Here is a 55,741-nt window from a genome sequence, read left to right on the forward strand (position 1 = left end):
ATCGAAGCCAAGCCCGACAAGCCGTTTCACGCTGTCAGCCGAAGCCCCAACACGAGGCTCAAGCCCTCCTGCCTCGCACGGTATGAATACGATCTGTCCCACCGCAGAATCCTTTCGGTTGGATAACTGTCTTGTCTGCATCGGTGGCGACCCTCTTGGTGCCGCCCCGAGGGTCAAAGGGAGAATGCGGTCAGCGCAGGATTACGGCGCCGACGACGAAGGCAAGCAGGAAGACGATGAAGCCGGAGACCGCTCCGCCGACAAAGAAGCCGAAAGCCATGCCGATCAGGATGGCCGCGCAAGCCAGGGTGGAATATTTCGCCAGCCCGGTGAACAGCTTGTAGGTTTTCTCGTGCTCGGCATAGTCCATCTCGGCACCGAGCTCGACAGGACCCGCGGGCGAATGATCGGCCATAGGAAGTACCCCTCCGAAATTGTCTAAGGGGCACATAGCGAAAACAGCGCCGGAGGGCAATGGCGCTATTATGTTACCTGTTGCCGCAACAGCTTCTCGCAAGTTCCGTGTAATGACGAACTGCACAGGCAATTCACAAGCTGCTACTTCCATGCCACAAGGAAGGGATTGCGCCCATCGATCCCACGGACAGTTCCATGACGCTCGCCGGCTTCCTGGCCTATAGTGCTGCACTCGGCATCGCTGCCGCCATTCCAGGCCCCGGCGTCACGGCGCTGGTCGCCCGGGCGCTCGGTTCCGGTTTCCGCGCTTCCTTTGCCATGTTCCTCGGCCTTCTGCTCGGCGACCTGTTCTATCTGACCGCGACCGTGCTGGGGCTGGCCTTCGTCGCCCAGCAGTTCGGCTTGGTGTTCCTGGCCGTCAAATGGTTCGGCGTGCTCTATCTCGCCTGGCTCGGCTGGCGGTTCTGGCGCGAGGGCATCACGCCGGAGAACGTGCAGGCCGGCAAGGCGCGCGGCGGGCTGCTGTCGAGCTTCGTCGGCGGGCTGACGCTGACGCTCGGCAATCCGAAGACGATGATCTTCTACCTCGCCATCACGCCCACCATCCTCGACCTCAACAGCATCACGGCGGCCGACTATACGATCCTCGTGGCGGTCACGGCCGTTGTCCTGACCATCGTGCTGCTGCCCTATCTCGTGCTTGCCGCGCGCGCCCGCTGGTTCCTGTCGTCGCCGCGCGCGCTCACCCTGCTCAACCGCACCGCAGGGACCTTCATGATGGGCGCTGCCGCCGCGATTGCCGCGCGTCACTGACGTTGGAGACGGCGCTAAGGATTATCATGCTATTTTGAGGCCTGTAACCGGAACAGATTTTCACGGATTCCGTTGGTTGAGCAATAAAACCGCTCGGATATTGATGTCGCGCACACTATCTCTTGCGGTGACACCTTCAGCGCTCAATCCGTTTCGAAAGCGAGTTCCATGACCAAGGCAGAAACCTTCGCGAAAGTTCCCGGGCGCGGCCGCGTCTACGATTCCATCACCCAGACCATCGGCGACACGCCGCTGGTGCGGCTCGATCGCTTCGCCGCGGAAAAGGGCATCGTCGCGCGCCTGGTCGCCAAGCTCGAGTTCTTCAATCCCATCGCTTCGGTCAAGGACCGGATCGGCGTCGCCATGATCGAGGCGCTGGAGGCGGAGGGCAGGATCGCGCCGGGCAGGACCACGCTGATCGAGCCGACCTCCGGCAATACCGGCATCGCGCTGGCCTTCACCGCCGCGGCCAAGGGCTACCGGCTGATCCTGACCATGCCGGAAACCATGTCGATCGAGCGCCGCAAGATGCTGAGCCTGCTCGGCGCCGAACTGGTGCTGACCGAGGGCGCCAAGGGCATGAAGGGCGCCATCGCCAAGGCCGATGAACTGGCGGCGTCCATCCCCGACGCCATTATCCCCCAGCAATTCGAGAACCCGGCCAACCCGGAAATCCATCGCAACACCACGGCCGAGGAAATCTGGAACGACACCCATGGCGACGTCGACATCTTCGTTGCCGGCATCGGCACCGGCGGCACCATCACCGGCGTCGGCCAGGTGCTCAAGAGCCGCAAGCCTTCGGTGCAGGTGGTGGCGGTCGAGCCCGAGGCCTCGCCCGTGCTTTCGGGCGGTGCGCCCGGGCCCCACAAGATCCAGGGCATCGGCGCCGGCTTCGCGCCCAAGGTGCTCGACACTTCGGTCTATGACGAGGTGGTGACGGTTTCCAACGAGGACGCCATCGCCAATGCCCGTCTGGTGGCGCGGCTGGAGGGCGTGCCGGTCGGCATTTCCTCCGGCGCCGCCTTGCAGGCGGCCGTGGTGGTCGGCTCGCGCCCGGAGAACGCCGGCAAGACGCTGGTGGTGGTGATCCCGTCCTTCGCCGAGCGCTATCTGTCGACCGTGCTGTTCGAGGGCCTCGGCGGCTGACGCCAGCAGGTTCCGGAGATACGAAAAAGGGCGGCAAACCGGAAGGTCTGCCGCCCTTTTTGTCGAAAGCGGAAAGATCAGCGTCGGCGCAGGTCCGCCGGGCGCGGGGCGTGATAGGTGGTGGCGCGGGCCGCGCGGCCGGCCATGTCGACGCCCTTGCGGACGGCGCTGCACGAACATGTGCCCTGGTGCACGATGACGCCCGTCACAGCCGGGTGCCGCCGCGGCGCGAGGTGGCCGGGCCGGGGCCGCGCATATAGTGGCGCTCCGGCCTGTAGCTGGGGGCGATGAGTTCGCGCAGGGTCGTGGCAAGGCGGCGCAGAAGGTTCAAGATCGTCATGTCGCTTCGTCCCGTTTCGGAGTCCCTTCCGAAGTGCGGACACCATAGCAGCCGAGGCATGAATAGTCGGTGAACGCTATGTTAACGTTTCCCGGAAAACGCGCCGCTTCATGGCCGGATTGCGGCTGATTCGCGGCCTTTCCGCGCCATTTGGCGGAAGCTTTACGAGTGTGTTTTTTGCGCCACATCGGACCCGGCGGGAACGATCCTCCCTGTGTCCCGTTATCGAAGCTTGAACTCGCGAATTCCGGGGACTTGCCATGGCGCCGCGCCCAGCCTGGAAAGGCTATCTCAAGCTTTCGCTCGTCACTTGCGCAGTGGAACTGACCAACGTCGTCACCCACTCCGAGCGCATTTCCTTCCGCGTGCTGAACCGCAAGACCGGCAACACGGTCAAACGCGTCTATGTCGATGCCGAAACCGGCAAGCCGGTAGGCGACAGCGACGAGATCAAGGGCTATGAGGTCGACGAGGGCGCCTTCGTCCATATCGAGGAGGACGAGATCGAGGCGGTGCGCGTCGAATCCTCCAACATGATGAGCCTCGACGGCTTCGTCGACAAATCCTCCATCCAGCAGATCTATCTCGACACGCCCTATTACCTGTCGCCGGCCGACAAGGTTTCGCAGGATGCTTTCGCCGTCATCCGCGACGCCATGGCCGCGCGCAAGAAGGCCGGCCTTGCCCGCATCGTGCTCTACCGGCGCGAGCGGCCGGTGCTGATCGAGCCGCTGGGCAAGGGCATGGTGCTGACCACCTTGCGCTACGACAGCACGGTGCGCCAGCCCGACATGGTGTTCGAGGACATCAAGGCGGTGAAGACCGACAAGGAGATGATCGAGCTGGCCGAGCACATCATCGACAAGAAGGCCGCGCGCTTCGATCCGTCGAAATTCGACGACAAGTATGAGGAGGCGCTGCTTGAGCTGATCCGTGCCAAGAAGGCGGGCCGCAAGGCGCCCAAGGCCAAGGCGGCGGCCAGGCCTTCCAATGTGGTCAACCTGTTCGAGGCGTTGAAGCAGAGCCTTGCCGCCGACAATGACGGCGGCGCGAAGACGGGCAAGGCCGGCAAGACCACAAAAGGCAAGGCCACAAAAGGCAGGGCAGCGACGGAAAAGGCTTCCGCCCGCACCTCGTCCTCGCGCAAGACGGCATAGCCCGATGCATCCGACATGGCCGACCTGAAGGAATATCAAGCCAAGCGCGATTTCACCAGGACGGCCGAGCCGGCCGGCAAGGTGGCGCGGAGCAAAAAGGCTGCTGCTGCTGCCGGGGGCGGCCTCTTCGTCATCCACAAGCATGCCGCCCGCCGCCTCCACTACGATCTGCGGCTGGAGCATGGCGGCGTGCTGTGGAGCTGGGCGGTGACGCGCGGTCCGAGCCTCGATCCGCACGAGAAGCGGCTGGCCGTCCATGTCGAGGACCATCCGCTCGACTACGCGCCGTTCGAGGGCACCATCCCCAAGGGCGAATATGGCGGCGGCTCGGTCATCGTTTGGGACGAGGGGCGGTGGCTGCCGGAGCACGATCCCGAAAAGGGGATGAAGAAGGGGCACCTGGATTTCGAGCTCGACGGTCACAAACTCAAGGGCAAATGGCATCTGGTGCGGTTGCGCCCGCGGCCAGGCGAGAAGCGCAACAACTGGCTGCTGATCAAGTCCGACGATGCCTATGCGCGCCCGGATGAGGATATTCTGGAAGAGGAGCCGCGCTCGGTGAAATCCGGCCTCACGGTGGAGGAGGTCGGCGCTGGCAAGACGGTGAAGGGCAAGAAGCCACGCGTCTGGCATTCCAACAGGCCGGATTCGGGCAAGGACGGTACGACAAAACCGGCGGCGCCGGGCTTCATCGAGCCGCAGCTTGCCACGCTGCAACGCGAGGCGCCGGGCGGCGCCGACTGGCTGCACGAGGTGAAGTTCGACGGCTATCGCATGCAGGCGGTGATCGCCGGCACCGATGTGCGCCTGCTGACCCGCAGCGGCCTCGACTGGACGGAGAGGTTCGGTCCAGCCATCGTCGCCGCGCTGGCCGGGTTGAAGTGCAAGGACGCCGTCATCGACGGGGAGATCGTCGTGCTGGGCGGCAACGGCATCTCGTCCTTCCCGCTCCTGCAGGCGGACCTTTCGGCGGGTCGCACCGATCGCTTCCTCTATTACGCCTTCGACCTGATGTATCTGGACGGCGAGGACCTTCGCGGCGAGCCGCTGGTCGAGCGCAAGGAGGCGCTGCGCCAATTGCTGGAAGGGCAGGGCGATGATTCGCCGCTGCGCTTCAGCGAGCATTTCACCGAGCCCGGCCGGGTGATGCTGAAACATGCCTGCCGCATGGGGCTGGAAGGCGTCGTCTCCAAGCGCGCCGACGCGCCTTACCGCAGCGGGCGCGGGCTCGACTGGATCAAGTCGAAATGCACGCTCAGTCAGGAATTCGTCATCGGCGGCTACCTGCCTTCGGACAAGACCGGCCGCGGCCTGAAATCGCTGCTGGTGGGTTATAACGAAGGCGGACGCCTGAACTATGCCGGCCGCGTCGGCACCGGCTTCTCGGTCAAAATAGCCGACGATCTCAAGGCGCGCCTCAACCGGCTGAAAACCCCGGCTCGCCCTTTCGATGCGGCCGTGCCCGATTCCCGGCAGGCCGTGTGGGTGAAGCCGGAACTGGTGGCGCAGGTGGAATTCCGAAGCTGGACCGCAGACCGCATCCTGCGCCATGCTTCCTTCCAGGGGCTGCGCGAGGACAAACCGGCGGAGGAGGTCGTGCAGGAAAAACCGAAAGCCGCAAAAAACGCCAAACCTGCCGGGGTGAAAACCTCCGTCACGCTGTCCAGCCCCGACAAGCTGTTGTGGCCGCAGGAGAAAATCTCCAAGCGCGACCTGCTCGGGCACTACGAGCTGGTATGGCCGCGCATGAAGCCCTTTGTGGTCGAGCGCCCGCTGGCGCTGGTGCGCGCACCGGACGGGGTCGAAGGTCAGCGCTTCTTCCAGAAGCACGCCTCGCCCGGCATGAGCGATCATATTCTTCGCTCCAGGGACCCCGAGGACGGCGAGGAAATCCTCTACATCAAGGACTTCGACGGCCTTGCGGCGCTGGTGCAGATCGGCGTGGTCGAGGTGCACATCTGGGGCGCCACCATCGACCGGATCGATACGCCGGACCAGGTCGTCTTCGACCTCGACCCGGACGAGGGCATCGGAGCCGATAAGGTGCGCGACGCGGCACTCGACATCCGCGCCCGGCTGAACGAACTGGCGATGCCCGCCTTCGTCAAGGTATCCGGCGGCAAGGGCTATCACGTGGTGGTGCCGCTGAAGCCGAAGGCCGGCTGGGACGAGGTGAAGGGGTTCGCTCACGACTTCGCCAAAGCGATGGAACAGGCGGAGCCGGAGCGCTTCACCGCCACCTTGTCGAAGAAGGCGCGCAAGGGGCGCATCTTCATCGACTATCTGCGCAACGGCCGTGGCTCGACCACGGTGGCGCCCTATTCGTCGCGGGCGAAGAAGGGAGCCACCGTCGCCCTGCCGGTGCGGTGGGACGAGGTGGAGGCCGGAATCGCGCCCGATGCGTTCCCGCTCGGCGGCAAGGCCACGCTGAAGCGGCTGGCGCAGGACGATCCGTGGGCGGATTTCTTCGGCAAGGGCAAGGTTCTGAACCGCAAGTGAGCCGCTTCAGGCGTTGCCGATCAGCACCCCGGTGGCGAACACCAGCCCGCCGCCCAGCACCACCTGGAAGGCGGCGCGCAGGAACGGCGTTTCCATGTAGCGGTTCTGGATGAAGGCGATCGCCCACAATTCGAAGAACACGATGATGATGGCGACGGTCGTCGCGGTCCAGAAATCCGGGATCAGATAGGGCAGGGCGTGGCCGAGCCCGCCCAGCGCCGTCATGATGCCGGAGGCGAAGCCGCGCTTGACCGGCGAACCGCGCCCCGAAAGCCTGCCGTCGTCCGATGCCGCTTCGGTGAAGCCCATGGAAATGCCGGCACCGAGCGAGGCGGCGAGGCCGACGAGGAACGTCTGCCATGTGTCGTGCGTGGCGAAGGCTGCGGCGAAGATCGGCGCCAGCGTCGAGACCGAACCGTCCATCAGCCCGGCAAGGCCCGGCTGGATATAGGTGAGGATGAATTGCCGCCGCTCGGTCGCTTCCTCTTCCTTGCGCGCATCGCCCGGCAGATGCCGTTCCTCCAGCCTCTGCGCAGCCGAGCTGTGGCTCTGCTCGGCTGCGGCAAGGTCGCCGAGAAGCTTGCGGGTCGAGGCATCGGAGGCGCGCTTTGCGGCGGCGATATAGAAGGCATAGGCCTGCCGCTCCATCTCTTCGGCCTGCGCGCGCACCGTCTCGACGCCCAGCGGACGGACCAGCCAGTCGGGCTTGCGCTCGTAATAGCCTTTCACATGCTCGCGCCGGATCAGCGGGATGCGCTCGCCGAAGCGCCTGCGGTGCAGGTCGATGAGCGCGGCGCGGTGGCTGTCCTCTTCCTCGGCCAAGGCCTTGAACATCCTGGCCGAATGCGGAAAATCCTCCTCCAGCCCGTCGGCATAGGAGCGGTAGATGCGCGCGTCGTCCTCCTCCGAGGAGATGGCAAGCGCCAGGATTTCCTGCTCGGACAGCGAATCGAAGGCGCGGCGGCCGAAGCCGAAGACTCGGGAAAGCATGATCGTCTCTATCTACTTTAGAATTATTCTAAAGTAGATATTGCGACGGGAGAAGTCAATCGCGGCAGGCTGCCACGGCAGGTCCGGCCTTGCGTCTTTGCGCGTCATCTCCTTCGGAATGCGCATGCAAAAAGGGCGATCCGTTGCCGGATCGCCCTTGCCGGGATTTCGACAAGCGACCTTATCGATAGATGGGGCAGCCCCGGTCCCAGCGGCCGAAGCTGATGACCACGCGGTCGCCGCCGCGGCTTCTGCCGCGCACATCCACGGTGCGGCGGCCGACATCGAGGATGCGGGCGCGCCTTATGCCCATCCGCTCGGCCTTGGCCAGCGCCCGGTCCGGCGTGCACTGGTCGCGCCACCGCGCGCCTTCGTCACGGCGGGCGCGCCGGTCGTCGCGTCGGTCCCCGCGCCAGTTGCGGTCGTCGCGCCGGCAGTTCTCGTAGCGTGGGTCGCAATTGTCGCGCATGCGCACGGCGGGGCCGTCGCGGCCGAGCTGGATTTCGATATCCTGGGCCTGGACGGTGGTTGCTGGTGTGCCCGACACGGCAAGCGTGGCGGCGAACAAGGCGAGGGTCAGAATCTGCTTCATATCGTGGTCTCCTGCTTGGACCATAACGGCGCAGACGCGTCCGGGTTCAAATCAGCTTTGAAAACCGGTCCGAAATATGCGGTGAAAGCCCTCAGTCGAGCGTGCGCCGGAACCGCAGCAGCGCGAAGCCAGAGAACAGCACGACGAAGCCGAGCAGCCACAGGATCTCGGTGGCCACGGCGGGGAACTCCGCGCCCTTCAGCATCACGGCGCGCACGATGCGCAGGAAGTGGGTAAGGGGGAATATCTCGCCGAGCCATTGCGCCCACACGGGCATGCCCCGGAACGGGAACATGAAGCCGGAAAGCAGGATCGACGGCAGGAAGAAGAAGAAGGTGAGCTGCATGGCCTGCATCTGCGTGCGCGCCACGGTCGAGATGGTGTAGCCGAGCAGCACCAGCCCCAGCACGAAGACGAGGATCGAGGACAGCAGAAGCGGCAAGCCGCCGACGAAGGGGATGTGGAACAGGAGCTTGGCGGCGATCAGCACCACCACCACCTGCACGGCGCCGACGCCGGCATAGGGCAGCACCTTGCCCAGCATGATCTCCAGCGGGCTCGACGGCATGGCGAGCAGGTTTTCCATGGTGCCGCGCTCGGTCTCGCGCGTCAGCGCGATCGAGGTCATCATCACCATGGTCATCTGCAGGATGACGCCGAGCAGGCCGGGCACGATGTTGTATTGGGAGATGCCTTCCGGGTTGTAGCGCCGGTGCACCACCACATCGAGCCGGCTGCGCGCGTCTTCCGCCGCCACCGCCTGAAGGCCCTGCGCCCGCAGCAGTGCCTGGCCGGCGATGGTGCCGAGGGTCGAGATGGCGCCCGTCGCCACCGAGGGATCCGTGGCGTCGGCCTCGATCAGTATCTGCGGCCGGTCGCCGCGCTCCACGCGGTGGCCGAAATCGGCAGGAATGGTGACGAGAAAGGCGACGTCGCCGCGCGCCATGAGGCCGTCGGCCTCGCCTTCGGTCGCCGCGATGTGGTCGAAGCGGTAGTAGCCGGTGTTCTCCAGCGCCGTCACCATGGCGCGCGTATACTGGTCGTTGCTCATCGCCAGCAGCGCTGCCGGCAGGCTTTTGGGGTCGTTGTTGATGGCGAAGCCGAACAGCACCAGCAGCATCAGCGGCACGCCGAGCATCATGGCGAAGGTCACCCGGTCGCGGCGCATCTGGATGAATTCCTTGATGAGCAGCGCGTTCAGCCGGGCGAAGGAGAAGATGCCGTTCATGCCATGTTGTCCTTCGAGCCGGCCATGAACTGGATGAACACGTCTTCCAGGCTGGTCTCGCCGGGCGCCACCGTCACGCCCGGGTTTTCCTTTTCCATGTCCGCCAGCGTGGCGGTCAGCGCCGCCTTGTCGGAGCCGACGACATGCAGCGTCGCGCCGAAGGGGGCGACCTGCTCGACGCCCGGCTTGCCGGCAAGTGCCGCCGCGATCCTGTCCAGCTTCTGCCCCTGCACGATGAAGGTGGTCAGGCCGGCATTCTTCACCACCTCGTCCACCGTGCCGGTGGCGAGCATGCGGCCATAGGAGATGTAGCTGATGCGGTGGCAGCGCTCGGCCTCGTCCATGTAGTGGGTGGAGACCAGCACGGTGAGGCCGCCGCTGGCGAGAAGGTGGATCTCGTCCCAGAACTCGCGCCGCGCCTTGGGGTCGACGCCGGCGGTCGGCTCATCGAGCAACAGGAGCTTCGGCTTGTGCATGATGCAGGCCGCCAGCGCCAGCCGCTGCTTCCAGCCGCCGGACAGCGTGCCGGCAAGCTGGTTGCGCCGCGAGGTCATGCCGAGATCGGCGAGCGTGTCGGCGACATGGGTTTCGACCGGCTGGAGCCGATAGAGGCGGGCCACGAATTCGAGGTTCTCGGCAATGGTCAAGTCCTCGTAGAACGAGAACCGCTGCGTCATGTAGCCGACCTCGCGCTTGATCTTGAGCCCTTCGGTGCGCAGGTCGAAGCCGAGCACCGTGCCTTCGCCCTCGTCCGGCGTCAGCAGGCCGCACATGATGCGGATCGTCGTGGTCTTGCCGGACCCGTTGGGGCCGAGAAAGCCGACGATCTCGCCCTGCGCCACGGTCATGTCGACATGGTCCACGACGGTCTTGTCGCCGAAGCGCTTGACGAGGTTTCTGACGTCGATGGCGTTCATGAGCGTGTGAGGGGGTAGGGCAGTAGGGGAATAGGGCAGTATGTTTTTTTGTCCCTACTCCCTTACTGTCCTACTCCCCTATTCCCCTAACAATTCCACATCCACGATCTGGCCGGGCTTCAGCGCCGTGGCGTCGCCTTCCGGGCGGGCCTCGACCAGGTAGACGAGTTTCTGGCGGTTCTCGAGCGAGTAGATCACCGGCGGCGTGAATTCGGGCTCGGTAGAGACATAGCTGACACGCGCCCTGAGATCGGGGCCGCAACCGTCGCAGTGCACGGCGAGTTCCGACCCGACCTTGAGGGTGGAAAAAGCCTCCTGCGGCACGAAGACCGTGAGCTTGACCGCGCCTTCCGGCAGGATCGAGATCACCGGAGCCGTCGGTCCGGCCGTGTCGCCCGGATTGCGTATCACGTCGGTGACGCGCCCGGGCGAAGGGGCGGCCAGCGCGCGTTTGGAGAGCTTCCAGCGGGCCTGCTCCAGCGTGGCCTCGGCCTGTTTTACCGCGCCGCGCGCCGCCTCGATTTCCTCGGCGCGTGCCGGCAATCCGGCCACCGCAAGATTGGCTTCGCTCTGGCCGATGGCGGCGTCGGCGACCTCCACGGCGGTCGTCGCCTCGTCGAGCTGGGCCTGCGTGGCGATGCCGCGCCGGTTGAGGTCGCTGGTGCGTTCCAGCACGCGCCGCGCCTCGTTCGCCTGTGCATGGGCGGAGCGCACGGTCGCCTCCAGCACGGCGATCTCCTGCGGCCGCTTGCCGACCTGTAGGTTGGCAAGTTGCGCCCTGGCCTGCGCCAGCGCCGCCTCTGCCTGCGCCACCGCGATCTCGGCGTCGGCGCTTTCCAGCTTCACCAGCGCCACGCCGGGTTCGACCGCGTCGCCACGCTTGACGGTCACCTCCTGCACCTGCGCCACCTCGATGGGGGCGAGCAGAACATAGTCGCCCTCGACATAGCCCACCGCCAGCGGGCTGGGCGCTGCGCAGGCGGAAAAGAGCTGCGCGGCAAGCGGAAGGGAACAGAGAAAGCTCATGCGTCGCTCCCGATTCTCGAAGACAGGATGGTGAGGAGATTGTCGCGGACCACATCGGCCACCTTGCCGGCTTCCGCCTCGCCGAACGTTTCCCACCCCATGCGTCGCTTCACCACCTCGGCGCCGATGCGGAAATAGAGCGCCTGCCCCAGGAGGGTGAAGACGGTGAGCCGCGTCCGCTCGCTTTCGGCCGGCTCCCCCGTCGCCTCTTCCCAGATGAGGCATAGCCGCCGGTGGGCCGGCTCGAACACGCCATTGTAGATGCGGTCGAGGGCGGCCGAGGGTTGCGACATCTCGCGCAGTACGAAGCGCACGATGTCGCCCGCCTCGGGCCGGGCGATGATGAAGGCGATCAGCCGTTCCAGCCCCGTCAGCAACTGGGCGCGCGCCGCTTCCGCCCCGGCGGGCTTCGCTGCCGGGCCGTCGAGGCCGCCAATGGCTTGCAGGGCAATGGTCTGCATGGTTTCGGCGATGAAATCCGCAACCGCGATGCGCAGGCCTTCCTTGTTGCCGAAATGATAGGCGATGGAGCCGATATTGGCATTGGCGAGCGCCGCGACCTCGCGGGTGGAGGTGCCCTCGAAGCCCTGGCTTCCGAACAGGGTCAGGGCCGCGCGCACCAATGCGGCGCGGGTCGTGTCGGCCGCGGGCGGTTCTGTGGAAGAGGGGCGGGGCGGAAGGGTAGCCATGCCTAAATTTAATCAATCGATTGATTAAAGTCAAGCTAAGGGGAAATGCGGGCCGGAACACGCAGGGCGTGCGCAGGCGTGACCGATGTTTCGGCGGCATCGGCGGTTGATTTGGCAGCGCCTTGGCGCTTAAGTCGCCCGCATGGCCAAGGAAGTGGAACGCAAGTTTCTGGTGAGGGACAAGTCGTGGCAGGAGCAGGCGCAATCGCGCATCGCCATCCTCCAGTTCTATCTGGCCATCACCGCCGAGCGCTCGGTGCGCGTGCGCATTTCCAACGGCGGCGAGGCGCGGCTGACGCTGAAGTTCGGCAGCGACCTCAGCGCCCGCGACGAGTTCGAATACGACATTCCGCTGGACGACGCGAAGGAGATGCAGGCCTTCGCGCTCGGCACCACCATCGTCAAGGCCCGCTACAATGTGCCCCATGACGGCTATCTCTACGAGGTGGACGTGTTCGCCGGCGCGTTGGACGGCCTTGTCGTGGCCGAGCTGGAGACGCCGGACCGGGTGGCGGATGGAGCGCTGCCGGAGTGGCTGGGCCCCGAGATCACCGGCGATATCCGCTATTCGAACGCCTCGCTGGCCCTGAACGGCTTTCCGGGCGACACCAGATGACCGCGCCCGCCGAAACCCTGCTCGACCGCGTCGGCCGCTGGCTCGCCCGGCGCCTGCAAGCCGAATCCTCCGGCTACGAACCCTATACGCCCTCCGACCCGGACACGCTGCGCCGCACGCTGGAGCCGGGCGACATACTGCTCGTCGAGGGCAACCAGAAGATCTCGGCGGCCATCAAATATCTGACGCAGTCGACCTGGTCGCATGCCGCGCTCTATGTCGGCGATGCGCTGCCGGAACCCGAGGACGGTTCGGAGCGGCCGCGCCTGATCGAGGTGACGATGGGCGATGGCTGCGTGGCGGTGCCGCTCTCACGCTATCGCACCTACAACACCCGCATCTGCCGGGCGAGCGGGCTGACGCCCGAGGACCGCGATCAGGTCGTCGCCTTCATGGTCGACAGGCTCGGCCTGCGCTACGACATGAAGAACATCTTCGACATGCTGCGCTATTTCTTCCCGGCGCCGCCGGTGCCCGTGCGCTGGCGCCGGCGCATGATCGCCTTCGGTTCCGGCGACCCGACGCGGGCCATCTGCTCGACCCTGATCGCGCAGGCCTATGAGGCGATCCGCTATCCGATCCTGCCGGAGATCACGCTGGCGCCCGGGCGGGCCTCGGCGCAATCGCATTTCTCGCGGCAGGAAATCCTGCATATCCGCCACTATTCGCTCTACACGCCGCGCGACTTCGACCTGTCGCCCTATTTCCGCATCGTCAAGCCGACGCTGGAATACGGCTTCGACTATCGCACCGTGGTCTGGGGCGACCTCGGTCCGCCGGGGGATGCTCAGCCGGCCGCTTCCGGCTCCGGCTGAGCGTGGCGCACCTCGGCGCGGGCGTGAGATTTCGCCGAGGCCACCGTGGCGCGGTAATGCACCAGCGGCGGCTTCACCCCGTGCGCGGTCAGCAGCTTGCGCATCTGCGGCGAGGCGCCGGCGATGTAGAACAGCACGCCCTGCTTCGCGGCCTTGTGCGCCACGCCTTCCAGCACATTGGCGCCGGTCGAATCCACCAGCGGGATGCCCGAGCAGTCGAGGATGAAGGTCTTGCGCTGGTCGGCGATGCGGTCGAGCACGCTGCCGACCGTCGAGGCCGCGCCGAAGAAGAAGGCGCCCGATATGCGGTAGACGACGATGTCGGGATCGGTCACGGCGGAAGAATCATAGGCCTCGCGCTCGCCATTGGCGGTGTCGGCAAGGTCGTCGGCCACCAGCGGCGCTTCCGCCTCGACCTCGACCGACTTGGCCATGCGGTCGATGAACAGCAGCGCCCCCAGCGCGAAGCCGACGACGATGCCGGTGGTGAGGTCGCGGAAGACGACCAGCGCAAAGGTGATGAGCAGCACCGCCGCGTCGCCGCGCGAGGAGCGGATGAGCGCCCGGAAGGCCGGCCGCTCGATCATGTTCCAGGCGACCACGGCCAGCACGCCGGCAAGAGCGGCCAGCGGTATGTAGCTGGCGAGCGGGGCCGCCAGCAGCATGAAGGCCAGCAGGAAGACGGAATGCAGCATGCCCGACACCGGGCCATGCGCGCCGGCGCGTACATTGGTGGCGGTGCGGGCGATGGTGCCGGTCACGCAGATGCCGCCGAACAAGGCCGAACCGATATTGGCCGCGCCCTGCGCCACCAGTTCGCAGTTGGAACGGTGGCGGCGGCCGGTCATGCCGTCCGCGACCACCGCCGACAGCAGCGATTCGATGGCGCCGAGCAGAGTGAAGGCGACCGCGTCGGGCAGCACGACCAGCACCTTGTCGGCGCTCATGGCGGGCAGGGAAGGGCTGGGCAGCATCGAAGGGATGCCGCCGAAGCGGGTGCCGATGGTCTCCACGTCGAGCCCGCTGGCGACGACAGAGGCCAGCGCCACGGCGATCAGCATGCCCGGCCATGAGGGCCGCCAGCGCTTCAGCCCGACGATGACACCTATGGTCAGCGCCGCGATCCCCACCGCGCCGGCATTGACCGTCGGGGCGGCGCGCAACAGGGCCATCAGCTTGGGAATGAGGTCACCCGGCTCCTTTTCAGTGAGCGTAAGCCCGAACAGGTCCGTAAGCTGGCTGGCGAAGATGATGACGGCGATGCCGGCGGTGAAGCCGACGGTGACGGGATAGGGGATGAACTTGATGTAGGTGCCGAGCCTGAGCCAGCCGGCCCCGGCCATCATCATGCCCGACATCATCGTCGCCAGCACCAGCCCGTCGACGCCATGGCGGTCGACGGTGGCGGCCACCAGCACGATGAAGGCGCCGGCCGGCCCGCCGATCTGGAAGCGGCTGCCGCCGAGCAGCGAGACGAGGAAGCCGCCGACGATTGCCGTGAACAGGCCCTTTTCCGGCCCGACCCCGGAAGCGATGGCGATCGCCATCGACAGGGGCAGCGCCACGATGGCGACGGTCAGCCCGGCGATGGCGTCGGCCTTGAACTGGGCAAGGCCGTAGCCTTCGCGCAGCACGGTCACCAGCTTGGGCGTGTAGAGTTCACCGAAAGTAGGCTCCGTGGAGCCGGAACGCTGCCGCGATCTGCGGGGCTGTTTCATGAATCGGCCTTCGCACCGTATAACCGGCCGCCGGGGCGGCCCTGCCGTGCCGATCCAGAAGGGGAGCCTGCCGCCGCGCCCGCCGCTACAGCTTGAGGCGCACGCCTCTTCCGCCGCGCTCGCTGGACTGGTTCTCGCCGATCAGTTCCACCCCGGCCTCATCGAGCGCCTGGATGACCTTCATCAGCGTGTCCACCACGCCGCGCACCACGCCTTCGCTGGCCTCCATCCGCTGGATGGTCGGCAGCGAGACGCCGGCCCGTTCGGCGAGCGTCTTCTGGTCGATGCCGGCGAGTGCCCGCGCGGCGCGCATCTGCGCTGCTGTGATCACCGGCACAGTCTCCCGTCTGGATCTGCAATATGCATATATGATACGTTCATAGTGATGTGTCAAACATCATTATGGATGTTTGAGGATTGATCATCCGCGCCATTTTCAGCCTCGCCGTTGCGTGGCATCAGCCGGGCGGCCATCCACCAGACCATTGCCCAGGCAAAGCCGGCGCACCAGCCCGCCATCACGTCCGAGGGCCAGTGGACGCCGAGATAGAGGCGCGACACGCCCACCAGCAGCGCGATGAACACCGCCAGCGACAGGATGTAGATCTTCGTGGCGCGCCGGGGGGTGATGCCGCTCGCCAGCGCTCCGAGCGTCAGATAGACCAGCGCCGAGATCATGGCGTGGCCGCTGGGGAAGGAAAGCGAGGTTTCCTGCATCAGATGCGGCACCAGTTCCGGCCGCGGCCGGTCGATGCCGGCCTTGAGCAGGCTGGACAGGATCTGGCCGCTGACCACGGCGGCGATGACGAACAGGGCCGTTGCCGGGCGCCGGGCGACGAACAGGTAGAGCGCGGTGGCCGCGGTGATCAGGGTAAGCACGGCGGCGCTGCCGAGCGCGGTGATGTCGCGCACCACCTTGGGCAGCCATTCGGGCCCGATCGGCACGCCCGGCTGGCCCTCCACCCGGAAGAACAGCAGGATTTCGCTGTCCAGCGCATGCGGCGCCCGGTCGGTGGCGATCTCGGTCAGTTCGAGGAAGCCCCACAGCCCGCCGGCGACGATGACGCCGGCCAGCAGCAGGGGCAGTTCGATACGGCCGATGAGGGTGGTGATCGGCTTCATCCGGACCTTCTTCCTTGTCTGCGCCCATCTTCTTTTTGTCTGCGCATCGACATGCCGGTTTGTCCCGATCTTGGGGCCTGCGGTCAAGCGCCGGGACGAAGATCGGCGGCTATGTCCTCAGCCGATAACCGGTGCGGAATATCCAGGCGACGATGCCCATGCAGGCGAACAGGAACACCAGCGTCATGCCGAGGCTGAGGCCGAGCGACACGTCGGCCCTGCCGAAGAAGGCCCAGCGGAAGCCGCTGACGAGATAGACCACCGGGTTGAACAGGGTGATGGTGCGCCAGATGCCGGGTAGCATGTCGATCGAATAGAAGGAGCCGCCGAGGAAGGTGAGCGGCGTGACGATCAGCAGCGGCACGAGCTGCAACTGCTCGAACGTGCCGGCCCAGATGCCGATGATGAAGCCGAACAGCGAGAATGTCACCGCCGTCAGGATCAGGAAGGCGAGCATCCAGAACGGGTGCTCGATATGCAGCGGCACGAACAGCGCCGAGGTGGCCAGGATGATCAGGCCGATGGCCGCCGACTTGGTGGCCGCCGCGCCCACATAGGCGATGACGATCTCCAGATAGGAGACGGGGGCCGACAGGAGCTCGTAGATCGTGCCGACGAATTTCGGGAAATAGATACCGAAGGAGGCGTTGGAGATCGACTGGGTGAGCAGCGACAGCATGATGAGGCCCGGCACGATGAAGGCGCCGTAGCTGACCCCGTCGATCTGGTCGATGCGCGAGCCGATGGCGGCGCCGAAGACGACGAAATAGAGCGAGGTCGAGATGACCGGCGACACCACGCTTTGCAGCAGCGTGCGCAGGGTGCGGGCCATCTCGACGCGGTAGATGGCCCAGATCGCGTGACGGTTCATGACGCCTTCCTGACCAGATTGACGAAGATTTCTTCCAGCGAGCTGTTTTCCGTGTCGAGATCGCGGAAGGCGATGTCGGCCGCCTCCAGATCGCGCAGCAGCGAGGCGACTCCCGGCCGGTCGCTCTGGTGGTCGTAGGTATAGGTGAGCGTGTCGCCATCCGGTGACAGTTCGAGCCCATAGCCGGCCAGCGACGGCGGCACGGTGTCCAGCTTCTTGCGCAACTCCATCCGCAGCTGCTTGCGGCCGAGCTTGCGCATCAGCTCGTCCTTGTCCTCCACCAGCACGATCTCGCCGCGGTTGATGACGCCGACGCGGTCGGCCATCTCCTCGGCCTCCTCTATGTAGTGTGTGGTGAGGATGATGGTGACGCCGCTTTCGCGCAGGCTGCGCACCATCGCCCACATGTCCTGCCGCAGTTCCACGTCGACGCCCGCGGTCGGTTCGTCGAGGAACAGGATCTTCGGCTCGTGCGCCAACGCCTTGCCGATCATCACCCGCCGCTTCATGCCCCCGGAAAGCGTGATGATCTTGGCGTCGCGCTTGTCCCACAGCGAAAGGTCTTTCAGGATCTGCTCTATCAGCGCGGGGTTGGGGGCCTTGCCAAACAGGCCGCGGCTGTAGCTGAGGGCGGCCCACACGGTCTCGAAGGATTCGACGGTCAGCTCCTGCGGCACCAGCCCGATCAGGGCGCGCGCCGCGCGGTAGTCGCGGCCGATGTCGTGGCCATCCACCATCACCGTGCCGGAAGAGCGGTTGACGATGCCGCACACGATCGAGATCAGCGTCGTCTTGCCGGCGCCGTTGGGGCCGAGCAGGGCGAAGATCTCGCCGTGCCTGATGTCGAGATTGATGTCCTTGAGTGCGCTGAAACCGCTGGCATAGGTTTTCGAGACGCCGGAAATCGAAATGGCTGGCTGCATGAAGATCGCTTCGGGCTGGAATGTATTTTTCGCAGGGCCCGAATGTCGGTGCGATGCCGGCAAAGTCAATGCGCCTGCTGACATTTCCCGACAGGAGGCGAAACCGGGGCTTGCCTTTCGCCTGGCTGTGCACACTTAGTTGGGGACACGATCGGAAGCGAAATGGAGGCTGACCGAATGACCAGGAAGATTGTCCCGACACTGCTTGCCGCCGCGCTCATGGCCGGTGTCGGCCTTGCGCCCGCCTACGCCCAGACGCCCGACCGGGCACCGCCGCAGAATGCGATGAAGCTGTCGGAGATCGTCGCCAAGGTCGAGCAGCGCGAGGGTTTCCGCTACATCGACGACATCGAATGGGACGACGGGGCCTATGAGGTGACCTATTACACCACCGACAAGGCCAAGGTCGAAATCCGCTTCGACCCGGTTACCGGCGAGCCGAAATAGACGCAAGCCGATGCCGTATGCGAGCGGGAGCCGCGCGCTCCTGCTTGCCGAGGTGCGGCCCGCCTGATAAAGGCCGCGCCCATGAGCACACCCCTCGACCACATCCGCAACTTCTCCATCGTCGCCCACATCGACCATGGCAAGTCCACGCTCGCCGATCGTCTGATCCAGCTGACGGGCGGCATGGACGCGCGCGAAATGGCCGGCAAGGAGCAGGTTCTCGATAATATGGATATCGAGAAGGAGCGCGGCATCACCATCAAGGCGCAGACCGTGCGCCTGAACTATCGGGCCAAGAACGGCGAGGACTACATCCTCAACCTCATCGACACGCCTGGCCACGTCGACTTCGCCTATGAGGTTTCGCGCAGCCTTTCCGCCTGCGAGGGCTCGCTTCTGGTGGTCGATGCCTCGCAGGGCGTCGAAGCCCAGACGCTCGCCAATGTATACCAGGCCATCGACAACAATCACGAGATCGTCGTGGTCTTGAACAAGATCGACCTGCCCGCCGCCGAGCCCGAGCGCATCAAGGAGCAGGTGGAGGAGGTCATCGGCCTCGACGCCTCGCAGGCGGTGATGATCTCGGCCAAGACCGGCATCGGCATCGAGGACGTTCTGGAAGCCATCGTCCACCAGCTTCCGCCGCCGCGCGAGGGCGATGCCTCGAAGCCGCTGAAGGCCATGCTGGTCGATAGCTGGTACGACGCCTATCTCGGCGTCATCGTCCTGGTGCGCGTCATCGACGGCGTGCTCAGGAAGGGCCAGACCATCCGCATGATGGGCACCGGCGCCAGATACCCCGTCGAGCGCGCCGGCTTCTTCACGCCCAAGATGGTGCAGGCCGATGCGATCGGCCCCGGCGAGTTCGGCTTCATCACCGCCTCGATCAAGGAAGTGGCCGACACGCGCGTCGGCGACACCATAACCGAGGACCGCCGCCCGACCGCCGAGGCGCTTCCTGGCTTCAAACCCGCTCAGCCGGTGGTGTTCTGCGGCCTGTTCCCGGTCGATGCCGCCGATTTCGAGGATCTGCGCGCCGCCGTCGGCAAGCTGCGCCTCAACGACGCCTCCTTCTCTTACGAGATGGAAACCTCGGCCGCGCTCGGCTTCGGCTTCCGCTGCGGCTTCCTCGGCCTCCTGCATCTGGAGATCATCCAGGAGCGGCTGGAGCGCGAATTCGACCTCGACCTGATCGCCACGGCGCCGAGCGTCGTCTACCGCATGGTGATGAACAATGGCGAGGTGAAGGAGCTTCACAACCCCGCCGACATGCCCGACGTGGTCAAGATCGCCCACATCGAGGAGCCGTGGATCAGGGCGACCATTCTCACGCCCGACGATTATCTGGGCGCCATCCTCAAGCTGTGCCAGGACCGGCGCGGCATCCAGGCCGACCTGTCCTATGTCGGCAAGCGCGCCATGCTGGTCTACGACCTGCCGCTCAACGAGGTGGTGTTCGACTTCTACGACCGCCTGAAGTCAATCTCCAAGGGCTACGCCTCCTTCGACTACCACCTGACAGACTATCGCGAGGGCGACCTGGTCAAGATGTTGATCCTCGTCAATGACGAGCCGGTCGATGCGCTGTCCATGCTGGTCCACCGCTCGGCGGCGGAAAAGCGCGGCCGCGCCATGTGCGAGAAGCTGAAGGACCTCATTCCGCAGCACATGTTCAAGATTCCGATCCAGGCGGCCATCGGCGGCCGCATCATCGCGCGCGAGACCATCTCGGCCCTGCGCAAGGACGTGACCGCCAAGTGCTATGGCGGCGACGCCACCCGCAAGCGCAAGCTTCTGGAAAAGCAGAAGGAAGGCAAGAAGCGCATGCGGCAGTTCGGCAAGGTCGACATCCCGCAGGAAGCTTTCATCCAGGCCCTCAAGATGGGCGATTGATCGCGGCCATGCGCGCACTCGTCCAACGCGTGAGCGAGGCCGGCGTCACCGTTGATGGCAACATCGTCGGCGAGATCGGTGCGGGCCTGCTGGTTCTTGTCTGCGCCATGCAGGGCGATACGGAAGCGCAATCGGAATGGCTGGCGCGCAAGGTGGTGAACCTGCGCATCTTCCGCGACGAGCAGGAGCGCATGAACCGTTCGCTGCTCGACATCGGCGGGAGCGCGCTGGTCGTCAGCCAGTTCACGCTGGCCGCCGAGACGAAAGGCAACCGGCCCGGTTTCTCCACCGCCGCCGCGCCCGATGAGGGCAAGCGGCTCTACGAGCATTTTTCTTCCGCTGTGGCCGCCCACGGGGTAGCGGTCGCCAACGGCATTTTCGGCGCCGACATGAAGGTCGCGCTGGTCAATGACGGGCCGGTGACCATCTGGCTCGACACGGAGCGTTAGGCATCGATGCCTGCGCCTGCATGGTGGGTCGCCCGCATGCGGGCCTTTTGACCCAAGGATAAGGGCCGGTCTGATACAAGCGTATCATTGACCCCTTGCGCTTTTTCATGCCAAAGCCGCCCCCAAACATACCGCACCGCCGGTGGAAACAGTTTATTGGAGGTTTTGGGAATGTCGGATCGCATTGAGATCGCCGGTCTTCGTATCGCGCGCGTCCTGCACGACTTCGTGGCAAACGAGGCGCTGGCAGGCAGCGGCATCGATGCGCAGGCTTTCTGGTCCGGCGTTTCGGCGATCGCGCACGATCTGGCGCCGCGCAACCGTGCGCTCCTCGATCGGCGGGCCGAATTGCAGGGCAGGCTCGACCAGTGGTATCGCGACAATGGCGCGCCGGTCGATCTGGACGGCTACAAGGCATTCCTGGCCGAGATCGGCTATCTGGTGCCGGAAGGCCCGGCCTTCGAGGTGACGACCGCCAATGTCGATCCCGAGATCGCCGAGGTCGCCGGTCCGCAGCTCGTCGTGCCGGTGATGAATGCGCGCTATGCGCTCAATGCCGCCAATGCGCGCTGGGGCTCGCTCTACGATGCGCTCTACGGCACCGACGCGATCGCCGAGGCCGACGGTGCCGGGAAGGGCAAGGGCTACAATCCGGTGCGAGGCGGCAAGGTCATCGCCTGGGGCCGCAACTTCCTCGACGAGAGCGCTCCGTTGCAGGGTGGCTCCTGGGCGGATGCGGGCGCGCTGTCGGTCCGGGACGGCAAGCTCGTCGTCGGTGAGACCGGCCTTGCCGATCCGGCCCAGTTCGCCGGCTATCGCGGCGAGGCCTCCGCGCCGTCGGCCGTTCTGCTCAGGAAGAACGGCCTGCATGTCGAGATCGTCATCGACCGCGACAGCGTGATCGGCAAGACCGACAAGGCCGGCATTTCCGACATCGTGCTGGAAGCGGCGCTGACCACCATCCAGGACTGCGAGGATTCGGTCGCGGCCGTGGACGCCGAGGACAAGGTCGTCGTCTACCGCAACTGGCTGGGCCTGATGAAGGGCGACCTTGCCGAGGAGATCTCCAAGGACGGCCGCACCTTCACACGCCGCCTGAACGGCGACCGTGCCTACACCGCGCCTGGCGGCGGCGAGCTGGTGCTGCCGGGCCGCTCGCTGATGCTGGTGCGCAATGTCGGCCACCTGATGACCAACCCGGCGATCCTGCTCAAGGACGGTTCGGAAATTCCCGAGGGCATCATGGACGCGGCGATCACCGCGCTGATCGCCCTCAACGATGTCGGGCCGAAGGGCCGCCGCGCCAACAGCCGCGCCGGCTCCATGTATGTGGTCAAGCCCAAGATGCACGGGCCGGAGGAGGTCGCCTTCGCCGTCGAGATTTTCGACCGCGTCGAGGACCTGCTGGGCATGGCCCGCAATACCATCAAGATGGGCATCATGGACGAGGAGCGGCGCACCACCGTCAACCTCAAGGAATGCATCCGTGCCGCCGCGGCGCGCGTGGCCTTCATCAACACCGGCTTCCTCGACCGCACCGGCGACGAGATCCACACCTCGATGGAAGCCGGCCCGATGATCCGCAAGGGCGACATGAAGCAGGCGCCGTGGATCGGGGCCTATGAGGCCTGGAACGTCGACACCGGCCTCGAATGCGGCCTGTCCGGCCATGCCCAGATCGGCAAGGGCATGTGGGCGATGCCCGACATGATGGCGGCGATGCTGGAGCAGAAGATCGCCCACCCCAAGGCCGGCGCCAACACCGCCTGGGTGCCGTCGCCCACGGCGGCCACGCTGCACGCCACCCACTACCATCAGGTCAATGTGCATGCCGTTCAGGCCGCGATCCGCAACCGCCCGAAGGCGAAGCTGGACGATCTTCTGACCGTGCCGGTGGCGGTGCGCCCCAACTGGACGCCGCAGGACATCCAGCTCGAGCTGGACAACAACGCGCAGGGCATCCTCGGCTATGTGGTGCGCTGGGTCGACCAGGGCGTCGGCTGCTCCAAGGTGCCGGACATCAACGATGTCGGCCTGATGGAGGACCGCGCCACGCTGCGCATCTCCTCCCAGCACATCGCCAACTGGCTGCACCATGGCGTGTGCAGCGAGGAGCAGGTGATGGAAACGATGAAGCGCATGGCCGCCGTGGTCGACCGCCAGAATGCCGGCGATCCGCTCTACCGGCCGATGGCCCCGGATTTCGACGCCTCGATCGCCTTCCAGGCCGCCTGTGACCTGGTCTTCAAGGGGCGCGAGCAGCCGAGCGGCTACACCGAGCCGCTGCTCCACCAGCGCCGGCTCGAACTCAAGGCGAAGCTCGCTTCGTGATCTCTAGGCCACCGGCCGGCATCGTCCCGGCCGGTGGCCGCGCCGATACTTGCGGCGCGTTTGCATGCGCGCCGCCTTGTGATGCGCCTGCACATGCGCTAGCCCATGCGCACCATGATCGTGCTTGCCCTGGATTGTTCCGCCAGCCTCTGTGCCGCCTGCGTCTATGATGCGGGCGGGGGCATCGAGCTTGGCCGCGAGGTGCGCGATCTCGGCAAGGGCCATGCCGAGCATCTGATGGCCGTCATCGACGCCGCGCTCGGCAAGGCCGGAAAAACCTTTGCCGGGCTCGATGCCATCGCCGTTTCGGTCGGCCCCGGCTCCTTCACCGGGGTGAGGGTCGGCGTGTCGACGGCGCGCGGCCTGGCGCTTGCCCTGAAAATCCCGGCGATCGGGGTGACGACGCTGGAAGCGCTGGCGGCGGAAGCGGCGGACGGCTTCCCCGGCCGCGCGGTGCTGGCGGCTCTCGACGGCGGGCGCGGCGAAATCCATGCGGGGCTCTACGACAAGCACCTCAAGCCGCTGTTCGGCCCGGCCGCGACGAGCCTGGAGGAAGCGGCCCGGCTGGCAAAACAAGCGGATGCCGTGCTCGCCGGCACCGTTGCTGAAGCGGTGGCGGCGCTGGGCGGATCGGCCGAGATCGGCCCGGTGAAGGCGACCGCCGACATCGCCGTCTATGCAAGGCTCGCTGCGGGAAAGGGGGCGGGCGAAAGGCCCCGGCCCGTCTATCTGCGCGATGCGGACGCCAAGCCGCAGGCCGGCTTCGTCTTGCCGCGAACAGGTTCGTGACGGCGGCTGCGCGGGGAGGAGAAATTCGCATGCGCATACCTTTCCTTTCATCCTTGCGCCGCGAATATGCGTTGCAGCCGCTGTCGGTGGACGACAGCGCCATTGCCGCCACGCTTCACGCGGAGGGCTTCAGCCGCCCGTGGGCCGATGAGGAATTCGCCTCGCTTCTGGGGCAGGACACGGTGTTCGGCTTTGCCGCCCGTGAAGTGGGACGGCGCGGACGTGGGCCGGTCGGCTTCGTGCTGGCGCGGCTGGCCGCCGGTGAGGCCGAAATCCTCACCATCGTCGTGGCGCGCGCCCATCGCCGGCACGGGCTCGGCTGGCAGCTCATGGATGCGGTGCTGCGCGAGCTTCACGCCCAGCGCGCCGAGGCGCTGTTCCTGGAGGTGGACGAGGCCAACCCGGCGGCGATCGCGCTTTACCGGCGCCTTGGCTTCCGCGAGGTGGGCAAGCGGCCCAATTACTACCAGTCGACCGAAAACGGCCCGACCGGCGCGCTGGTCATGCGCCGCGACCTGCGCTGACGGCGGCCCGGCTGCATGATCGCGAAGCTGAGGATCGGTCTGGCGCTGGCCCTGGCGGCTTCGGGAACGCTGGTCCTCGTGCCTTTGCAGCTCATATCGATGAAGACCGGGCTATGGCGCGAGACGGTGGTGCTGAAGGTCTGGCACCGCGTCATCCTCCGGGCGCTGGGCATGCGCGTGCATGTGACCGGCAAGCTGGCGCCGCAGCGCCCGCTGCTGATCGCGGCCAACCATGTGTCCTGGACCGACATTCCCGTTCTTGGCGCCATCGCCGATGTCCGTTTCATCGCCAAGGCCGACATGCAGGGCTGGCCGCTGGTGGGTTTCCTGTCGAGCCTCCAGCGCACCGTCTACATAGACCGCGAGCGGCGGCGCAAATCCGGCGATCAGGCCGGCGAGATCGCCGGGCGGCTCGTCAATGGCGAGGCCATGGTACTTTTCGCGGAGGGCACGACCGGCGACGGCAACCTGATGCTGCCGTTCAAGAGCACGCTGTTCGGCGCGGCCACCATGGCGATTGCCGATGGCGCGGCACGCGAGGTGGCCATACAACCGGTGGCGATCGTCTATACGCGGCTGCACGGCATGCCGCTCGGCCGCCGCTTTCGGGCGCTGGCAAGCTGGATCGGCGATCAGGACCTTGCGCCCCATGCCAAAACCCTGCTCGGCACCGGCGCCATGGACGTCGAGGTGCGGTTCGGCGAACCGGTCGTCTTCGCCGCCGGCGACAACCGCAAGCAGGCGGCCCGGCTGGTGGAAGAACGGGTGCGGGAGATGTTTGCCGCGGCGCTGCGCGAGCCGCTGCCTGCGCCGCGTCCCAAGCCGCCACAAACTGGGCCAAAAGCATAGATTCGCCCGGCTTTTGCTGGTAGAAGCCCGCCGATGGAACAGACGCCAACCCTTCCGACCGAAAAGGGCACGCCGAAGAAGGTCTTCGTCAAGACCTATGGCTGCCAGATGAACGTCTACGATTCGCAGCGCATGACCGATGCGCTGGCCGCCGACGGCTATGTGGCGACCGAGGCGATCGAGGACGCCGATCTAGTGCTGCTCAACACCTGCCATATCCGCGAGAAGGCGGCCGAGAAGGTCTATTCCGAGCTTGGCCGCATCCGCGACATGAAGGCCGAGCGGCAGGGCAATGGCGGCGATCTGGTGATCGGCGTCACCGGCTGCGTGGCGCAGGCCGAGGGCAGCGAGATCATCCGCCGCGCTCCGGCCGTGGATCTGGTCGTCGGCCCGCAGACCTATCACCGGCTGCCGGACGTGCTGGCCAAGGTGCGCAACGGCGAGAAGGTCGTCGAGACCGAATACGCCATCGAGGACAAGTTCGCCCACCTGCCGCAGCCGCGCCGCGCGGAAGTGGCCCGGCGCGGCGTCACCGCCTTCCTCACCGTGCAGGAAGGCTGCGACAAGTTCTGCACCTTCTGCGTGGTGCCCTACACGCGCGGTTCGGAAGTCTCGCGCCCGGTCGCCCAGATCGTGGCCGAGGCCGAGCGGCTGGCCGAGGCCGGCGTGCGCGAGGTCACCCTGCTTGGCCAGAACGTCAATGCCTGGCACGGCGAGGGGCCGGACGGTTCCGAATGGGGGCTCGGCCGCCTGCTGTTCCGGCTGGCGGAAATTCCCAGCCTTACGCGGCTGCGCTACACCACCAGCCATCCGCGCGACATGGACGACGAGCTGATTGCCGCCCATCGCGACCTCGGCGCGCTGATGCCCTATCTGCATCTGCCGGTGCAGTCCGGGTCCGACCGCATCCTGAAGGCGATGAACCGCCGCCACACCGCCGCGGATTATCTGCGCCTGCTCGAGCGTATTCGCTCGGCCCGCGCCGACATCGCCATGTCGGGCGATTTCATCGTCGGCTTCCCGGGCGAGACGGAGGCCGATTTCGAGGACACGATGAGGATCGTGCGCGAGGTTTCCTACGCCTCGGCCTTCTCCTTCAAATATTCCCCGCGCCCCGGCACGCCGGGGGCCGAGATGGACGGTCATGTCGAGGAACCGGTCAAGGACGAACGGCTGCAGCGGCTGCAGGCGCTGCTCGGCGAGCAGCAGCAGGCCTTCACCGCTTCCATGATCGGGCGTACCATGTCGACGCTGATCGAGAAGCCGGGCCGTCAGCCTGGGCAGAAGGTGGGCCGCTCGCCCTGGCTCCAGCCGGTGATTGTTGATGAAAAGGTCGCCGAAATCGGTGACATTATTGATGTGCGAATCACGAAGACTGGCCACAACAGCCTGTTCGCCGAACCGGCCTGATCGCGGATGAACCGGACGATCTGGCCCCGGCAGATTTGGAGAGACGGTTGAGCGCAGCCGACCTGACGAATACGAGCCCCGATGGACCCTCCTCCAGCGTTCCATCCGGAGCCTCGGACATGGCCCACATCGTGCTCACCTTCGACAACAACAAGCTTGCCGGCTCGCTCTACGGCCAGTTCGACGAGAATCTGGCGCGGCTGGAGCAGAAGCTGGGCGTCGATATTCGCTCGCGCGGCAACCAGCTCACCATCCGCGGTTCCGCCGTCGCCGCCGAGCAGGCGCGCCGCGCGCTCGACAGCCTCTACGACATCCTCCAGAAGGGTTCCGAAATCAGCCAGTCCGATGTCGATGGCGCGGTGCGCATGGCCATCGCCGCCGACGACCAGCTCATCCTGCCGACCATGGAGCGCAAGGGCAAGATGTCGGCCGCGCAGATTTCCACGCGCAAGAAGACCATCTATGCCCGCTCGCTGAACCAGGACGCCTATATGCGGGCGCTGGAGCGCTCCGAGCTGGTGTTCGGCGTCGGTCCGGCCGGCACCGGCAAGACCTATCTGGCGGTGGCGCACGCCGCCATGCTGCTGGAACGCGGCATGGTCGAGCGCATCATCCTGTCGCGGCCGGCGGTCGAGGCCGGCGAGCGGCTGGGCTTCCTGCCGGGCGACATGAAGGAGAAGGTCGATCCCTATCTGCGGCCGCTCTATGACGCGCTCTACGACATGATGCCGGGCGACAAGGTGGAACGGGCGATCACCGCCGGCGTCATCGAGATCGCGCCGCTGGCCTTCATGCGCGGTCGCACGCTCTCCCACGCCGCCGTCATTCTCGACGAGGCGCAGAATACGACCTCCATGCAGATGAAGATGTTCCTCACGCGTCTCGGGGAAAATTCGCGCATGATCGTTACCGGCGACCCGACCCAGATCGACCTGCCGCCGAACACGAAGTCCGGGCTGGTCGAGGCGTTGCGCGTGCTGGACGGCGTGCCGGGTGTCGTCACCGTGCGCTTCAACGATGTCGATGTGGTGCGCCATCCGCTGGTGGCCGAGATCGTCAGGGCCTATGACCGCGACGGCAAGGTCGCGCGCGGGCTGGAAGGCTGACGAGCGCCGCCATGCCTGAAGACAATCGCGACCTGGCGGCATCGGCGCCGCTTCCGGTGGATATAGACCTTCTGGTCGAGGCCGGCGACTGGCCGCCGCAGAGCGATCTCCTGCATCTGGTGGAGCGGGCCGTCGGCGCGGTTCTGGCCGAGTTGCAGCTGCGGTGGACGGGGCGCAGCGAATTGAGCGTCGTCTTCTGCGACGATGCCCGCATCCGCGACCTGAATGCCGAATGGCGTGGCAAGGACAGGCCCACCAATGTCCTCTCCTTTCCAGCTTTCGAGGCGGAGGAAGGCTTCCAGCCACCCATGCTGGGCGATATCGTGCTGGCTGCGGAGACCGTCGCGCGCGAGGCGGAACTGGAAAACAAGCCGCTCGACAACCATATCAGTCATCTGCTGGTCCATGGATTTCTGCATCTTCTGGGGTACGATCACGAGACCGAGGAAGAGGCGGAGGACATGGAGGCAGTTGAGCGCAGGGCGCTGGCAAGGCTTGCCATTCCCGATCCCTATGCGTAATTACGTTGAAAACCTGACCGGACGACGATGAACGAAACGCCAAATACTGCCCCGCACGATGAGGCAGGCAGCTCTCGGGACATTCCCGAGAATTCCGACGAGGACCCGAGTCCGAGTATCGCGACCGGCAGCCAGCCGGCGGAAGCCGCCCCTGCCGGACCTGGCCTTGTCCAGAAGCTGATCTCGCTGTTCAAGCCGCGCAACGGCACCAATCTGCGCGAGGAAATCGCCGACGCCCTGGCCGAGACCGGTGTCGACGCGGAAGCCTTCTCGCCCGGCGAACGGGCGATGCTCAACAACATCCTGCGCTTGCGCGAGGTGCGCGTCGAGGACGTGATGGTGCCGCGCGCCGACATCGAGGCGGCGGAGATCGGCACCACGCTGGCCGATCTGATGACCATGTTCGAGCAGTCCGGCCATTCGCGCATGCCCGTCTATGCCGAGACGCTGGACGATCCGCGCGGCATGATCCATATCCGCGACGTTTTGGGGCACATCACGCGCGGCGCCCGCGGCAAGAAGCGCCGCACCACTCGCAAGCAGCCGCTCGGCGCCCAGCTCGACCTGTCGCAGGTCGATCTCTCGCGCACCATCGGCGAACTCAACCTCATGCGCCCGGTCCTGTTCGTGCCGCCTTCCATGCTGGCGTCGGACCTGATGGGCCGCATGCAGGCGGCGCGCACCCAGATGGCGCTGGTCATCGACGAATATGGCGGCACCGACGGTCTCGCCTCGCTGGAGGACATCGTCGAGATGGTCGTCGGTGACATCGAGGACGAGCACGATGACGAGGATCCGTTGATCACGAAGGCCGGCGACGGCGTGTTTATCGTCGACGGCAAGGCCGAGATCGAGGATGTGCAGGCCATGATCGGGGAGGATTTCGCACCCGGCGAGCACGGCGAATCGGTCGACACCATCGGCGGCATGATCTTCAACACGCTGGGCCGCGTGCCGGCGCGCGGCGAGGTGGTGCAGGCCATACCCGGCTTCGAGTTCCATGTGCTGGATGCCGATCCGCGCCGCGTCAAGCGCGTGCGCATCGTGCAACTCCCCAAGGCAGACCGGCGCAAGCGCGCGGTCAGGGCCGAGCAGGCCTGATCGGCCCCGATCGGCAAGAGGACCGGCTGCAGGGCCGGCCCCCTTTGCCTCGACATCTCAGGGCGCGAAATCCAGAAAGCCGACGACGCTTTCGATGCGGCCGGTGCCGTCCAGCTTCACCATGTCGGTTCCGCCGGCAACCGGTTCCCCGCCTTCCGGCGCCAGGTCCCAGGAAAAGCGGACCCACGGCCCATGGCCGTCCGGTGTCCCTCTCAGGGCAAAGCTGTGCCCCGGAAAGTGCGCGCGCGCTCCGGCAATCATCGTGCCGATGCCGCCGTGCCCGTCGCCGTTCATCATCGGATCGACATAGCGGGCATCGGAGGCCCAGCCACCGGTGATGGCCTCCTGACGCCGCGCGTCGTCGGCTTCGTTCCACACGGCCAGATAGGCTTCGGCGACGGCAAGGGGCGTGGGCTGGGTCATGGTCGTTCTCCTTGTTGTTGACCGCCCAACCATGCCGGCGCTGCTGCACCGGATCGATTACCTCCAAGGTAATGTCCGCAAAGAAACCCGGTGCTACAGTCGGCGTCATGAGCACCACCACGGAAACAGTCGGCGACCTCTTGCGCGAATGGCGGCGCCGCCGCCGCTACAGCCAGCTCGAACTGGCCGGTGAGGCCGGCGTGTCGACGCGCCACCTGAGCTTCGTCGAGAGCGGCAGGGCAGGGGCCAGCCGTGACATGCTGGTACGCTTGTCGGAACAGCTCGACATGCCGTTGCGGGCCCGCAACCGTCTGCTGCTCGCCGGCGGTTTTGCGCCCGCCTATGGGGAGCGGTCCCTGGACGAGCCCGCCATGGGCGAGGCAAGGGCGGTGCTCGATGCGGTGCTGGCCGGGCATGCGCCGTTCCCCGCGCTGGCCGTCGATGCACATTGGAACCTCGTCGCGGCCAATGACGCGGTCATGGCGCTGCTCGATGGCGTCTCGCCCGTGCTGCTTGCTCCGCCGGTGAACGTGTTGCGGCTGAGCCTCCATCCTCAGGGCCTCGCGCCGCGCATCGACAATCTGGCCGAGTGGCGCCACCATTTGCTCGAGCGGCTTTGCATGCAGACGGAAAGCAGCGGCGATGCCAGGCTCGCGGCGCTGCACGCGGAACTTGCCGCGCTGCCGTTCCGCGCCGGCACGAAGCCCCCCGTGCCGGTCAATCCCGTCGCCGTGCCGTTGAGATTGCGCGCGGCCGGCACGGTCCTGTCGTTGCTTTCGACCACCACCGTTTTCGGGACGGCGACGGATGTCACGCTCGCCGAGATCACCCTCGAATGCTTCTACCCCGCCGATGCGGACACGCGGGCCTATTTCCTTCGCGGTGCGGCAAATGCCGGGTGAATGGGCGTTTGGCGCGCGGACTCCCGCCTGCTAGGTTTTGCCGGTGATTCGTGTTGATCGGTAGGTCTCATGCAACGCCTTGCCGGCCGGATAGTGCTGCTTTGGGGGTGGCGGCGGGCGTTGGTCGCCTTCCTTGCCGGAATGCTGGCCGTGCTGGGGCAGGCGCCCTATGATTTTTCGGTGGCCTGCTTCATCTCCTTCCCCGTGCTGGTCTGGCTTCTCGACGGCACCACCGGTGACCGCGCCGCAAGCCGGCTCGGGCGCCTGAAGCCTGCCTTCGCGGTCGGCTGGTGGTTCGGCTTCGGCTATTTCCTCGGCGGCCTGTGGTGGATCGGGCTGGCGCTGCTGGTCGAGGCGGAGAGCTTTGCCTGGGCATTGCCCTTCGCCGTGGTCGGCATTCCGCTGGGCCTGGCGTTTTTCTACGGGCTGGCGACAGCCATCGCCCGCTCGATGTGGGGCGGCGGCATCGGCCGCATCGCGGCCCTTGCCGTCGGCTTTGCCATCGCCGAATGGCTGCGCGGCTTCCTCTTCACCGGCTTTCCATGGAATGCCATCGGCTATGCCGCGATGCCGGTGACGATGCTCATGCAGAGCGTTTCGGTGATCGGCATGGACGGCATGAACGCCCTTGCCGTGTTCGTCTTCGCCTTGCCGGCGCTGCTGGTGGATCAATCCGGGCGGCGGATCGGTGTCGCCCTGTTTGCCGGTCTGCTGATCGCCCATGCCGGCTTCGGTTATTATCGGCTTACCAAGCCGGTGCCGGAGGCGCGGGACCATCTGTCGGTGCGTATCGTGCAGCCGAATGTCGATCTCAGCGAAAAATGGGACGCTCAGGTGCGCGACCGCATCTTCGCCTCGCTGATCGAACTGTCCTCGCGCCCGCCGGCGCAAGGGCAGGAGCGCCCGCAACTGATCATCTGGCCCGAAACGTCCGTGCCGTTCCTGTTCACGGATCGGCCCGAAGCGCTGACGGCGATCGGCGAGATGTTGCAGGAAGGCCAGCTCCTGCTGGCCGGCATCGTGCGCGAGGAAGCGGCCTCGGGGCCGGGGACGCGCACCCGCTATTACAATTCGGTGGTGGCGATCGACGACCGCGGCGAGATCGTCGATGCGGTCGACAAGGTTCATCTGGTGCCGTTCGGCGAGTACATCCCCTTCGCCGATCTGTTCGCCGCCATCGGCATCGAGCAGCTCGTCGCCGGCCCGATGAATTTCGACGCCGGCAGCCAGCGCAAGGACCTCAGCCTGCCGGGCGGCGCCCGGGCCGTGCCCTTCATCTGCTACGAGGTCATTTTCCCCGAACTGGTGGCGCATGACGCCGAGGCGGCGCAAATCATGGTCAATGTCACCAACGACGCATGGTTCGGCGACACGCCGGGGCCGTATCAGCACTTCCGGCAGGCGCAGATACGCGCCGTTGAAAACGGCTTACCTTTGCTGCGCGCGGCAAATACCGGCATCTCCGGTATCGTCGAGCAGCGGGGGATGGTGGTCGACGCGCTGGCCATCGATACGCTGGGCGCGATAGACGCCCGCATCCCCGTTTACCATGCGGAAACCATAAATTATGAGCAGCGTCGCATAAATGGCATAATCGTAGTGCTGCTTCTTGTCGCTGCCACACTTGTTGTGAATGTAAGGCGGAGCCTACGATCGAATTGACAGCCCGTATATTAGAACTTCATATTGTATGAGATTGCCTATTTGGGATGAGGCTGGAGCATCCATTCGCGCCTCGTGCAGGTCGATGCGATAAGGCATATGATAACAGAAAAGCCGGAGGAATTCGGCGAGGGACGAATGGCGGAACAGAACAAAAAGAAGCCTAATCCGATAGATGCGCATGTCGGCGGACGCATACGCATGCGACGCAACATGCTGGGCATGAGCCAGGAGAGGCTGGGCGAGAGCCTGGGCATAACCTTCCAGCAAATCCAGAAATATGAAAAGGGCACCAACCGCGTTGGCGCCAGCCGGCTGCAGGCCATCGCCTCCATATTGGAAGTGCCGCCGGCTTTCTTTTTCGAGAACGCGCCCACCCAGGACGCTGGACCGGGCGGCGGGCTTTCCGAGGACAGCTCCATGACCTCGGTGATGGAGTTCTGCTCCAGCCAGGAAGGCATCCAGCTCAACCGTGCCTTCGTGAAGATCACCGACCCCAAGGTGCGTCGGCGGATCGTCGATCTGGTTAAATCCCTTTCGGCCGACGATCTCGACCAATAAATGCTCCTGTTGACGGCTTGGGAGAAAGTCCTTTCCCGCCGGCCTCCCGACAGCTTGACGACTCGCGCACCACCCCGCTAACACGTTGCGCGCCATATCGACGCAACGCCGCAGCCGCCGCTGCGGTATTTCTAGAGGGGACATCCCGTGAGCCGTCTGAATTACCTCTTCACCTCGGAATCCGTGTCCGAGGGCCACCCCGACAAGGTCTGCGACCGCATATCCGATGAAATCGTCGACCTCGTTTACCGGGAGGCGAAGAAAAGCGGCATGGATCCCTGGAAGGTGCGCGTGGCCTGCGAGACGCTGGCCACCACCAACCGCGTCGTGATCGCGGGCGAGGTGCGCGTGCCGGACACGCTGCTGAAGAAGGACAAGGACGGCAACATCCTCAAGGATGCCTCCGGCCATGCCGTCATCAACCCCTCGAAGATCCGCGCCGCCGCGCGCAAGGCGATCAAGGCGATCGGCTACGAGCAGGACGGCTTCCACTGGAAGACGGCGAAGATCGACGTGCTGCTGCACGGCCAGTCGCCGGACATCGGCCAGGGCGTCGACAACGCCGCCGATCGTCAGGGCGAGGAAGGCGCGGGCGACCAGGGCATCATGTTCGGCTACGCCTGCCGCGAGACGCCGGACCTGATGCCGGCGCCGATCTACTACAGCCACAAGATTCTGGAGCTTCTGGCCGCCGCCCGCCACAAGGGCGAAGGTGATGTCGGCAAGCTCGGCCCCGACGCCAAGAGTCAGGTCACGGTCCGTTACGAGGACGGCAAGGCCGCCGAGGCGACCCAGATCGTGCTTTCGACCCAGCATCTCGACGGAAGCTGGGATTCCAAGAAGGTCCGCAAGGTCGTCGAGCCCTACATTCGCGAGGCGCTGGGCGACCTCAAGATCGCCGAGGACTGCAACTGGTACATCAATCCGACCGGCAAGTTCGTCATCGGCGGCCCGGACGGCGACGCGGGCCTCACCGGCCGCAAGATCATCGTCGACACCTATGGCGGCGCTGCCCCCCATGGCGGTGGCGCCTTCTCCGGCAAGGACACCACCAAGGTGGACCGTTCGGCAGCCTATGCGGCGCGCTACCTCGCCAAGAACGTGGTGGCCGCGAAGCTGGCCGACCGCTGCACCATCCAGCTTTCCTATGCCATCGGCGTCGCCCAGCCGCTGTCCGTCTATGTGGACCTGCACGGCACCGGCAAGGTCGAGGAATCGGTTCTGGAAGAGGCCCTGCGCAAGGTCATGGACCTGTCGCCGAGCGGCATCCGCCGCCATCTCGACCTCAACAAGCCGATCTACGCCCGGACGTCCGCCTACGGCCACTTCGGCCGCAAGGCCGGCCGTGACGGTTCGTTCTCGTGGGAAAAGACCGATCTGGTGAAGGCGCTCAAGGAAGCCGTCGCCGGTTGAGCGAGGTGCCTGAAGCCGTGTCCCGCGAAGACGAAAGACCCAGCCGCGCCAGCGAAGCCTTCTTCGGCCGCCGCCGCGGCAAGGCGCTGCGCTCCGGCCAGTCGGCGGCGCTGGCCTCGGGGCTGGGGCGCTACGGGCTCGACCTGTCGAGCCCGGCGCCGGACGATCTGCGCCGGCTCTTGTCCTCGCCGGTGGAGGGCGTGCGGCTGGAGATCGGCTTCGGCGGCGGCGAGCATCTGCTGCACGAGGCGACCACCCGTCCGGGCACCGGCTTCATCGGCGTCGAGCCCTTCGTCAACGGCATGGCCAAGATGGCGGCGGCGCTGGAGCGCCAGCCGCTCGCCAACATCAGGCTGTTCCACGACGACGCGACGCTGCTGCTCGACTGGCTGCCCGCGGCGTCGCTCGACGGCATCGACCTGCTCTATCCCGATCCGTGGCCGAAGAAGCGGCATTGGAAGCGCCGCTTCGTCAATGCGGCCAATCTCGACCGTTTCGCCCGGGCGCTGAAGCCCGGCGGCCGCTTCCGCTTCGCCTCGGACATCGACACCTACGTCAACTGGACCCTTCTGCACTGCCGGGCCCACCCCGCCTTCGAATGGCAGGCGCACGAGGCCGCCGACTGGCACACGCCCTATGAGGGTTGGCCGGGCACGCGCTATGAGGCCAAGGCGCTGCGCGAAGGCCGCCCGCCTGCCTATCTGACCTTCCTGCGTTCCTGAATCCTTCCTGTTTCACAACATCTTGGACCTTCGGACGAGGGTGCTTGCGCCCGTGTGCGTCTGATGTCACGTTGCGGTTGAGGTCCGCGACGGGCCGGCCGCCGGACGGGAGCCGGCGCATGCGTGTCAGCCCGCAGCGGCGGGTATCAAGGGAGGAAATGCAGTGAAGCAGTTCGTGTGGGCATCCATCATTGCCGGCGCCATGGCCCTTCCGGCGATGGCCGAGGACTACAAGATCATGGCTCCGGCCGCGCCGGGCGGCGGATGGGACCAGACCGCAAGGTCGATGCAGGCGGCCCTTCAGGACGAAAAGATTTCCAGCAGCGTGCAGGTCCAGAACGTGCCGGGCGCCGGCGGCACCATCGGCCTCGCCCAGTTCGTCAACCAGTCGTCGGGCGATCCTTCGCAGCTCATCGTCGGCGGCTACGTCATGGTCGGCGCGATCCTCACCAACGGCTCGCCGGTCACGCTCGACCAGGTGACGCCGATCGCGCGGCTGACCGGCGAATATGAGGCGATCGTGGTCCCGGCGGCCTCCGACATCAAGGACATGGCGGGTCTGGTCGAGAAGCTGAAGGCCGATCCCGGCGGCGTTTCGTGGGGCGGCGGCTCGGCCGGCGGCACCGACCACATCACCGCGGGCCTGATCGCCAAGGCGGTGGGCGTCGATCCGACCAAGGTCAACTACATCGCCTTCTCCGGCGGCGGCGAGGCGCTGGCCGCCATTCTCGGCAACCAGGTCACCGTCGGCATTTCCGGCTATGGCGAGTTCGCGTCGCAGATCGAGGCGGGCACGCTGCGCATCATCGGCATCTCCAGCGACGAGCGGGTCGAGGGCATCGATGCGCCGACCTTCAAGGAAGGCGGCGTCGACGTCTCGATCCAGAACTGGCGCATGGTGGCTGCCGCGCCCGGCATCAGCGACGAGCAGAAAGCCACGATTCTGGCCGATATCGAGAAGATGGCGAAGTCCGAGAGCTGGCAGAAGACCCTGGCGGAAAAGGGCTGGGCCGATACCTATCTGGCCGGTGACGCCTTCACCGAACAGCTCAAGAAGGATACCGACGACACCACCGCCATCCTCAAAGAGATCGGCCTCGTCAAATGAGCGACTCCGGTTCGCGCAACACCCAGCGCCGCCCCGACAAGGCGGCGCTGGTCATAGCGGCGGCACTGGCCGTTGCCGCCATCGTCATCGCCTGGAGCACGTCGCAGGCCGGTGGCGTGGCCGGCTACTCGCCAGTCGGCCCCAAGACCTTTCCCTACATCATCGCCGGTGGCCTGTTCCTCCTGTCGATCCTGACCGCGATCGAGGCGATGCGGGGCCATTTCCCCGCGCGCGAGGTGCAGGATTTTCCGCCCATGCTGTGGGTGCTCGGCGGGCTGGTGGCGCAGATGCTGACCATGAAGACGATCGGCTTCGCCTTTTCCACCGGCCTGCTGTTCGCCGCCACCGCGCGCGCCTTCGGCAAGGGGCCGCTGTGGATGACCTTTCCCATCGGCGTGGTCTTCGCGCTGCTCGTGTGGTTGATGTTCGCCAAGGGCCTGCAGCTCACGCTGCCCGCCGGCCCGCTCGAACGGCTGTTCTGACGGGGGCGCGCCATGGATACATTCGGCTTGCTCGCCCATGGCCTTGCGGTGGCCATGGACCCGTCCAACCTGCTTTATGCCCTGATCGGCGTCACGCTCGGGACGGCGGTGGGCGTGCTGCCGGGCATCGGTCCGGCGCTCACCGTGGCGCTGCTGTTGCCCGTCACCTACAAGCTCGATCCGGCCGGCTCGCTCATCATGTTCGCCGGCATCTATTACGGCGGCATGTATGGCGGCTCGACCACCTCGATCCTGCTCAACACCCCGGGTGAAAGCGCCTCCATCGTCACCGCGCTGGAGGGCAACAAGATGGCGCGGTCCGGCCGGGGAGGGCCGGCGCTCGCCACCGCCGCCATCGGCTCCTTCGTGGCTGGCCTGATCGCGACGCTGGGCCTCGCCTTCATCGCGCCGACGGTGGTGAGGTTCGCGCTGTCCTTCGGCCCGTCCGAATATTTCGCGCTGATGCTGCTGGCCTTCATGACGGTGTCGGCCGCCTTCGGCGAATCGACGCTGCGCGGCATCACCGCCCTGTTCATCGGCCTGGCGCTTGGCCTCATCGGCATCGACCAGCTTACCGGACAGGCGCGGCTGACCTTCGGCATGCCCAATCTGTTCGACGGCATTTCCGTGACCACGCTGGCCGTCGCGCTGTTCGCCATCGGCGAGACTTTTACCGTCGTCGCCCAGCGCGCCACCGGCGAAGACAAGGTGGAATCGGTCAAGGGTTCGGTATGGATGAGCCGAAAGGACTGGAGCCGCTCATGGGTGCCGTGGCTGCGCGGCACCGCCATCGGCTTCCCGATCGGCGCCATGCCGGCGGGCGGCGCGGATGTCGCCAGCTTCCTGTCCTATTCGGCGGAGAAGAATTTCTCCAAGCATCCGGAGGAATTCGGCACCGGCGCCATCGAGGGCGTGGCCGGCCCCGAAGCGGCCAACAATGCGTCGGCCGCCGGCACGCTGGTGCCGCTGCTGACGCTCGGCCTGCCCACCACGGCCACGGCGGCGATCATGCTGGCCGGCTTCCAGCAGTTCGGCCTCCAGCCGGGGCCGCTGCTGTTCGCCACCAACGCGCCGCTGGTGTGGGGCCTGATCGCCAGCCTGCTGGTCGCTAACTTCATGCTGCTGGTGCTCAACCTGCCGCTGATCGGCCTGTGGGTGAAGCTGCTGTCGATCCCCAAGCCATGGCTCTATGCCGGTATCCTGGTCTTCGCCACGCTGGGCACCATCGGCGCCGACGGCTCGACCTTCTTCCTCGGCCCGGCGCCGGTCTCCTTCGGCCTGCTCCTGCTGATGCTGTTCGGCCTGCTCGGCTATGGGCTGCGCCGCTTCGGCTATCCCATCGCCCCGGTGGTGGTCGGCCTCATCCTCGGTCCGATGGCCGAAAAGAGCCTGAGGCAGGCCTTGCAGATCAGCCAGGGCGACCCGATGGCTCTGTTCCATTCGTGGATCGCGATTCTGCTTTGGGTGCTGGCGATCCTGGCCGTGGTCCTGCCGCTCTATCTGCGCGCCCGGGGCAAGGGCAAGATGCTCGCCCAGCTTGCCACCGACGAGGATTGAGCGGATCGGTTCGCCTGGAGCACCGGCCAAAACAAAAGGGCGTCCTCACGGGCGCCCTTCATACATTGAACCGGATAGATGGACCGGTTGCCGGCCGGCATGTCAGCCGAGATGGATCTGTCCGAACTGCTTCGGATCGATGCCGAGCTTGCGCAGGTGATGAGCCTCGGGCTTCACGCCGCGCTCCACGGCATTGGCGGCGGCAATGGCGCTGCCCATCATCCCGAAGAAATTGCCGATTCGGTTGAACGGCTTGTAGCGGGTCATTTTGGGTTCCTTTGCTGCACCGCCTAATTTTTCTTGTGCGGTGCAACATGGATATAGGCGCGAGGGGCTGTTTTTGCCATAGCGTATAGCGCATGCGAGCCTTGCACTGGTTGCACATCTGGGCAAAATGCCCCCGATCGGCGGGCGCTATTGAACCTTGCGCGGATTTCCTCTATATACGGCGCAAATTCTTGGTCGGTATGACGAAGAGTGGGTCCATCCGGTCCCGCTCTTTTTTGTTACCTGCCTTTCGACAGGAGCCCGAGACGGTATCCATGACGGCTAGCGAAGACATCGCAGGTAAAGACGCAGGCGACGACCGCATCATCCGCGAAAGCGGCATCGAGGCGCGCATCGCCGCGATCATCCTGCCGGTGCTGCGCGGCATCGGCTTCCGGCTGGTGCGCGTGCGGCTATCCGGCCAGCACGGCCTTACCTTGCAGATCATGGCCGAGCGCGACGACGGCACCATGACCGTCGAGGACTGCGAGGAGGTGAGCCGCGCCGTCTCGCCGGCGCTCGATGTGGAAGATCCCATCGAAAAGGCGTATCATCTCGAGGTGTCGTCGCCGGGCATCGACCGGCCGCTGGTGCGCAAGAGCGACTTCGCCACATGGCTCGGCCATCTGGCCAAGATGGAGACCTCGACCCTCGTTGCCGAGCGCAAGCGCTTCAAGGGCCGTATCACCGAGGTGGACGACGAAGGCATTCTGGTCCTTCGCGACGTGCCCGCCTATGGCGAGGAGCCTTCGGTGCGCGTGCCTTTCGAGACCATTGCCGAGGCCCGTCTGATCCTTACGGACGACCTCATCCGGGATGCGCTGTCGAAGGACAACCGCGCTCGCAAGGAAGCGAAGAAACGCCACGGCGAAACCGACGAGGCGTCCGAGGACGCCGAAGACGGAAACGAACACGAAGCTGATTGAACCGTCGCGAAAGGGCGGCCCGGTTCAGGGAGAAAGACATGGTTGTAAGCGCAAACAGGCTTGAACTGCTGCAGATTGCCGATGCGGTCGCGCGCGAGAAGTCGATCGACAAGCAGATCGTCATCGACGCCATGGCCGACGCCATCCAGAAGGCGGCGCGTTCGCGCTACGGCCTGGAGACCAACATCCGCGCCGACATCAACCCGCAGACCGGCGAGATGAAGCTGCAGCGCCTGATGGAAGTGGTCGAGACGGTCGAGGACTACGCCACGCAGATCGCACTGCTTACGGCGCGTGAGCGCAATCCCGACGCCCAGCTTGGCGATTTCATCGCCGAGCAGCTTCCGCCGATGGACTTCGGCCGCATCGCCGCCCAGTCGGCCAAGCAGGTCATCGTCCAGAAGGTGCGCGAGGCCGAGCGCGACCGTCAGTATGACGAATACAAGGATCGCATCGGCGAGATCGTCAACGGCACCGTCAAGCGCGTCGAATACGGCAACGTCATCGTCGACCTCGGCCGTGGCGAGGGCATCATCCGCCGCGACGAGCTGATCCCGCGCGAGATTTACAAATATGGCGACCGCGTGCGCGCCTATGTCTACGACGTGCGCCGCGAGCAGCGCGGCCCGCAGATCTTCCTGTCGCGCACCCATCCGCAATTCATGGCCAAGCTGTTCACCATGGAAGTGCCGGAAATCTACGACGGCATCATCGAGATCAAGTCGGTGGCCCGCGATCCGGGCTCGCGCGCCAAGATCGCCGTGATTTCCCGCGATTCCTCCATCGATCCGGTCGGCGCCTGCGTCGGCATGCGCGGCAGCCGCGTTCAGGCCGTGGTCGGCGAGCTTCAGGGCGAGAAGATCGACATCATCCCGTGGTCGCCTTCGGCCGCCTCCTTCATCGTCAACGCGCTCCAGCCGGCCGAGGTCGCCAAGGTGGTGCTGGACGAGGATGCCGAGCGCATCGAGGTGGTGGTGCCGGACGACCAGCTTTCGCTGGCCATCGGCCGCCGCGGCCAGAACGTGCGTCTCGCCTCGCAGCTCACCGGCTGGGACATCGACATCCTGACCGAGCAGGAGGAAAGCGAGCGCCGCCAGAAGGAATTCGTGGAACGCTCCAACCTGTTCATGGATGCGCTCGACGTCGACGAGATGGTCGGCCAGGTGCTGGCGTCGGAAGGCTTCACCAGCGTCGAGGAAGTCGCCTATGTCGACAGCGACGAGATTTCGTCCATCGACGGTTTCGACGAGGAGACCGCGACCGAGATCCAGACCCGCGCCCGTGAATATCTGGAGCGCATCGAGGCCGAGCACGACGCCAGGCGCAAGGAGCTCGGCGTTGAGGACGAGCTGCGCGAGATCCCCGGCATCACCACCGCCATGATGGTGACGCTCGGCGAGGATGGCGTGAAGACGGTCGAGGATTTCGCCGGCTATGCCGCCGACGACCTTGCCGGCTGGAAGGAGCGCAAGGACGGCGAGACCAAGGTCTATCCCGGCGTGCTGGCTCCCCACGGCATCTCCCACACAGAGGCCGAACAGATGATCATGGCCGCCCGCCTCAAGGCCGGCTGGATCACCGAGGACGAAGCCGAGGCCCCCGATGAGGCCGACGCCGAAGCCGAAGCGTGACGTGATGAGGATCGGGACGCCATTTGCCGGATATGAACGATCGCACCTGCATCGTCACGAGGAAGACCGCCGAAACGGATGAACTGATCCGTTTCGTCGTCGGCCCGGATTCGGTCGTCGTCCCTGATCTCAAGCGGAATCTGCCCGGCCGTGGTTGCTGGGTGAGTGCCGATCGCCTACATATAGACAAGGCGGCGGCGAAAAACCTGTTTTCGCGCGCCTTCAAGGCCAAGGTCGAAGTGCCGCCGGAACTCGGCGCCATGGTCGACGGGTTGCTGGCACGGTCAGCTCTGGGCATGCTTGGGCTTGCCCGCAAGGCCGGCGCGGTCGTTTCCGGCGCAACCAAGGTGGAGGATGCGGTGCGCAATGGCGCAGCGCTTCTCGTTCTCCATGCCAGGGAAGCTGCGGAAGACGGCGTGCGCAAGATCAGCCAGGCCCGCCGCGCCACGGTGCATCTGGGTGGCCCCGCGATCCGTGCCTACAAACTTTTCCCCGAGGCCGAATTGGGTTTGGCATTGGGGGGCACAAATGTGATACATGCTGCCGTCCTCGCGTCCGACGCGGGGAGGGCGGTTCAGCAGCGCATGGTTGCGCTCGACCGTTACCGGGGCGGATCCCCGGACGATCTGGCGATGCTTGCGGCCGTCGTCAGCGAGGATGATGCCGCAGAGGATTGGGAATGAGCGATACGAAATCGGGCGACGACAAGACTTTGAGCGTGACGCCGAAGAAGACCCTGACGCTGAAGCGCCCGGGCCTGGAACAGGGAACTGTGCGCCAGAACTTCTCGCATGGCCGCACCAAGTCTGTCGTGGTCGAGACCAAGAAGCGCAAGTTCAATATCCCCGGCGAGAAGCCGGAACCTTCTGTGTTCGCGCCGAAGCCGCAGGCTCCGGCAGCGCAGGAGGCTCCCGCCGTCAAGGAGACGCCGAAGGTGACGCCGCCGCCCGCGCCGCCGCAGCCTGCCGAGCGGCTGGTGCTGAACGAGCTGTCGCGCGACGAGATGGAAGCCCGCCGCCGGGCGCTTCAGGGCGCCCAGTCGCGGGAGGCCGAAGATCGCGCCCGCGCCGCCGAGGAAGCCCGTCGCCGGGCCGAGGAAGAAGAGCGCCGCCAGCGCGAGCGCGAGGAATCCGCGCGCCGTCAGGCGGAAGAGCAGGCCCGCCTCCAGGCCGAGGCCGAATCCCGCCGCCGGGCCGAGGAGGAGGCGCGCCGCCGCGCGCCGCAGCCGCAGGCAGCCGAAGAAGAAGAGGAAGAGGCCAAGCCGGTGAAGCGTGCCGGCGGTGCTCCCGCCAGCGTGCCGCCGCGCCGCATCGTGACGCCGGAAGTCGCACGCCCGGCCAAGGCCAAGGGCGACGAGGACCGTCGTCGCGGCAAGCTCACCCTCAACAGCGCGCTGTCCTCCGAGGACGGCGACGCCCGCTCGCGCTCGCTTTCGGCGATGCGCCGGCGGCAGGAAAAGTTCAAGCGGGCCATGTATCAGGAGCCCCGCGAGAAGGTTATGCGAGAAGTGACACTGCCCGAAACCATCACCATCCAGGAACTGGCGCAGCGCATGTCCGAGCGCGCCGTGGACGTGGTGAAGTTCTTCATGAAGCAGGGCCAGATGATGAAGCCGGGCGACGTCATCGACGCCGACACGGCCGAACTCGTCGCGACCGAGTTCGGGCACACCGTCAAGCGCGTGGCCGATTCCGACATCGAGGAAGGCCTGTTCAACATCGCCGACAACGCCGAGGACCTGGTGTCGCGCCCGCCGGTGGTCACCATCATGGGCCATGTCGACCACGGCAAGACGTCGCTGCTCGACGCGATCCGCCACGCCAAGGTCCAGTCGGGCGAGGCCGGCGGCATCACCCAGCACATCGGCGCCTATCAGGTGGAGAAGGACGGTCAGAAGATCACCTTCATCGACACGCCCGGCCACGCTGCCTTCACCGCCATGCGCGCCCGCGGTGCGCAGGCCACCGACATCGCCGTTCTGGTGGTGGCGGCCGACGACAGCGTGATGCCGCAGACGATCGAGTCCATCAACCACGCCAAGGCGGCCAATGTGCCGATCATCGTGGCGATCAACAAGATCGACAAGCCGGCCGCCGATGCCCAGAAGGTGCGCACCCAGCTTCTCCAGCACGAGGTGTTCGTCGAATCCATGGGCGGCGAGGTGCTGGATGTCGAGGTTTCGGCCAAGACCGGCGCCGGCATCGACAAGCTGCTCGAGGCGATCCTGCTGCAGGCCGAGATCCTCGACCTTAAGGCGAATCCGGATCGCACGTCGGAAGGCGTGGTCATCGAGGCGCAGCTCGACAAGGGCCGTGGTCCGGTGGCGACGGTTCTGGTGCAGACCGGCACGCTGATGCCCGGCGACATCGTCGTGGCGGGCAACGAGTGGGGCCGCGTGCGCGCGCTGGTCAACGACCGCGGCGAGCACGTGGAAGAGGCCGGACCGTCCATGCCGGTCGAAATCCTCGGCATGCAGGGCACGCCCCGCGCCGGCGATCGCTTCGCCATCGTCAACAACGAGGCCCGTGCCCGCGAGATCACCGAATATCGCCAGCGCAAGGCGCGCGACAAGGCGGCTGCCAAGCATGCCGGCCAGCGCGGCTCGCTGGAGCAGATGATGTCGCAGATGCAGTCGAGCGGCCTCAAGGAGTTCCCGCTGGTCATCAAGGGCGACGTGTCGGGCTCGGTCGAGGCGATCAACGTGGCGCTGGAAGAGCTCGGCACGGACGAGGTGCGCGTGCGCATCGTCCATTCGGCCGCCGGCGGCATCACCGAAACCGACGTTTCGCTGGCCGAGACGTCGGGGGCCGTCATCATCGGCTTCAACGTCCGCGCCAATGCGCAGGCGCGGCAGGCCGCCGAGGCCGCGGGCATCGAGATCCGCTACTACAACGTGATCTACAGCCTGATCGACGACATCAAGGATGCGATGTCGGGCATGCTTTCGCCCGAGCGCCGCGAGACCTTCCTCGGCAATGCCGAGATCCTCGAGGTGTTCCACATCACCAAGGTCGGCAAGATCGCCGGCTGCCGCGTCACCGAAGGCAGGGTGGAGCGTGGTGCGGGCGTGCGCCTGATCCGCGACAACGTCGTCATCCACGAGGGCACGCTGAAGACGCTGAAGCGCTTCAAGGACGAGGTCTCCGAGGTCCCGGCCGGCCAGGAATGCGGCATGGCGTTCCAGAACTACGAGAACATCCAGGTCGGCGACGTCATCGAATGCTTCCGCGTCGAAATGGTGGCGCGGAAACTGTAAACTGTCCTCAGGCAGCTTTGCGAGTGGCGGCCGGTACGGCCGCCATTCTTTTAGAGCAATTCCAGCAAAAGTGCGAAGCGGTTTTGCGTCCGGAATTGCGTGGAAACAATGACTTAAAGCGCACGGCGCTTTAATGTTTCGGGCGGGGTACGGTCCAATTCCGGCCCCGCGTGTTCAGGATTGAAAACATGTCCAATACAGGCAAAGGCCCTTCGCAGCGCATGCTGCGCGTCGGCGAGCAGGTGCGCCATGCGCTGGCCGAAATGCTCCAGCGCGGCGAGATCCGCGACGATCTCATCGAGACGACGGTGATTTCCGTCTCCGAGGTGCGCATGTCGCCGGATCTCAAGATCGCCACCGCTTTCGTCGCGCCGCTGGGTGCGAAGGACGATGCCGCCGTCATCGCGGCGCTCAACAAGCATGCCCGCTTCATTCGCGGCCGCATGTCGCCGGCGCTGAGGCAGATGAAATACATGCCGGAATTCCGTTTCCGGCTGGATACCAGTTACGACAATTTCCAGAAGATCAACGAGCTGCTCCATTCGCCGGAGGTGGCGCGCGATCTCGGTCAAGAGGACGAGGACAAGGAATAGTGGCGCGCCGAGGCAAGAAGAAGGGCCGGCCGGTTTCCGGCTGGGTAGTGCTCGACAAGCCTGTGGGGCTTGGCTCGACCGAGGCGGTGTCCAAGATCAAGTGGCTGTTCCAGGCCGAAAAGGCCGGCCATGCCGGCACGCTCGACCCGCTGGCTTCCGGCATGCTGCCGATTGCGCTGGGCGACGCGACCAAGACGGTGCCCTATGTGCAGGACGGCGCCAAGGTCTACCGCTTCACCGTCGCCTGGGGCGAGGAACGCTCCACCGACGACCTCGAAGGCCCGGTGACCAAGACCGCAGACAAGCGTCCCTCCGAAGAGGAGGTGCGCGCGCTGCTGCCCAAATATACCGGCGTGATCCTGCAGATTCCGCCGCAGTTCTCGGCCATCAAGATCGCCGGCGAGCGCGCCTACGACATCGCCCGCGAGGGCGAGACGGTCGATATTCCGCCGCGCGAGGTGGAGATCGTGCGCCTCGACATCGTTTCGCATGAGGCCGACAAGACCGTGTTCGAGGTGGAATGCGGCAAGGGCACCTATGTGCGCAGCCTGGCCCGCGACATGGGCCGCGACCTCGGCTGCTTCGGCCACATTGCCGACCTGCGCCGCACCGAGGTCTATCCCTTCACCCCCGACGACTTCGTCACGCTGGAGGAGCTGGAAGCCGCCGTTCCGCCGCCGCCCGCCGAGGGCGAGGAACGCCTCCCCGGCGCCCGTTTCGCTACGCTCGACGATCTTCTGGTCGATACGCTGGCGGCGCTGGAAAGCCTGCCGCAGGTAGCTGTCGGCGACGATGCGGCACATCGCATCCGGCTCGGCAATCCGGTGGTCATCCGTGGCCGCGATGCGCCGGTCGAGGCCGACGAGGCCTGCATCACCGCACGTGGCCGGCTGGTGGCGATCGGCGCGATCGAGCAGGGCCTGTTCAAGCCCAAGCGGGTGTTCGCGGGCTGAGCCGTTCTTGAACTGATCGTTCAAGCGGGTAAGGTTGCCGCATTTTCTGCGGCAGCCGGGAGCAGATATGGCGAAGACAGGCAAGGCGGGGAGACACCGGCGGCGCAAGCGGCGCACGCCGGTCGGGGCCGCACCCGGCACCCTGATCGCCGATCCCGCCGCCCGCTCGACGCAGTTCGACCTGATGCTGGTCGCGCCGGACAAGTGCCGGACCATCCGCAATGCCACGGTTACCGACATCACCGCCAACCGCGAGGACTGGCCGCTGATGTGGCTCGACTGCGTGGGGCTTGCCGATGTCGCCACCATCGGCGAGATCGGCAGGCTGTTCGGCATCCACCCGCTGGCGATGGAGGACGTGATCAATGCCGACCAGCGGCCGAAGGTGGATTTCTTCGACGATCACGTCTTCGTCGCGCTGCGCATGGTCGATGACGCCAGCCTGAACCGCTATGAGCAGATCGCCGTGTTCTTCGGCGAGAAATTCGTCATCACCTTCCAGGAGCGCGAGGGCGACCCGTTCGGCCCGGTGCGCAAGCGCATCTGTGCCGACGGGCCGAACCGTTTGCGGGCGCGTCACGGCGACTATCTCGCCTATGCGCTGATCGACGCGGTGGTCGACAGCTATTTCGTGCCCATAGAGGCCGTCAGCGACGACATCGAGCGCATCGAGGATGGCATGCTGGGTGGCCCGCAAAAGGGCCAGATGCAGGAGCTTCACGCCCTGCGCCGCGAAATCCTCGTGCTGAAGGGCGTCTTGTGGCCGTTGCGGGATGCGCTGGCAACACTGATCCGCAATGACGATCCGTTCGTGACGCACGAGACCAAGGTGTTCCTCAACGACACGCTCGACCATGCCATGCGCCTGATCGAACTGATCGAGACGCAGCGCGATACGCTGACCGGGCTGATCGAGATGCACCTTTCCCTGACCCAGGCCCGCACCAACGATGTCATCTCGCTGCTGACCATCGTGTCGACCATCTTCATTCCGCTGACCTTCCTGGTCGGCGTGTGGGGCATGAATTTCGATCCGGACGTTTCGCCCTGGAACATGCCGGAACTGCGCGCCTACTACGGCTATCCGGCGGCACTCGTCTTCATGGTGGCCGTCGCCCTGGCGCTGTTCGGCTATTTCAAGTGGAGGAAGTGGCTGTAGCGCCTCCTTCCTTCTCTCCTTGCCGGGAAGGGAAAGGCCGGCGCAGGCCAGCCATTCCGAATCGGGCTGGCTTTTTGCAATCAATTGCACTATATGCGCCGCTGTATCGTGGGTTTTGCCGCGAATTGAGTGGCCTGTGCTGGACGACATCCCGGCTCGAGGCGTCCCGTTTCCTCCAACATATAAAGGAAAAGCTCGATGTCGATCACTGCCGAACGCAAGCAAGAATTGATGGCGCAGTTTGCAACTGCCAAGGGCGACACCGGTTCGCCGGAAGTGCAGGTCGCCATCCTCTCGGAGCGTATCAAGAACCTGACCGAGCACTTCAAGGACCACAAGAAGGACAACCACTCCCGTCGTGGCCTTCTCGCGCTCGTGTCGCAGCGCCGCAGCCTGCTTGACTACCTCAAGCGCAAGGACGAGGCGCGCTACCAGACGCTGATCGAGAAGCTCGAACTGCGTCGCTGACCTGTTTGGCCGGCGGGTGTCGCAAGGCACCCGCCGGCCGCGCATCCGGGCCTCCTATCGGCCCGTAGTTAGGTTCCATGGCGAAGAGGGTCGCCGGAACCGCCCCGTGGACGGTCATGGGGCAGGATTGCAGGATGCTCGCCCCGGCCTTGCGCCGATCATTCCGAGCTTCCCGTTGTCTTGCCCGTGGCTGCCCGAAACAAGCCAGAAGGTTTGGACCGCGTCGCCAAGGGCGACAGCGGTCCGGCCGCATATGAAGGACAAGACATGTTCAATCAGCACAAAGTGGAAATCGAATGGGGCGGACGTCCGCTCATTCTGGAGACCGGCAAGATCGCCCGCCAGGCTGACGGCGCCGTTCTCGCGACCTATGGCGAGACCATGGTTCTCGCCACCGTCGTTTCGGCCAAGGAGCCGAAGCCGGGCTTCGATTTCTTTCCGCTGACCGTCAACTACCAGGAAAAGACCTACGCGGCCGGCAAGATCCCCGGCGGCTATTTCAAGCGCGAAGGCCGTCCCTCCGAGAACGAGACGCTGGTCTCGCGCCTCATCGACCGCCCGATCCGCCCGCTGTTCGCCGACGGCTACAAGAACGACACGCAGGTGATCATCACCGTCGTCCAGCATGACCGCGAGAACAACCCCGACGTGCTGTCGATGGTTGCCGCTTCGGCTGCCCTGACGCTTTCCGGCGTGCCCTTCATGGGCCCGGTCGGCGGCGCGCGCGTCGGCTACATCAACGGCGAGTATGTGCTCAACCCGCACATCGACGAGATGCCGGAGTCCAAGCTCGACCTCATCGTGGCCGGCACCTCCGAGGCTGTGCTGATGGTGGAATCCGAAGCGCAGGAACTCGACGAGCAGACCATGCTCGGCGCCGTCATGTTCGGCCACAAGCACTTCCAGCCGGTGATCGAGGCGATCATCAAGCTGGCCGAGGTTGCCGCCAAGGAGCCGCGTGAGCACAAGGTCGAGGATTTGTCGGCCCTGGAGAAGGAAATCCTCGCCGTAGCCGAGGCCGACCTGCGCGACGCCTACAAGATCACCGACAAGCAGGCCCGCTACACCGCCGTCGACGCGGCCAAGGCCAAGGTCAAGGCCGCCTTCACGCCCGCCGAGGGCGAGGACGCCCGGTGGTCGGCCGAGCAGGTCGCCACCGTGTTCAAGGAACTCCAGGCCAAGATCGTGCGCTGGAACATCCTCGACACCGGCTCGCGCATCGACGGCCGCGACCTCAAGACGGTCCGCCCGATCGTGTCGGAGGTCGGCCTTCTGCCGCGCACCCACGGCTCGGCCCTGTTCACCCGCGGTGAGACGCAGGCGATCGTCGTCGCCACGCTGGGCACCGGCGAGGACGAGCAGTTCATCGACGAACTGACCGGCACCCGCAAGGAAGCCTTCCTGCTCCACTACAACTTCCCGCCCTATTCGGTCGGCGAGACCGGCCGCATGGGTTCGCCCGGCCGCCGCGAGATCGGCCACGGCAAGCTCGCCTGGCGCGCCATCCACCCGATGCTGCCTTCGGCAGAGCAGTTCCCCTACACGCTGCGCGTCGTCTCCGAGATCACCGAATCCAACGGCTCGTCCTCGATGGCGACCGTCTGCGGCACCTCGCTGGCGCTGATGGATGCCGGCGTGCCGCTGGCCAAGCCGGTGGCCGGCATCGCCATGGGCCTGATCAAGGAAGGCGAGCGCTTCGCGGTGCTCTCCGACATCCTGGGCGACGAGGACCACCTGGGCGACATGGACTTCAAGGTGGCCGGCACGGCCGGCGGCATCACCTCGCTGCAGATGGACATCAAGATCAGCGGCATCACCGAAGAGATCATGAAGGTTGCGCTGGAGCAGGCCAAGGGTGGCCGTGAGCACATTCTGGGCGAGATGGCCAAGGCGCTTTCGGGCGCACGTTCCGAGCTCGGCGAGTTCGCGCCGCGCATCGAGGTCATGACCATCCCGACCGACAAGATCCGCGACGTGATCGGCTCGGGCGGCAAGGTCATCCGCGAGATCGTCGAGAAGACCGGCGCCAAGATCAACATCGAGGACGACGGCACGGTCAAGATCGCTTCTTCCAACGCCAAGGAGATCGAGGCGGCCAAGAAGTGGATCCACACCATCGTGGCCGAGCCGGAAGTGGGCGAGATCTACGAGGGCACGGTGGTCAAGACCGCCGACTTCGGCGCCTTCGTCAACTTCTTCGGCCCGCGCGATGGCCTCGTGCACATCTCGCAGCTCTCCGACCAGCGCGTCGCCAAGACCACCGACGTGGTCAAGGAAGGCGACAAGGTCTGGGTCAAGCTGATGGGCTTCGACGAGCGCGGCAAGGTCCGCCTGTCCATGAAGGTTGTCGACCAGGCCACCGGCAAGGAGATCGCCAAGGAAAAGAAGCAGGACGAGGAAAAGAAGGCTGAAGGCGAAGACGCCTGATCCTTTCCCGACTGCCGGATCAAGCGGGCGCGCCGAAAGGCGCGCCCGTTTCCGTTTGGGCCCCCTGCTACGCAGGAACGACTGCGCCGGAGGGCAATTCGAGGCGGCGCGAGATGTCGAGAGCCTCCAGAAATGCCTCGTCATGGCTGACGACGAGCAGCGCGCCGTCATAGGCTTGCAGTCCCGCTTCGATAGCGGCGATGGAATCGAGATCGAGGTGGTTGGTCGGCTCGTCCAGTATGAGCAGGGGCGGCGGTTTGCTTCCGCCGAGTACGCAGGCAAGGGCCGCGCGCAGCAGTTCGCCGCCGCTCAGTTCCGCCACCTGTTGAAGCGCCGCATCGGCGCGGAACTTGAAGCGGGCGAGCGCTGCCCGGCAGGCGTTCTCGGTCGAGCCCGGATTGAGCTTGCGGAAATTGTCGCGCACCGACAGGGCGGGATCGAGCAGGCTGGCGCGCTGGTCGAGCATGGCCATGTCGGTCGCCACCTGCACCGCGCCGGAGAAGGGCGCGAGACGCCCGGCGATCACGTCCAGCAGGGTGGTCTTGCCGGAACCGTTCGGGCCGGTGACGGCGATGCGCTCCGGCCCGGTAACGGCGAGGGACAGGTCATCGAGAACCGGGCGCCCCGGTTCATAGCCCGCCGTCACATGATCGAGTCGCAGCATCGTCCTGCCGGCGGCAAGGCCGGTCGAAGGCAGCGAGACGGACAGCTTTTGCAGAACTTCCACGCGCCCGCGCGCCGCCGAGACGGCCTCGTGCGCTTCGGCCTGCCGGGCATCGGCAAGGCGCGCTCCAGCCCCGCCGCTGTTTTCGGCGCGTTCCTTCATGCCGCCGAGAAGAATGCGCGGCATGTCGCCCTTGGCCGCCTTCTTGCGGCCACCGCTGTCCTTGCGGGCCTTGCGCTCCGCCGCGATCTGCGCGGTGCGGGCCGCCTCCGTCGCCTTCTTCTCGGCGAGGTCGAGGTCGTGCCGGGCGGCTGCCAGTTCCAGCGCCTTGCGCTCCTGATAATGGCTCCAGTTGCCGCCATAGCGGGTGGCGCCAAGCGAGGTCAGCTCGACGATCTCGTCCATGAGTTCGAGCAGTTCCCGGTCATGGCTGACCACCAGCGCGCCCTTGCGCCAGCCTGCCAGCATGTCATGGAGCGCCCGGCGGCCGTCGCGGTCGAGATTGTTGGTGGGCTCGTCCATCAGCAGGAAATCGGCGTCCGAGAAGAGGAGCGCGGCAAGGCCGGCCCGCGTGCGCTGGCCGCCTGAAAGCGTATGCAGCGGCGTTTGCGGCATGGCTCCCAGCCCCATCCTGGCGAGGGCAGCCTCCATGCGGGCCTCAAGTGTCCAGTCGATATCGGCCAGTTCCTCGACCGTCGCCTCGCCTGCGCTTGCGCGCCGGATCAGGGCAAGCTGGGTCCCGACGCCGAACAGGTCGGCAACCGTGGCCGCAGGGTCAACCTGGACCGTTTGGTCGAACACGGCCATCGTGCCGTTGACCGCCACGGAGCCGGTCTGCGGGTTCAGCCTGCCGGCAATGATGTGAAGGAGGGTGCTTTTGCCGACGCCGTTGCGGCCGATGAGGCCTGTGCGGCCGGGACCGAAGGCAAGATCGAGGCTTGAGAAAAGCTGGCGGCCGTCAGGCGTGGAAAAGCTGAGATCGGAACAGACGATGGAAGGCATGCGTGAAGATTTCCCTGATGACGAAGCGGGTTCGCGTAGCGGTCAAGGAGAAATCGTTCACTGGTGCCTCCGGTCTGGCGGGTCGAGACTCATAGCTAGGTCGTTGCGGCTTGCGATGCAAGTGCGCGCGCCGGAAGCAGTAGAAAGATGCTGGACGGGCGGCGAAATTGCTCTATCAGCCGCATATGGCTTCCGACTCCCTCAAAACCCTGTTCCATCCTTTCGAAAACGGAGCGCTGGATGCGCCCGCCGCAGGCAGCCATGCGCTGTTCCTTGGCGCGGAGCCGGGCTTCCGCCTGCCGGAAGGCTTCGAGGCCGAGCTGCATTGCGTGCAGGGGTTCCGCCCGCATTTCCGTGCCCTGCAATCCGCCGGCCGCAACGTCGCGCCACGCGCGGAAGGTGACGGCTACGCCATGGCGCTGGTGCTGGCCGGTCGGCATCGTGGCCAGAACGAGGTGTGGATCGCCGAGGCGCTGGAGCGCGTGGCGCCGGGTGGTGCGATCCTGGTCGCCGGTGGCAAGGAGGATGGCATCGCCTCGCTGCGCAAGCGCATCGATGGGCTGGTGCCGCTGGTGGATGCCCTGCCGAAATATCACGGTATCGCCTTCTGGCTGCGCCGGCCGGAGGGCACGGAGGCGGCCGCGAAGCTGCGCACGGGCAATCCGCCGGCGCTGGTCGAAAACCGCTTCCACACCGCGCCGGGCATGTTTTCTTTCGACCGCATCGATGCCGGCTCGCGCCTGCTGGCCGAGAACCTGCCCGACGGCATTTCCGGCCATGTCGCGGATTTCTGCGCCGGCTGGGGCTTTTTGGCCGCCGGCATCACGGACCGCTTTCCCGACATCAAGTCGCTCGATCTCTACGAAGCCGATTTCGAGGCCCTGGAAGCCGCGCGCCGCAACGTGCCGCAGGCCTCCGGCTTCTTCTGGCAGGACCTGATCGGCGAGTCGGTCGAGCGGCGCTATGACTGGGTCGTCATGAACCCGCCCTTCCATCAGGGCAGGGCGGCGGAACCGGAGATCGGCCGGCGGCTGATCGAGGCGGCCGCCAAGGCGCTGAAACCGGGCGGGCGGCTGGTCATGGTCGCCAACCGGCAACTGCCTTACGAAGCGATCCTTTCGGGCGCCTTCGCCGCCTCGCAGGAGACCGCCCGCGACAATCGCTTCAAGGTGCTTCTGGCCCGCAAATGAAACAACGCCGGACGGGGGCCGCTCCGGCGTTGCAAGAACAAATGGATGGCTCGGATCAGCCCTTGTCGCTGTCCATGCGCTTCAGTTCGTCCAGCGTCGGCATCGAGACGATGTGGTAGCCCGAATCCACGTAGTGGATCTCGCCGGTGACGCCCGAGGACAGGTCCGACAGCAGGTAGAGCGCCGAATTGCCGATCTCGTCGATGTTGACCGTGCGGCGCAGCGGTGCGTTGCGGCTCTGGTAGTTGAACATGTAGCGCGCGTCGGAAATGCCGGCGCCCGCCAGCGTGCGCACCGGACCGGCCGAAATGCCGTTCACGCGAATGCCGTGCGGGCCGTAGTCGTTGGCGAGATAGCGCACGCTCGCCTCCAGTCCGGCCTTGGCGACGCCCATGACATTGTAGTTCGGCATGACCCGCACCGAGCCGGCATAGGTCAGCGTCAGCATCGAGCCGCCTTCGTTCATCAGCGCGGCGGCGTTGCGGGCCACTTCGGTGAAGGAATAGCAGGAGATCACCATGGTGCGCACGAAGTTGTCGCGCGTGGTGTCGGCATAGAGGCCCTTCAGCTCGTTCTTGTCGGAAAAGCCGATGGCATGGACGACGAAGTCGAGCCCGCCCCATTCGTCCTTCAGCGTGTCGAAGGTGGCGGTGACGGAGGCGCTGTCTTCCACGTCGCAGGGGATGAGCAGCGAGGCGCCGACCTGCTCGGCCAGTGGCTTGACGCGGCGGCCGAAGGCCTCGCCCTGATAGGTGAAGGCCAGTTCCGCGCCCTGCGCGGCAAGCTGGCGTGCGATGCCCCAGGCGATGGAATGGTCGTTGGCCACCCCCATGACAAGCCCGCGCTTGCCTTTCATCAGTGAATCCATTCTGGAGCCCTTTATGCGGAATAGCGCTGGAAGACCAATGTCGCGTTGGTGCCGCCAAAGCCGAAGGAGTTGGAGAGCGCAATATCGATCCTGGCGTCGTCGATGCGCTTGCGCACGATCGGCATGCCCTCGAATTCGGGGTCCAGCTCGGTGATATGGGCGCTTTCGCCGATGAAGCCGCCCTGCATCTGCAGGATCGAATAGATCGATTCCTGCACGCCCGCGGCACCGAGCGAATGGCCGGTGAGAGACTTGGTGGAGGCGATATTGGGCATGTCGGCGCCGAACACCTCGCGGATGGCCGCCATTTCCTTGGCGTCGCCCACCGGCGTCGAAGTGCCGTGCGTGTTGATGTAGTCGACCTTGCCGGAAACGGTGGACAGCGCCTGGCGCATGCAGCGCACCGCTCCCTCGCCGGAAGGGGCCACCATGTCGAACCCGTCGGAAGTGGCGCCGTAGCCGACCACCTCGGCATAGATCTTCGCGCCGCGCGCCTTGGCGTGCTCCAGCTCCTCCAGCACCAGCACGCCGGCGCCGCCGGCGATGACGAAGCCGTCGCGGGTCGCGTCATAGGCGCGCGATGCGGTGGACGGCGTGTCGTTGTACTTCGAGGACATGGCGCCCATGGCGTCGAACAGGTTGGACATCGTCCAGTCGAGGTCCTCGTGGCCGCCGGCGAAGATCATGTCCTGCTTGCCCCACTGGATAAGCTCGGCTGCATTGCCGATGCAGTGCGCCGAGGTCGAGCAGGCCGAGGAGATCGAGTAGTTGACGCCGTGGATCTTGAACCAGGTGGCGAGCGTGGCCGAGGCGGTGGAGGACATCGCCTTCGGCACGGCGAAGGGACCGATGCGCTTGGGGGAATCGTTCTTCAGCGTCGTTTCGGCGGCTTCCACGATGGTGCGGGTCGAAGGGCCGCCGGAGCCCATGATGATGCCGGTGCGCTCATTGGTGATGTCACCCTGCTCGAGGCCGGCATCGGCGATGGCCTGTTCCATGGCGACATGGTTCCAGGCGCCGCCGCGCGACAGGAAGCGCATGGCGCGGCGGTCGACCAGTTCGGCCGGATCGAGCGTCGGCGCGCCCCATACCTGCGAGCGGAAGCCGTGTTCGGCGAAGGATTCGGAGAAGCTGATGCCGGATCTGGCATCGCGAAGGGAGGCGGTCACCTCATCGGCATTGTTGCCGATGGAAGACACGATACCCAGGCCCGTGACAACGACGCGTCTCATGAGTGCTCCTTCATGGCTGGCAGGACCCGGCGAAGGTCAGGCTGCGGCTTCCTTGAACAGGCCTACGCGCAGGTCGGTGGCCTTGTATATGGTCTCGCCATCGGCCTTCATCCAGCCATCGGCGATGCCGAGCACCAGCCGGCCGCGCATCACGCGCTTGAAGTCGATGCCGTATTCGACCTTCTTGACCGAAGGCGTGACCATGCCGGTGAACTTTACCTCACCGGTGGACAGGGCGCGACCCTTGCCGGGCTCGCCCAGCCAGCCGAGGAAGAAGCCGGTGAGCTGCCACATGGCGTCGAGGCCGAGGCAGCCGGGCATGACCGGATCGCCGATGAAATGGCAGGGGAAGAACCACAGGTCGCGATGGATGTCGAGTTCGGCGCGGATGAAACCCTTGTCGAATTCGCCTCCCGTCTCGCTGATTTGGGTGATGCGGTCGAACATCAGCATGGGCGGATAGGGAAGCTGCGCATTGCCCGGGCCGAACATTTCGCCGCGGGCGCAGGCGAGCAATTCCTGGTAGTCGTAGCTGGATTTTCCTGCGGCCATCAAAAACGTCCCCGTCCAATATGGGCGGCCCGCGCCCTGTAAGCTCTAGTAACACAGTCCGTTTCCGGCCGGAAACCGTGGTTTACCTTGCGACGTGGCTCTAACGCGACGGTTTGCCGGGGTCAATGCGCGCTATTGATCGCACAGTCGTGACAGAATATATCTGAATAAGACATGGTTTCATCCGATGTCCTTATTTTGCCGGGATTGTGGCGTTTTGGACAATCGGACGAACCGGGGTGAATGAATGGATGCACCTGCGCAGAAGATGAGGAACGCTGTGGATAAGCGGGTTCGGGACGCCGGTCTGAGGCCGACGCGTCAGCGTGTCGCGCTGGCCGAGCTGCTGTTCGCCAAGGGCGACCGCCATCTTTCGGCCGAGGAACTGCACGAGGAGGCGCTGGCCGCGGGCGTGCCGGTG

At 65.7% G+C, this 55,741-nt stretch carries 55 protein-coding genes (1 of these 55 cut by a window edge); 36 read left to right on the forward strand and 19 right to left on the reverse strand.

From position 1 onward, the window contains the following. Window positions 1–190 precede the first annotated feature (190 nt). Window positions 191–415 (reverse strand): aa3-type cytochrome c oxidase subunit IV, encoded by a 225-nt coding sequence (locus tag ABID37_RS15755; RefSeq protein ID WP_354196421.1) that lies wholly within the window; start codon window positions 413–415, stop codon window positions 191–193. A 197-nt stretch (window positions 416–612) separates the two neighbouring features. Between ABID37_RS15755 and ABID37_RS15760 the strand changes: the two genes are divergently transcribed. Both ABID37_RS15760 and cysK read left to right on the forward strand, forming a co-directional pair. Next, a complete protein-coding gene (locus ABID37_RS15760) occupies window positions 613–1,230 on the forward strand; it encodes a LysE family translocator (RefSeq protein WP_354196423.1) in 618 nt (205 codons plus the stop codon). 168 nt (window positions 1,231–1,398) lie between these two features. Beyond that, window positions 1,399–2,379, forward strand: a complete 981-nt coding sequence (gene cysK, locus ABID37_RS15765) for a cysteine synthase A (RefSeq protein ID WP_354196425.1) — start codon at window positions 1,399–1,401, stop codon at window positions 2,377–2,379. Window positions 2,380–2,584: 205 nt separating this feature from the next. Here the strand turns inward: cysK and ABID37_RS15770 are convergent, their stop codons facing one another. Further along, a complete protein-coding gene (locus tag ABID37_RS15770; protein ID WP_354196427.1) occupies window positions 2,585–2,719 on the reverse strand; it encodes a hypothetical protein in 135 nt (44 codons plus the stop codon). A 260-nt stretch (window positions 2,720–2,979) separates the two neighbouring features. Here ABID37_RS15770 and ku point away from each other — a divergent pair, with 260 nt between their 5' ends. Both ku and ligD read left to right on the forward strand, forming a co-directional pair. Next, the gene (gene ku, locus ABID37_RS15775; RefSeq protein ID WP_354196429.1) at window positions 2,980–3,876 is read left to right on the forward strand and encodes a non-homologous end joining protein Ku; all 897 of its coding nucleotides are present in this window, start codon (window positions 2,980–2,982) and stop codon (window positions 3,874–3,876) included. A 15-nt stretch (window positions 3,877–3,891) separates the two neighbouring features. Next, the gene (gene ligD, locus ABID37_RS15780; RefSeq protein WP_354196431.1) at window positions 3,892–6,375 is read left to right on the forward strand and encodes a DNA ligase D; all 2,484 of its coding nucleotides are present in this window, start codon (window positions 3,892–3,894) and stop codon (window positions 6,373–6,375) included. A 6-nt stretch (window positions 6,376–6,381) separates the two neighbouring features. On the opposite strand, the gene mbfA is transcribed toward ligD, so the two are convergent. From mbfA to ABID37_RS15810, 6 genes are all read right to left on the reverse strand, one after another. Next, a complete protein-coding gene (gene mbfA, locus ABID37_RS15785; protein ID WP_354196433.1) occupies window positions 6,382–7,365 on the reverse strand; it encodes an iron exporter MbfA in 984 nt (327 codons plus the stop codon). 181 nt (window positions 7,366–7,546) lie between these two features. After that, window positions 7,547–7,957: a hypothetical protein gene (locus ABID37_RS15790; protein ID WP_354196435.1), complete on the reverse strand. Its 411-nt coding sequence runs from the start codon at window positions 7,955–7,957 to the stop codon at window positions 7,547–7,549. Window positions 7,958–8,048: 91 nt separating this feature from the next. Beyond that, on the reverse strand, window positions 8,049–9,185 hold the full coding sequence (locus tag ABID37_RS15795) for an ABC transporter permease (protein ID WP_354196437.1): 1,137 nt from the start codon (window positions 9,183–9,185) through the stop codon (window positions 8,049–8,051). Beyond that, the gene (locus ABID37_RS15800; protein ID WP_354196439.1) at window positions 9,182–10,102 is read right to left on the reverse strand and encodes an ABC transporter ATP-binding protein; all 921 of its coding nucleotides are present in this window, start codon (window positions 10,100–10,102) and stop codon (window positions 9,182–9,184) included. Before ABID37_RS15800 ends, ABID37_RS15795 begins: the two co-directional genes overlap by 4 nt. Before the next feature lie 78 nt (window positions 10,103–10,180). Continuing rightward, window positions 10,181–11,128: an HlyD family secretion protein gene (locus ABID37_RS15805; RefSeq protein ID WP_354196441.1), complete on the reverse strand. Its 948-nt coding sequence runs from the start codon at window positions 11,126–11,128 to the stop codon at window positions 10,181–10,183. Next, window positions 11,125–11,817, reverse strand: a complete 693-nt coding sequence (locus ABID37_RS15810) for a CerR family C-terminal domain-containing protein (protein ID WP_354196443.1) — start codon at window positions 11,815–11,817, stop codon at window positions 11,125–11,127. The genes ABID37_RS15805 and ABID37_RS15810 overlap by 4 nt, the downstream gene beginning before the upstream one ends. A 142-nt stretch (window positions 11,818–11,959) precedes the next feature. On the opposite strand from ABID37_RS15810, the gene ABID37_RS15815 reads away from it, so the two are divergent. Together ABID37_RS15815 and ABID37_RS15820 are read left to right on the forward strand one after the other, a co-directional pair. Beyond that, window positions 11,960–12,433 carry a CYTH domain-containing protein gene (locus ABID37_RS15815; RefSeq protein WP_354196445.1) on the forward strand — a complete coding sequence of 158 codons (474 nt, stop codon included), beginning with the start codon at window positions 11,960–11,962 and terminating at the stop codon, window positions 12,431–12,433. Then, a complete protein-coding gene (locus ABID37_RS15820) occupies window positions 12,430–13,248 on the forward strand; it encodes a YiiX/YebB-like N1pC/P60 family cysteine hydrolase (RefSeq protein WP_354196447.1) in 819 nt (272 codons plus the stop codon). The genes ABID37_RS15815 and ABID37_RS15820 overlap by 4 nt, the downstream gene beginning before the upstream one ends. On the opposite strand, the gene ABID37_RS15825 is transcribed toward ABID37_RS15820, so the two are convergent. The 5 genes from ABID37_RS15825 to ABID37_RS15845 form a co-directional block, all read right to left on the reverse strand. Beyond that, complete coding sequence (locus ABID37_RS15825; RefSeq protein WP_354196449.1) at window positions 13,221–14,966, reverse strand: SulP family inorganic anion transporter; 1,746 nt, start codon at window positions 14,964–14,966, stop codon at window positions 13,221–13,223. The genes ABID37_RS15820 and ABID37_RS15825 overlap by 28 nt on opposite strands. Before the next feature lie 85 nt (window positions 14,967–15,051). Beyond that, complete coding sequence (locus tag ABID37_RS15830; RefSeq protein WP_354196451.1) at window positions 15,052–15,297, reverse strand: helix-turn-helix domain-containing protein; 246 nt, start codon at window positions 15,295–15,297, stop codon at window positions 15,052–15,054. Window positions 15,298–15,356: 59 nt separating this feature from the next. Continuing rightward, window positions 15,357–16,088 (reverse strand): phosphatase PAP2 family protein, encoded by a 732-nt coding sequence (locus ABID37_RS15835; RefSeq protein WP_354196453.1) that lies wholly within the window; start codon window positions 16,086–16,088, stop codon window positions 15,357–15,359. Window positions 16,089–16,197: 109 nt separating this feature from the next. Beyond that, a complete protein-coding gene (locus ABID37_RS15840) occupies window positions 16,198–16,959 on the reverse strand; it encodes an ABC transporter permease (RefSeq protein ID WP_354196455.1) in 762 nt (253 codons plus the stop codon). Further along, window positions 16,956–17,882, reverse strand: coding sequence for an ABC transporter ATP-binding protein (locus ABID37_RS15845; protein WP_354196457.1), 927 nt, complete (start codon window positions 17,880–17,882; stop codon window positions 16,956–16,958). The genes ABID37_RS15840 and ABID37_RS15845 overlap by 4 nt, the downstream gene beginning before the upstream one ends. A gap of 177 nt (window positions 17,883–18,059) precedes the next feature. Between ABID37_RS15845 and ABID37_RS15850 the strand changes: the two genes are divergently transcribed. From ABID37_RS15850 to ABID37_RS15900, 11 genes are all read left to right on the forward strand, one after another. Continuing rightward, window positions 18,060–18,329 carry a PepSY domain-containing protein gene (locus ABID37_RS15850; protein ID WP_354196459.1) on the forward strand — a complete coding sequence of 90 codons (270 nt, stop codon included), beginning with the start codon at window positions 18,060–18,062 and terminating at the stop codon, window positions 18,327–18,329. 81 nt (window positions 18,330–18,410) lie between these two features. Further along, window positions 18,411–20,222: a translation elongation factor 4 gene (lepA, locus tag ABID37_RS15855; protein WP_354196461.1), complete on the forward strand. Its 1,812-nt coding sequence runs from the start codon at window positions 18,411–18,413 to the stop codon at window positions 20,220–20,222. Between the two features lie 8 nt (window positions 20,223–20,230). Then, entirely contained in the window at window positions 20,231–20,671 is a 441-nt protein-coding gene (gene dtd / locus ABID37_RS15860; RefSeq protein ID WP_354196463.1) for a D-aminoacyl-tRNA deacylase, read from the forward strand. A 171-nt stretch (window positions 20,672–20,842) separates the two neighbouring features. Further along, the gene (locus ABID37_RS15865; RefSeq protein WP_354196465.1) at window positions 20,843–23,002 is read left to right on the forward strand and encodes a malate synthase G; all 2,160 of its coding nucleotides are present in this window, start codon (window positions 20,843–20,845) and stop codon (window positions 23,000–23,002) included. 114 nt (window positions 23,003–23,116) lie between these two features. Then, window positions 23,117–23,791, forward strand: a complete 675-nt coding sequence (gene tsaB, locus ABID37_RS15870) for a tRNA (adenosine(37)-N6)-threonylcarbamoyltransferase complex dimerization subunit type 1 TsaB (protein WP_354196771.1) — start codon at window positions 23,117–23,119, stop codon at window positions 23,789–23,791. 29 nt (window positions 23,792–23,820) lie between these two features. Beyond that, window positions 23,821–24,315, forward strand: a complete 495-nt coding sequence (locus tag ABID37_RS15875; RefSeq protein WP_354196467.1) for a GNAT family N-acetyltransferase — start codon at window positions 23,821–23,823, stop codon at window positions 24,313–24,315. A 15-nt stretch (window positions 24,316–24,330) separates the two neighbouring features. Continuing rightward, window positions 24,331–25,164 (forward strand): lyso-ornithine lipid O-acyltransferase, encoded by an 834-nt coding sequence (olsA, locus tag ABID37_RS15880; RefSeq protein WP_354196469.1) that lies wholly within the window; start codon window positions 24,331–24,333, stop codon window positions 25,162–25,164. Between the two features lie 33 nt (window positions 25,165–25,197). After that, window positions 25,198–26,574 carry a tRNA (N6-isopentenyl adenosine(37)-C2)-methylthiotransferase MiaB gene (gene miaB / locus ABID37_RS15885; RefSeq protein WP_354196471.1) on the forward strand — a complete coding sequence of 459 codons (1,377 nt, stop codon included), beginning with the start codon at window positions 25,198–25,200 and terminating at the stop codon, window positions 26,572–26,574. A 119-nt stretch (window positions 26,575–26,693) separates the two neighbouring features. After that, window positions 26,694–27,680 (forward strand): PhoH family protein, encoded by a 987-nt coding sequence (locus ABID37_RS15890; protein WP_354196473.1) that lies wholly within the window; start codon window positions 26,694–26,696, stop codon window positions 27,678–27,680. A gap of 11 nt (window positions 27,681–27,691) precedes the next feature. Then, on the forward strand, window positions 27,692–28,201 hold the full coding sequence (gene ybeY / locus ABID37_RS15895; protein ID WP_354196475.1) for an rRNA maturation RNase YbeY: 510 nt from the start codon (window positions 27,692–27,694) through the stop codon (window positions 28,199–28,201). 27 nt (window positions 28,202–28,228) lie between these two features. Then, a complete protein-coding gene (locus ABID37_RS15900; RefSeq protein WP_354196477.1) occupies window positions 28,229–29,302 on the forward strand; it encodes a hemolysin family protein in 1,074 nt (357 codons plus the stop codon). A gap of 57 nt (window positions 29,303–29,359) precedes the next feature. Here ABID37_RS15900 and ABID37_RS15905 read toward each other — a convergent pair whose 3' ends face one another. Beyond that, a complete protein-coding gene (locus tag ABID37_RS15905; RefSeq protein WP_354196479.1) occupies window positions 29,360–29,725 on the reverse strand; it encodes a nuclear transport factor 2 family protein in 366 nt (121 codons plus the stop codon). 107 nt (window positions 29,726–29,832) lie between these two features. Here ABID37_RS15905 and ABID37_RS15910 point away from each other — a divergent pair, with 107 nt between their 5' ends. The 8 genes from ABID37_RS15910 (at window position 29,833) to ABID37_RS15945 (ending at window position 38,132) form a co-directional block, all read left to right on the forward strand. Continuing rightward, the gene (locus tag ABID37_RS15910; RefSeq protein WP_354196481.1) at window positions 29,833–30,627 is read left to right on the forward strand and encodes a helix-turn-helix domain-containing protein; all 795 of its coding nucleotides are present in this window, start codon (window positions 29,833–29,835) and stop codon (window positions 30,625–30,627) included. A 69-nt stretch (window positions 30,628–30,696) separates the two neighbouring features. Further along, on the forward strand, window positions 30,697–32,289 hold the full coding sequence (gene lnt / locus ABID37_RS15915; RefSeq protein WP_354196483.1) for an apolipoprotein N-acyltransferase: 1,593 nt from the start codon (window positions 30,697–30,699) through the stop codon (window positions 32,287–32,289). 138 nt (window positions 32,290–32,427) lie between these two features. Further along, window positions 32,428–32,850 (forward strand): helix-turn-helix domain-containing protein, encoded by a 423-nt coding sequence (locus tag ABID37_RS15920; protein ID WP_354196485.1) that lies wholly within the window; start codon window positions 32,428–32,430, stop codon window positions 32,848–32,850. Window positions 32,851–32,997: 147 nt separating this feature from the next. Continuing rightward, window positions 32,998–34,263, forward strand: a complete 1,266-nt coding sequence (metK, locus tag ABID37_RS15925; RefSeq protein ID WP_354196487.1) for a methionine adenosyltransferase — start codon at window positions 32,998–33,000, stop codon at window positions 34,261–34,263. Beyond that, window positions 34,260–34,985 (forward strand): tRNA (guanine(46)-N(7))-methyltransferase TrmB, encoded by a 726-nt coding sequence (gene trmB, locus ABID37_RS15930; protein ID WP_354196489.1) that lies wholly within the window; start codon window positions 34,260–34,262, stop codon window positions 34,983–34,985. Before metK ends, trmB begins: the two co-directional genes overlap by 4 nt. 202 nt (window positions 34,986–35,187) lie before the next feature. Beyond that, a complete protein-coding gene (locus ABID37_RS15935; protein ID WP_435521573.1) occupies window positions 35,188–36,093 on the forward strand; it encodes a Bug family tripartite tricarboxylate transporter substrate binding protein in 906 nt (301 codons plus the stop codon). Then, window positions 36,090–36,575, forward strand: a complete 486-nt coding sequence (locus tag ABID37_RS15940) for a tripartite tricarboxylate transporter TctB family protein (RefSeq protein ID WP_354196493.1) — start codon at window positions 36,090–36,092, stop codon at window positions 36,573–36,575. The genes ABID37_RS15935 and ABID37_RS15940 overlap by 4 nt, the downstream gene beginning before the upstream one ends. Before the next feature lie 12 nt (window positions 36,576–36,587). After that, window positions 36,588–38,132, forward strand: coding sequence for a tripartite tricarboxylate transporter permease (locus tag ABID37_RS15945; protein ID WP_354196495.1), 1,545 nt, complete (start codon window positions 36,588–36,590; stop codon window positions 38,130–38,132). Between the two features lie 102 nt (window positions 38,133–38,234). Here the strand turns inward: ABID37_RS15945 and ABID37_RS15950 are convergent, their stop codons facing one another. Further along, window positions 38,235–38,399 (reverse strand): hypothetical protein, encoded by a 165-nt coding sequence (locus ABID37_RS15950; RefSeq protein ID WP_354196497.1) that lies wholly within the window; start codon window positions 38,397–38,399, stop codon window positions 38,235–38,237. A gap of 275 nt (window positions 38,400–38,674) precedes the next feature. On the opposite strand from ABID37_RS15950, the gene rimP reads away from it, so the two are divergent. The 9 genes from rimP to pnp all read left to right on the forward strand — a co-directional run bounded on the left by rimP (window position 38,675) and on the right by pnp (window position 49,812). After that, window positions 38,675–39,325: a ribosome maturation factor RimP gene (gene rimP, locus ABID37_RS15955; protein WP_354196499.1), complete on the forward strand. Its 651-nt coding sequence runs from the start codon at window positions 38,675–38,677 to the stop codon at window positions 39,323–39,325. Between the two features lie 38 nt (window positions 39,326–39,363). Beyond that, window positions 39,364–40,956: a transcription termination factor NusA gene (gene nusA / locus ABID37_RS15960; RefSeq protein ID WP_354196501.1), complete on the forward strand. Its 1,593-nt coding sequence runs from the start codon at window positions 39,364–39,366 to the stop codon at window positions 40,954–40,956. A gap of 32 nt (window positions 40,957–40,988) precedes the next feature. Beyond that, entirely contained in the window at window positions 40,989–41,639 is a 651-nt protein-coding gene (locus ABID37_RS15965; protein WP_354196503.1) for an RNA-binding protein, read from the forward strand. Continuing rightward, window positions 41,636–44,212 carry a translation initiation factor IF-2 gene (infB, locus tag ABID37_RS15970; RefSeq protein ID WP_354196505.1) on the forward strand — a complete coding sequence of 859 codons (2,577 nt, stop codon included), beginning with the start codon at window positions 41,636–41,638 and terminating at the stop codon, window positions 44,210–44,212. Before ABID37_RS15965 ends, infB begins: the two co-directional genes overlap by 4 nt. A 188-nt stretch (window positions 44,213–44,400) precedes the next feature. Beyond that, window positions 44,401–44,805 carry a 30S ribosome-binding factor RbfA gene (gene rbfA / locus ABID37_RS15975; RefSeq protein WP_354196507.1) on the forward strand — a complete coding sequence of 135 codons (405 nt, stop codon included), beginning with the start codon at window positions 44,401–44,403 and terminating at the stop codon, window positions 44,803–44,805. Next, a complete protein-coding gene (gene truB, locus ABID37_RS15980) occupies window positions 44,805–45,758 on the forward strand; it encodes a tRNA pseudouridine(55) synthase TruB (protein WP_354196508.1) in 954 nt (317 codons plus the stop codon). The genes rbfA and truB overlap by 1 nt, the downstream gene beginning before the upstream one ends. Window positions 45,759–45,825: 67 nt before the next feature. Next, a complete protein-coding gene (corA, locus tag ABID37_RS15985) occupies window positions 45,826–46,917 on the forward strand; it encodes a magnesium/cobalt transporter CorA (protein WP_354196509.1) in 1,092 nt (363 codons plus the stop codon). 198 nt (window positions 46,918–47,115) lie between these two features. Beyond that, window positions 47,116–47,385 carry a 30S ribosomal protein S15 gene (gene rpsO, locus ABID37_RS15990; protein ID WP_035023415.1) on the forward strand — a complete coding sequence of 90 codons (270 nt, stop codon included), beginning with the start codon at window positions 47,116–47,118 and terminating at the stop codon, window positions 47,383–47,385. 267 nt (window positions 47,386–47,652) lie between these two features. Beyond that, a complete protein-coding gene (pnp, locus tag ABID37_RS15995) occupies window positions 47,653–49,812 on the forward strand; it encodes a polyribonucleotide nucleotidyltransferase (protein ID WP_354196512.1) in 2,160 nt (719 codons plus the stop codon). Window positions 49,813–49,879: 67 nt separating this feature from the next. Here the strand turns inward: pnp and ABID37_RS16000 are convergent, their stop codons facing one another. Further along, window positions 49,880–51,478 (reverse strand): ABC-F family ATP-binding cassette domain-containing protein, encoded by a 1,599-nt coding sequence (locus ABID37_RS16000; protein WP_354196514.1) that lies wholly within the window; start codon window positions 51,476–51,478, stop codon window positions 49,880–49,882. Between the two features lie 185 nt (window positions 51,479–51,663). Between ABID37_RS16000 and ABID37_RS16005 the strand changes: the two genes are divergently transcribed. After that, window positions 51,664–52,668, forward strand: coding sequence for a class I SAM-dependent methyltransferase (locus ABID37_RS16005; protein ID WP_354196516.1), 1,005 nt, complete (start codon window positions 51,664–51,666; stop codon window positions 52,666–52,668). Between the two features lie 55 nt (window positions 52,669–52,723). Here the strand turns inward: ABID37_RS16005 and fabI are convergent, their stop codons facing one another. Genes fabI through fabA form a run of 3 tightly spaced genes read right to left on the reverse strand, consistent with a single transcriptional unit; the run spans window position 52,724 to window position 55,320 of the window. Beyond that, window positions 52,724–53,536 (reverse strand): enoyl-ACP reductase FabI, encoded by an 813-nt coding sequence (gene fabI, locus ABID37_RS16010; RefSeq protein WP_354196518.1) that lies wholly within the window; start codon window positions 53,534–53,536, stop codon window positions 52,724–52,726. An 11-nt stretch (window positions 53,537–53,547) separates the two neighbouring features. Beyond that, window positions 53,548–54,768, reverse strand: coding sequence for a beta-ketoacyl-ACP synthase I (fabB, locus tag ABID37_RS16015; RefSeq protein WP_354196520.1), 1,221 nt, complete (start codon window positions 54,766–54,768; stop codon window positions 53,548–53,550). Window positions 54,769–54,804: 36 nt separating this feature from the next. Then, complete coding sequence (gene fabA / locus ABID37_RS16020) at window positions 54,805–55,320, reverse strand: 3-hydroxyacyl-[acyl-carrier-protein] dehydratase FabA (protein WP_354196522.1); 516 nt, start codon at window positions 55,318–55,320, stop codon at window positions 54,805–54,807. Window positions 55,321–55,588: 268 nt separating this feature from the next. Between fabA and irrA the strand changes: the two genes are divergently transcribed. Next, window positions 55,589–55,741 carry the start of an iron response transcriptional regulator IrrA gene (irrA, locus tag ABID37_RS16025; RefSeq protein WP_354196773.1) on the forward strand. Its footprint extends 252 nt past the window's final position, so the window shows 153 of its 405 coding nt (coding positions 1–153); its start codon is at window positions 55,589–55,591; its stop codon lies off the right edge, out of view.

Source organism: Aquamicrobium terrae, assembly GCF_040545735.1.
Classification (GTDB): domain Bacteria; phylum Pseudomonadota; class Alphaproteobacteria; order Rhizobiales; family Rhizobiaceae; genus Mesorhizobium; species Mesorhizobium terrae_A.

Coding starts and splice junctions, on each gene's coding strand:
- ABID37_RS15840 (WP_354196455.1), bottom strand. CDS start 16,959: ATGAACCGTCACGCGATCTGGGCCATCTACCGCGTCGAGATGGCCCGC.
- ABID37_RS15940 (WP_354196493.1), top strand. CDS start 36,090: ATGAGCGACTCCGGTTCGCGCAACACCCAGCGCCGCCCCGACAAGGCG.
- ybeY (WP_354196475.1), top strand. CDS start 27,692: ATGCCTGAAGACAATCGCGACCTGGCGGCATCGGCGCCGCTTCCGGTG.
- ABID37_RS15770 (WP_354196427.1), bottom strand. CDS start 2,719: ATGACGATCTTGAACCTTCTGCGCCGCCTTGCCACGACCCTGCGCGAA.
- rpsO (WP_035023415.1), top strand. CDS start 47,116: ATGTCGATCACTGCCGAACGCAAGCAAGAATTGATGGCGCAGTTTGCA.
- fabI (WP_354196518.1), bottom strand. CDS start 53,536: ATGGATTCACTGATGAAAGGCAAGCGCGGGCTTGTCATGGGGGTGGCC.
- corA (WP_354196509.1), top strand. CDS start 45,826: ATGGCGAAGACAGGCAAGGCGGGGAGACACCGGCGGCGCAAGCGGCGC.
- pnp (WP_354196512.1), top strand. CDS start 47,653: ATGTTCAATCAGCACAAAGTGGAAATCGAATGGGGCGGACGTCCGCTC.
- mbfA (WP_354196433.1), bottom strand. CDS start 7,365: ATGCTTTCCCGAGTCTTCGGCTTCGGCCGCCGCGCCTTCGATTCGCTG.
- olsA (WP_354196469.1), top strand. CDS start 24,331: ATGATCGCGAAGCTGAGGATCGGTCTGGCGCTGGCCCTGGCGGCTTCG.
- ABID37_RS15790 (WP_354196435.1), bottom strand. CDS start 7,957: ATGAAGCAGATTCTGACCCTCGCCTTGTTCGCCGCCACGCTTGCCGTG.
- ABID37_RS15795 (WP_354196437.1), bottom strand. CDS start 9,185: ATGAACGGCATCTTCTCCTTCGCCCGGCTGAACGCGCTGCTCATCAAG.
- ABID37_RS16000 (WP_354196514.1), bottom strand. CDS start 51,478: ATGCCTTCCATCGTCTGTTCCGATCTCAGCTTTTCCACGCCTGACGGC.
- ABID37_RS15820 (WP_354196447.1), top strand. CDS start 12,430: ATGACCGCGCCCGCCGAAACCCTGCTCGACCGCGTCGGCCGCTGGCTC.
- miaB (WP_354196471.1), top strand. CDS start 25,198: ATGGAACAGACGCCAACCCTTCCGACCGAAAAGGGCACGCCGAAGAAG.
- ABID37_RS15760 (WP_354196423.1), top strand. CDS start 613: ATGACGCTCGCCGGCTTCCTGGCCTATAGTGCTGCACTCGGCATCGCT.
- ABID37_RS15950 (WP_354196497.1), bottom strand. CDS start 38,399: ATGACCCGCTACAAGCCGTTCAACCGAATCGGCAATTTCTTCGGGATG.
- lnt (WP_354196483.1), top strand. CDS start 30,697: ATGCAACGCCTTGCCGGCCGGATAGTGCTGCTTTGGGGGTGGCGGCGG.
- ligD (WP_354196431.1), top strand. CDS start 3,892: ATGGCCGACCTGAAGGAATATCAAGCCAAGCGCGATTTCACCAGGACG.
- ABID37_RS15900 (WP_354196477.1), top strand. CDS start 28,229: ATGAACGAAACGCCAAATACTGCCCCGCACGATGAGGCAGGCAGCTCT.
- ABID37_RS15835 (WP_354196453.1), bottom strand. CDS start 16,088: ATGAAGCCGATCACCACCCTCATCGGCCGTATCGAACTGCCCCTGCTG.
- ABID37_RS15945 (WP_354196495.1), top strand. CDS start 36,588: ATGGATACATTCGGCTTGCTCGCCCATGGCCTTGCGGTGGCCATGGAC.
- fabA (WP_354196522.1), bottom strand. CDS start 55,320: ATGGCCGCAGGAAAATCCAGCTACGACTACCAGGAATTGCTCGCCTGC.
- cysK (WP_354196425.1), top strand. CDS start 1,399: ATGACCAAGGCAGAAACCTTCGCGAAAGTTCCCGGGCGCGGCCGCGTC.
- ABID37_RS15935 (WP_435521573.1), top strand. CDS start 35,188: ATGGCCCTTCCGGCGATGGCCGAGGACTACAAGATCATGGCTCCGGCC.
- ABID37_RS15910 (WP_354196481.1), top strand. CDS start 29,833: ATGAGCACCACCACGGAAACAGTCGGCGACCTCTTGCGCGAATGGCGG.
- ABID37_RS15920 (WP_354196485.1), top strand. CDS start 32,428: ATGGCGGAACAGAACAAAAAGAAGCCTAATCCGATAGATGCGCATGTC.
- ABID37_RS15755 (WP_354196421.1), bottom strand. CDS start 415: ATGGCCGATCATTCGCCCGCGGGTCCTGTCGAGCTCGGTGCCGAGATG.
- rimP (WP_354196499.1), top strand. CDS start 38,675: ATGACGGCTAGCGAAGACATCGCAGGTAAAGACGCAGGCGACGACCGC.
- ABID37_RS15965 (WP_354196503.1), top strand. CDS start 40,989: ATGAACGATCGCACCTGCATCGTCACGAGGAAGACCGCCGAAACGGAT.
- nusA (WP_354196501.1), top strand. CDS start 39,364: ATGGTTGTAAGCGCAAACAGGCTTGAACTGCTGCAGATTGCCGATGCG.
- lepA (WP_354196461.1), top strand. CDS start 18,411: ATGAGCACACCCCTCGACCACATCCGCAACTTCTCCATCGTCGCCCAC.
- ABID37_RS15815 (WP_354196445.1), top strand. CDS start 11,960: ATGGCCAAGGAAGTGGAACGCAAGTTTCTGGTGAGGGACAAGTCGTGG.
- tsaB (WP_354196771.1), top strand. CDS start 23,117: ATGATCGTGCTTGCCCTGGATTGTTCCGCCAGCCTCTGTGCCGCCTGC.
- rbfA (WP_354196507.1), top strand. CDS start 44,401: ATGTCCAATACAGGCAAAGGCCCTTCGCAGCGCATGCTGCGCGTCGGC.
- fabB (WP_354196520.1), bottom strand. CDS start 54,768: ATGAGACGCGTCGTTGTCACGGGCCTGGGTATCGTGTCTTCCATCGGC.
- ABID37_RS15800 (WP_354196439.1), bottom strand. CDS start 10,102: ATGAACGCCATCGACGTCAGAAACCTCGTCAAGCGCTTCGGCGACAAG.
- ABID37_RS15825 (WP_354196449.1), bottom strand. CDS start 14,966: ATGAAACAGCCCCGCAGATCGCGGCAGCGTTCCGGCTCCACGGAGCCT.
- ku (WP_354196429.1), top strand. CDS start 2,980: ATGGCGCCGCGCCCAGCCTGGAAAGGCTATCTCAAGCTTTCGCTCGTC.
- infB (WP_354196505.1), top strand. CDS start 41,636: ATGAGCGATACGAAATCGGGCGACGACAAGACTTTGAGCGTGACGCCG.
- ABID37_RS15865 (WP_354196465.1), top strand. CDS start 20,843: ATGTCGGATCGCATTGAGATCGCCGGTCTTCGTATCGCGCGCGTCCTG.
- ABID37_RS15905 (WP_354196479.1), bottom strand. CDS start 29,725: ATGACCCAGCCCACGCCCCTTGCCGTCGCCGAAGCCTATCTGGCCGTG.
- ABID37_RS15875 (WP_354196467.1), top strand. CDS start 23,821: ATGCGCATACCTTTCCTTTCATCCTTGCGCCGCGAATATGCGTTGCAG.
- ABID37_RS15890 (WP_354196473.1), top strand. CDS start 26,694: ATGGCCCACATCGTGCTCACCTTCGACAACAACAAGCTTGCCGGCTCG.
- ABID37_RS16005 (WP_354196516.1), top strand. CDS start 51,664: ATGGCTTCCGACTCCCTCAAAACCCTGTTCCATCCTTTCGAAAACGGA.
- dtd (WP_354196463.1), top strand. CDS start 20,231: ATGCGCGCACTCGTCCAACGCGTGAGCGAGGCCGGCGTCACCGTTGAT.
- ABID37_RS15810 (WP_354196443.1), bottom strand. CDS start 11,817: ATGGCTACCCTTCCGCCCCGCCCCTCTTCCACAGAACCGCCCGCGGCC.
- ABID37_RS15845 (WP_354196457.1), bottom strand. CDS start 17,882: ATGCAGCCAGCCATTTCGATTTCCGGCGTCTCGAAAACCTATGCCAGC.
- ABID37_RS15805 (WP_354196441.1), bottom strand. CDS start 11,128: ATGAGCTTTCTCTGTTCCCTTCCGCTTGCCGCGCAGCTCTTTTCCGCC.
- ABID37_RS15850 (WP_354196459.1), top strand. CDS start 18,060: ATGACCAGGAAGATTGTCCCGACACTGCTTGCCGCCGCGCTCATGGCC.